This is a genomic window from Insolitispirillum peregrinum (assembly GCF_900156605.1).
Taxonomy (GTDB): domain Bacteria; phylum Pseudomonadota; class Alphaproteobacteria; order Rhodospirillales; family Rhodospirillaceae; genus Insolitispirillum; species Insolitispirillum peregrinum.
In genome coordinates, this window is record NZ_FTOA01000006.1 from 230,687 (window position 1) to 288,357 (window position 57,671).

General features: G+C 60.9%; 48 protein-coding genes and 4 tRNA genes (1 of these 52 cut by a window edge). 26 read left to right on the forward strand and 26 right to left on the reverse strand.

The features are described from left to right. The first annotated feature begins 284 nt into the window (after positions 1-284). From BW995_RS16510 to BW995_RS16520, 3 genes are all read left to right on the forward strand, one after another. Positions 285-360 (forward strand) — tRNA-Glu (locus tag BW995_RS16510). A gap of 55 nt (positions 361-415) precedes the next feature. After that, positions 416-491: transfer RNA gene (locus BW995_RS16515), tRNA-Glu, on the forward strand. 51 nt (positions 492-542) lie between these two features. Beyond that, a tRNA-Glu gene (locus BW995_RS16520) sits at positions 543-618 on the forward strand. A gap of 22 nt (positions 619-640) precedes the next feature. On the opposite strand, the gene BW995_RS20605 is transcribed toward BW995_RS16520, so the two are convergent. Next, positions 641-994, reverse strand: coding sequence for a hypothetical protein (locus BW995_RS20605; protein ID WP_139332969.1), 354 nt, complete (start codon positions 992-994; stop codon positions 641-643). On the opposite strand from BW995_RS20605, the gene BW995_RS16525 reads away from it, so the two are divergent. After that, a complete protein-coding gene (locus BW995_RS16525) occupies positions 993-1,892 on the forward strand; it encodes a hypothetical protein (RefSeq protein ID WP_139332970.1) in 900 nt (299 codons plus the stop codon). The genes BW995_RS20605 and BW995_RS16525 overlap by 2 nt on opposite strands. A 157-nt stretch (positions 1,893-2,049) precedes the next feature. Here BW995_RS16525 and BW995_RS16530 read toward each other — a convergent pair whose 3' ends face one another. The 3 genes from BW995_RS16530 to BW995_RS16540 form a co-directional block, all read right to left on the reverse strand. After that, entirely contained in the window at positions 2,050-2,781 is a 732-nt protein-coding gene (locus BW995_RS16530) for a class I SAM-dependent methyltransferase (protein WP_084194932.1), read from the reverse strand. A gap of 23 nt (positions 2,782-2,804) precedes the next feature. Further along, entirely contained in the window at positions 2,805-4,556 is a 1,752-nt protein-coding gene (locus BW995_RS16535) for a sensor histidine kinase (RefSeq protein WP_076401509.1), read from the reverse strand. 244 nt (positions 4,557-4,800) lie between these two features. Beyond that, positions 4,801-5,532 (reverse strand): cytochrome b/b6 domain-containing protein, encoded by a 732-nt coding sequence (locus tag BW995_RS16540; protein ID WP_076401510.1) that lies wholly within the window; start codon positions 5,530-5,532, stop codon positions 4,801-4,803. Positions 5,533-5,810: 278 nt separating this feature from the next. On the opposite strand from BW995_RS16540, the gene BW995_RS16545 reads away from it, so the two are divergent. From BW995_RS16545 to BW995_RS16555, 3 genes are all read left to right on the forward strand, one after another. Then, on the forward strand, positions 5,811-6,776 hold the full coding sequence (locus BW995_RS16545) for a LysM peptidoglycan-binding domain-containing protein (RefSeq protein ID WP_217696121.1): 966 nt from the start codon (positions 5,811-5,813) through the stop codon (positions 6,774-6,776). 129 nt (positions 6,777-6,905) lie between these two features. After that, the gene (locus BW995_RS16550; protein ID WP_076401512.1) at positions 6,906-7,751 is read left to right on the forward strand and encodes a TerB family tellurite resistance protein; all 846 of its coding nucleotides are present in this window, start codon (positions 6,906-6,908) and stop codon (positions 7,749-7,751) included. Between the two features lie 41 nt (positions 7,752-7,792). Then, positions 7,793-8,695 (forward strand): DMT family transporter, encoded by a 903-nt coding sequence (locus BW995_RS16555; protein ID WP_076401513.1) that lies wholly within the window; start codon positions 7,793-7,795, stop codon positions 8,693-8,695. A 105-nt stretch (positions 8,696-8,800) separates the two neighbouring features. On the opposite strand, the gene BW995_RS16560 is transcribed toward BW995_RS16555, so the two are convergent. From BW995_RS16560 to BW995_RS16580, 5 genes are all read right to left on the reverse strand, one after another. Next, positions 8,801-9,571, reverse strand: coding sequence for an energy transducer TonB (locus tag BW995_RS16560; protein WP_076401514.1), 771 nt, complete (start codon positions 9,569-9,571; stop codon positions 8,801-8,803). Between the two features lie 97 nt (positions 9,572-9,668). Next, positions 9,669-10,115: an ExbD/TolR family protein gene (locus BW995_RS16565; RefSeq protein WP_076401515.1), complete on the reverse strand. Its 447-nt coding sequence runs from the start codon at positions 10,113-10,115 to the stop codon at positions 9,669-9,671. Further along, the gene (locus tag BW995_RS16570; protein ID WP_076401516.1) at positions 10,105-10,767 is read right to left on the reverse strand and encodes a MotA/TolQ/ExbB proton channel family protein; all 663 of its coding nucleotides are present in this window, start codon (positions 10,765-10,767) and stop codon (positions 10,105-10,107) included. Before BW995_RS16570 ends, BW995_RS16565 begins: the two co-directional genes overlap by 11 nt. Before the next feature lie 55 nt (positions 10,768-10,822). Next, positions 10,823-13,015, reverse strand: coding sequence for a TonB-dependent siderophore receptor (locus tag BW995_RS16575; protein ID WP_076401517.1), 2,193 nt, complete (start codon positions 13,013-13,015; stop codon positions 10,823-10,825). Between the two features lie 76 nt (positions 13,016-13,091). Then, positions 13,092-13,511, reverse strand: a complete 420-nt coding sequence (locus tag BW995_RS16580) for a DUF2946 family protein (RefSeq protein WP_076401518.1) — start codon at positions 13,509-13,511, stop codon at positions 13,092-13,094. A gap of 301 nt (positions 13,512-13,812) precedes the next feature. Between BW995_RS16580 and BW995_RS16585 the strand changes: the two genes are divergently transcribed. Beyond that, the gene (locus BW995_RS16585) at positions 13,813-14,178 is read left to right on the forward strand and encodes a hypothetical protein (RefSeq protein WP_076401519.1); all 366 of its coding nucleotides are present in this window, start codon (positions 13,813-13,815) and stop codon (positions 14,176-14,178) included. 60 nt (positions 14,179-14,238) lie between these two features. Here BW995_RS16585 and BW995_RS16590 read toward each other — a convergent pair whose 3' ends face one another. Then, positions 14,239-14,778 carry a SixA phosphatase family protein gene (locus tag BW995_RS16590; protein WP_076401520.1) on the reverse strand — a complete coding sequence of 180 codons (540 nt, stop codon included), beginning with the start codon at positions 14,776-14,778 and terminating at the stop codon, positions 14,239-14,241. 216 nt (positions 14,779-14,994) lie between these two features. On the opposite strand from BW995_RS16590, the gene BW995_RS16595 reads away from it, so the two are divergent. Then, entirely contained in the window at positions 14,995-17,448 is a 2,454-nt protein-coding gene (locus tag BW995_RS16595; protein WP_084194934.1) for an RNA degradosome polyphosphate kinase, read from the forward strand. A gap of 116 nt (positions 17,449-17,564) precedes the next feature. Then, positions 17,565-19,070 carry a Ppx/GppA family phosphatase gene (locus BW995_RS16600; RefSeq protein ID WP_076401521.1) on the forward strand — a complete coding sequence of 502 codons (1,506 nt, stop codon included), beginning with the start codon at positions 17,565-17,567 and terminating at the stop codon, positions 19,068-19,070. A 57-nt stretch (positions 19,071-19,127) separates the two neighbouring features. Here BW995_RS16600 and BW995_RS16605 read toward each other — a convergent pair whose 3' ends face one another. Continuing rightward, complete coding sequence (locus BW995_RS16605) at positions 19,128-20,351, reverse strand: aminotransferase-like domain-containing protein (protein ID WP_076401522.1); 1,224 nt, start codon at positions 20,349-20,351, stop codon at positions 19,128-19,130. Between the two features lie 239 nt (positions 20,352-20,590). Continuing rightward, positions 20,591-22,216 carry a polyphosphate kinase gene (locus BW995_RS16610; protein ID WP_322099129.1) on the reverse strand — a complete coding sequence of 542 codons (1,626 nt, stop codon included), beginning with the start codon at positions 22,214-22,216 and terminating at the stop codon, positions 20,591-20,593. 414 nt (positions 22,217-22,630) lie between these two features. Between BW995_RS16610 and gap the strand changes: the two genes are divergently transcribed. The 4 genes from gap (at position 22,631) to BW995_RS16630 (ending at position 26,154) form a co-directional block, all read left to right on the forward strand. Next, on the forward strand, positions 22,631-23,638 hold the full coding sequence (gap, locus tag BW995_RS16615) for a type I glyceraldehyde-3-phosphate dehydrogenase (RefSeq protein WP_076401523.1): 1,008 nt from the start codon (positions 22,631-22,633) through the stop codon (positions 23,636-23,638). Positions 23,639-23,765: 127 nt separating this feature from the next. Further along, complete coding sequence (locus tag BW995_RS16620; RefSeq protein ID WP_076401524.1) at positions 23,766-24,959, forward strand: phosphoglycerate kinase; 1,194 nt, start codon at positions 23,766-23,768, stop codon at positions 24,957-24,959. 240 nt (positions 24,960-25,199) lie between these two features. Then, positions 25,200-25,718, forward strand: a complete 519-nt coding sequence (locus BW995_RS16625) for a hypothetical protein (RefSeq protein WP_245821508.1) — start codon at positions 25,200-25,202, stop codon at positions 25,716-25,718. A gap of 58 nt (positions 25,719-25,776) precedes the next feature. After that, complete coding sequence (locus tag BW995_RS16630) at positions 25,777-26,154, forward strand: winged helix-turn-helix domain-containing protein (RefSeq protein ID WP_245821509.1); 378 nt, start codon at positions 25,777-25,779, stop codon at positions 26,152-26,154. A gap of 279 nt (positions 26,155-26,433) precedes the next feature. Here BW995_RS16630 and BW995_RS16635 read toward each other — a convergent pair whose 3' ends face one another. The 7 genes from BW995_RS16635 to BW995_RS20610 all read right to left on the reverse strand — a co-directional run bounded on the left by BW995_RS16635 (position 26,434) and on the right by BW995_RS20610 (position 34,908). Beyond that, positions 26,434-26,607 carry a DUF1674 domain-containing protein gene (locus BW995_RS16635; protein WP_076401526.1) on the reverse strand — a complete coding sequence of 58 codons (174 nt, stop codon included), beginning with the start codon at positions 26,605-26,607 and terminating at the stop codon, positions 26,434-26,436. Between the two features lie 97 nt (positions 26,608-26,704). Further along, positions 26,705-27,592, reverse strand: a complete 888-nt coding sequence (locus BW995_RS16640; protein WP_076401527.1) for a hypothetical protein — start codon at positions 27,590-27,592, stop codon at positions 26,705-26,707. A 451-nt stretch (positions 27,593-28,043) separates the two neighbouring features. Further along, positions 28,044-29,519: a cytochrome c oxidase accessory protein CcoG gene (ccoG, locus tag BW995_RS16645; RefSeq protein WP_139332972.1), complete on the reverse strand. Its 1,476-nt coding sequence runs from the start codon at positions 29,517-29,519 to the stop codon at positions 28,044-28,046. A gap of 397 nt (positions 29,520-29,916) precedes the next feature. Continuing rightward, on the reverse strand, positions 29,917-30,819 hold the full coding sequence (locus BW995_RS16650; RefSeq protein WP_076401529.1) for a hypothetical protein: 903 nt from the start codon (positions 30,817-30,819) through the stop codon (positions 29,917-29,919). Continuing rightward, positions 30,816-32,768 carry an efflux transporter outer membrane subunit gene (locus BW995_RS16655; RefSeq protein ID WP_076401530.1) on the reverse strand — a complete coding sequence of 651 codons (1,953 nt, stop codon included), beginning with the start codon at positions 32,766-32,768 and terminating at the stop codon, positions 30,816-30,818. Before BW995_RS16655 ends, BW995_RS16650 begins: the two co-directional genes overlap by 4 nt. A 26-nt stretch (positions 32,769-32,794) precedes the next feature. Continuing rightward, entirely contained in the window at positions 32,795-34,639 is a 1,845-nt protein-coding gene (locus BW995_RS20995) for a helix-turn-helix domain-containing protein (protein ID WP_076401531.1), read from the reverse strand. A 17-nt stretch (positions 34,640-34,656) separates the two neighbouring features. After that, complete coding sequence (locus BW995_RS20610) at positions 34,657-34,908, reverse strand: hypothetical protein (protein WP_139332973.1); 252 nt, start codon at positions 34,906-34,908, stop codon at positions 34,657-34,659. Between the two features lie 292 nt (positions 34,909-35,200). On the opposite strand from BW995_RS20610, the gene BW995_RS20320 reads away from it, so the two are divergent. After that, on the forward strand, positions 35,201-39,103 hold the full coding sequence (locus BW995_RS20320) for an ATP-binding cassette domain-containing protein (RefSeq protein ID WP_175617107.1): 3,903 nt from the start codon (positions 35,201-35,203) through the stop codon (positions 39,101-39,103). Next, on the forward strand, positions 39,103-40,497 hold the full coding sequence (locus BW995_RS16680) for an HlyD family type I secretion periplasmic adaptor subunit (RefSeq protein WP_084194936.1): 1,395 nt from the start codon (positions 39,103-39,105) through the stop codon (positions 40,495-40,497). Before BW995_RS20320 ends, BW995_RS16680 begins: the two co-directional genes overlap by 1 nt. On the opposite strand, the gene BW995_RS20615 is transcribed toward BW995_RS16680, so the two are convergent. Continuing rightward, complete coding sequence (locus BW995_RS20615) at positions 40,443-43,826, reverse strand: UDP-3-O-(3-hydroxymyristoyl)glucosamine N-acyltransferase (protein WP_076401532.1); 3,384 nt, start codon at positions 43,824-43,826, stop codon at positions 40,443-40,445. The genes BW995_RS16680 and BW995_RS20615 overlap by 55 nt on opposite strands. 43 nt (positions 43,827-43,869) lie before the next feature. On the opposite strand from BW995_RS20615, the gene BW995_RS16690 reads away from it, so the two are divergent. Then, positions 43,870-47,382, forward strand: coding sequence for a beta strand repeat-containing protein (locus tag BW995_RS16690; protein WP_139332974.1), 3,513 nt, complete (start codon positions 43,870-43,872; stop codon positions 47,380-47,382). A 141-nt stretch (positions 47,383-47,523) separates the two neighbouring features. Here BW995_RS16690 and BW995_RS16695 read toward each other — a convergent pair whose 3' ends face one another. Then, positions 47,524-48,333, reverse strand: coding sequence for a hypothetical protein (locus BW995_RS16695; RefSeq protein WP_076401534.1), 810 nt, complete (start codon positions 48,331-48,333; stop codon positions 47,524-47,526). A 181-nt stretch (positions 48,334-48,514) separates the two neighbouring features. Here BW995_RS16695 and BW995_RS16700 point away from each other — a divergent pair, with 181 nt between their 5' ends. The 7 genes from BW995_RS16700 (at position 48,515) to BW995_RS16730 (ending at position 53,668) form a co-directional block, all read left to right on the forward strand. Then, the gene (locus BW995_RS16700) at positions 48,515-49,234 is read left to right on the forward strand and encodes an XRE family transcriptional regulator (protein ID WP_175617108.1); all 720 of its coding nucleotides are present in this window, start codon (positions 48,515-48,517) and stop codon (positions 49,232-49,234) included. Between the two features lie 117 nt (positions 49,235-49,351). Next, positions 49,352-50,194 (forward strand): hypothetical protein, encoded by an 843-nt coding sequence (locus BW995_RS16705; RefSeq protein WP_245821511.1) that lies wholly within the window; start codon positions 49,352-49,354, stop codon positions 50,192-50,194. 25 nt (positions 50,195-50,219) lie between these two features. Then, a complete protein-coding gene (locus BW995_RS16710) occupies positions 50,220-50,615 on the forward strand; it encodes a GIY-YIG nuclease family protein (RefSeq protein ID WP_245821512.1) in 396 nt (131 codons plus the stop codon). Positions 50,616-50,654: 39 nt separating this feature from the next. Next, positions 50,655-51,485, forward strand: a complete 831-nt coding sequence (gene phnX, locus BW995_RS16715; RefSeq protein ID WP_076401537.1) for a phosphonoacetaldehyde hydrolase — start codon at positions 50,655-50,657, stop codon at positions 51,483-51,485. Positions 51,486-51,618: 133 nt separating this feature from the next. Next, a tRNA-Gly gene (locus BW995_RS16720) sits at positions 51,619-51,692 on the forward strand. Between the two features lie 119 nt (positions 51,693-51,811). Beyond that, on the forward strand, positions 51,812-52,795 hold the full coding sequence (locus BW995_RS16725) for a site-specific integrase (protein WP_076401538.1): 984 nt from the start codon (positions 51,812-51,814) through the stop codon (positions 52,793-52,795). A 90-nt stretch (positions 52,796-52,885) separates the two neighbouring features. Beyond that, positions 52,886-53,668, forward strand: coding sequence for a hypothetical protein (locus tag BW995_RS16730; RefSeq protein ID WP_076401539.1), 783 nt, complete (start codon positions 52,886-52,888; stop codon positions 53,666-53,668). A gap of 285 nt (positions 53,669-53,953) precedes the next feature. Here the strand turns inward: BW995_RS16730 and BW995_RS16735 are convergent, their stop codons facing one another. Beyond that, positions 53,954-54,544 (reverse strand): recombinase family protein, encoded by a 591-nt coding sequence (locus BW995_RS16735; protein ID WP_076401540.1) that lies wholly within the window; start codon positions 54,542-54,544, stop codon positions 53,954-53,956. A 152-nt stretch (positions 54,545-54,696) separates the two neighbouring features. Here BW995_RS16735 and BW995_RS20840 point away from each other — a divergent pair, with 152 nt between their 5' ends. Next, a complete protein-coding gene (locus BW995_RS20840; protein ID WP_175617109.1) occupies positions 54,697-54,864 on the forward strand; it encodes a hypothetical protein in 168 nt (55 codons plus the stop codon). A 25-nt stretch (positions 54,865-54,889) separates the two neighbouring features. Here BW995_RS20840 and BW995_RS16740 read toward each other — a convergent pair whose 3' ends face one another. The 4 genes from BW995_RS16740 to BW995_RS16755 form a co-directional block, all read right to left on the reverse strand. Continuing rightward, positions 54,890-55,147, reverse strand: coding sequence for a hypothetical protein (locus tag BW995_RS16740; RefSeq protein ID WP_076401541.1), 258 nt, complete (start codon positions 55,145-55,147; stop codon positions 54,890-54,892). A 16-nt stretch (positions 55,148-55,163) separates the two neighbouring features. Further along, complete coding sequence (locus BW995_RS16745) at positions 55,164-55,676, reverse strand: hypothetical protein (protein ID WP_076401542.1); 513 nt, start codon at positions 55,674-55,676, stop codon at positions 55,164-55,166. Positions 55,677-56,049: 373 nt separating this feature from the next. Next, positions 56,050-56,781, reverse strand: a complete 732-nt coding sequence (locus tag BW995_RS16750) for a hypothetical protein (protein ID WP_076401543.1) — start codon at positions 56,779-56,781, stop codon at positions 56,050-56,052. 2 nt (positions 56,782-56,783) lie between these two features. Further along, positions 56,784-57,062: a hypothetical protein gene (locus BW995_RS16755; protein ID WP_076401544.1), complete on the reverse strand. Its 279-nt coding sequence runs from the start codon at positions 57,060-57,062 to the stop codon at positions 56,784-56,786. Positions 57,063-57,198: 136 nt separating this feature from the next. Between BW995_RS16755 and BW995_RS16760 the strand changes: the two genes are divergently transcribed. Beyond that, positions 57,199-57,671, forward strand: the 5' portion of a protein-coding gene (locus tag BW995_RS16760) for a hypothetical protein (RefSeq protein ID WP_076401545.1). Its footprint extends 247 nt past the window's final position; only the first 473 of its 720 coding nucleotides appear in the window; its start codon is at positions 57,199-57,201; its stop codon lies beyond the right edge, outside the window.

The window sequence follows — 57,671 nt, forward strand, 5'->3', positions numbered from 1 at the left end:
AAAATAAAAGTGGATATCATCCAAAGGTATTATCCCTGTGGGTAATACCAAAGGGATAGGGTGTCCTCCTCTCCGCGATTGCCTCCATAAGGGTTCCCTTATCCATTCTGCTCTTCCGAACCATCCCGCCAGGCACCATCTTGCGCCCTGAAGTCACTGAATAATCCCGCTACCAAACTCACGTTTCAGGCCGTGTTGAAGGGGGCGGGAAAAAATGCAAAAAAGTGAAACAAATCTGTTGACGGGTTTCGAAAGATATAGCATAAACCGCCCCACGCCTCGACGTCCCCATCGTCTAGAGGCCTAGGACACCGCCCTTTCACGGCGGCGACCGGGGTTCGAATCCCCGTGGGGACGCCATCTCTCAGGTAGGCAGTCAGGCTATCCGCCGATTGCTGAAATGAGCTTTTTAGACGTCCCCATCGTCTAGAGGCCTAGGACACCGCCCTTTCACGGCGGCGACCGGGGTTCGAATCCCCGTGGGGACGCCAAGCTCGTTTGCCTGTACCTCTTTGGTATAGGACGCCCTGAGGTTCTTAGACGTCCCCATCGTCTAGAGGCCTAGGACACCGCCCTTTCACGGCGGCGACCGGGGTTCGAATCCCCGTGGGGACGCCATATTTTTTCCTTATGTCCAGCTCTACGCAACACAGACTGCCCAACGGCGCTCTGTGCATTTTGCGTTTTTTTCATCGCCAGCATTCGGTTTTTTTTGCGCGAAAACAGCCTTCAGCTCCCGCAAAAATGATGCGACATTTGAGAAAATGACAGCTGCAAGCGTGGATTCGACTTTGCGCGCACTCATTGCAAAAACACTACAAAGAAAAATTCCAATCCAGATAGAAACAGTTGAAAGGGTAAAGTAAATGCGATCCATCAGGAAAGTGATTAACGTCATATCTATAGCATTATTTCTAACAACATTCTCATCATTATCCGATGCAGAAGTAATACAAAATAATGCCATGACCACTATGCAATCAAAAATATACATGACCGTCATGGCACCTGGGGGATATATCACAGAAGAGCTGTATAATTATTTCTGGATGGATATGCCAAAAGAAATGAGGAATAGCAGGGAAGCAAGAAAAGAATATAGCAATTCTCAAATAAGGATAAAAAAATATTATGACAGATTTAGGTTGGAAGGGCTAAAAAGCGCAAAATTGAGCCTTGGGAAGAATAAAATAGTGAAAACAGCCGATTACGAATTCAGAAAAAGTGAGTTCCTGAAGCTTTTTGGCCTCTATGCCGATGACTATAACAATATTCAGCATGTCCACGAGATGGATAAAATGATCGAAGCGGCAGCGAGAGGAATACCTTATCAAACTCCCCAAGGAGCACTCCAGTTAACCGAAAAAAACATTGATGCCATGATAGAAGACCAAAATGCATCATCCATTCGATACGGCATACTATTGTCACCAGACTGGACAGATAATGAAATGTTTATATCATATAGTGAATTAAAAATTTCAGTGAAAACAAAGTATCCTCTCTATGAGCGGGAGATTGATGCTGGAAATGGAGATAAAATAAAAGTTCTTACATTTAGATTTGATGAAAAGAATACTTTGGCCATCAGATTCATCAACCTCAAAGAGCCACTGCAGGACCCAGCCAAGGATGTTCCTGCAATACTTCAAAAGCGTCTCGAGGCCATGGGGAAAGTAACATCAAATATCACCAGCGATAGCTGGTACGGACTCGCCACATCCAAAGGAACAACACGATCTGATAAAGATGGAGTAATATCATTTACCACAATGAAAATAATAAATATGAAATCGAATAGTGGTTATTTGATAATAGGCACTGTTTCAGAGCAGAATGAGGAAGAATCAAAGAAATATATGGATTATATTGAAGAAAGAATAAAGCTTTAGCTCTGTGAGCGCAAAAGGGGTTCCGGTTTTGCGTAAAATCACTGCGACAAAACAAAAGGTTAGACCAGCGTGCCTGCGTCAGATTTAACGCACGCAGGTCTAATCTGTAAAATGAAACCCAGGGTGGGTAAGCGCAAAAGCGGACTCTCTTTTCTGCTTACCCGCCCTGCACTGGCACCTTCCGAAACACCACAGGCACCTGCGCCGGTGATGGCATCAGGAGGTTATCCGGTCCGTACACTGGTGACCCGCAGGCCGGTTGGTACAGGACCGGCTCAAAGCCCTGCGCCACGGCCGTCTGTGAGAACAGGAAGTTCGCATGGCGAATGCACAACAGGCCACCGGGACGCAGGCTATCCGCCAGCGACGTCACCACCTGCTCAAAATCCTGAAAGCGGATCAGCCGGTCACAGCGGGCGGCAGGCTTCACCCCTCCCAGATCACCGTGCCGGAACACCGCCAAAGCAAAGACCGCATCACACGATGCCGCAGGCAAAACGGATGCATCACCGGCAACGTGCAGCCGCACCGACGGGTCGCCGGCCAGCCGCTGTCGGGCCTGTGCAATATTGCGCCGATTGATGTCGATACCGTCGATGTGTGCCTGTCCAAACAGCCGCCGCAGCGAGACGATCTCTTCTCCACGGGCGCAGCCAAAGGACAGCAGGCGGCTGTCCGGCTGATCGGCGACCTGATGGCGGACAAAGGCAAACAGCTCGGGGTAGCGGTTGGCGGTACTGGTGTTATAGGGCTGAAACAGATGCCGGGGCCGTCGCAACAGCAGCAAGGCCAGACTACGGCTTTCTCCGCCCTTTCCCCACCACCACAGCATGCGCAAGGCATGATAGCCCGGCAGATAGCGACACCATGTCCTCACACGGCCTTTCATGGCGTAAGATCAGGCTCCCGTGCTCATGATATGTCTGGAAAATGCCCCCGCAGAATGAACCGGGTGCCTTCGGGCAGACGCTCGGCTTCCAGGTGTCCCCCGTGAATTTCCGCTACAGCCTGACAAAAGGCCAGCCCCATTCCACTGCGTTCACCGGGACCCTGTGAGACTGCCACCGGATTGAGGATCCATTGATCCATCACCGTTGGCAGCCCTTGACCATTGTCTTCGATTGCCAGCCACCACCCTGTGTCGTCTTGCCCGCCGCTGATGGTGATCCGGGCTGGCCGTTCCGTGTCACGATAGCGCCAGGCGTTATCAATCAAGCGCGCGATTGCAAGGGTCAGGAACGAGCGGTCAGCCGGAACGGACGGCAACGAGCCAATCCGAACCTCGCCACCCCCGGCCGCAATCGCCTCGCGGAGCGGTTCCAGCGCCAGCTCCACGCAGTCCCGCAGCGGTACTCCTTCAAAGACTGGCGTTCCTCCCAGCAGTTCGGTGTACTGCCGGAATCCCTCCAGCGTCATCTTCAGCCGTTTGCCGCCGTCCTCTATATAGCGCAGGTCGGCTTCGGCCTCTTCTGACAACTGATGCAATCGGCGGCGCAGCAGTTGCGAAAAGCTGACCATCCGGCGGACCGGCTCTTGCAGGTCATGGGCGGTCACCTGCGCCAGACGGCTTAGCTTCAGGTTGAGGGATGTGATATCTTCAGCCCGGCGCTCGGCCAGCGATTTGGCCCGTTCCAGATCCGCCGTTTGCTCGGCAACCGCCTGTTTCAAGGTTTCGCGGTGGCGCAGGATGGCACCATTGCGCAGGTCAGACATGGAAGCCCAATAGATCACCGCACCGGAAAACAGGATGAAGCCGGTCACTTCCACCACCATCATCCGGTTCCAGGTTGTCAGGGCCTTTTGCAGGGAAACTCCCGAGGTTACCACCAACGGGTATCGATCCAGTTGTTGATAAGACAGAAGCTTATCGTTGCCATCGGCTTTCGAAATCAGCCGGACAACCCCCTGCTTTTCGCGTGGCAGCCATTTGGTGAACAGGTCGCTGCTGCTGATATTGATGCCGAATTTTTCCGCGTGCGCCGGTGCACGCGCCATCATCAGCCCATCCGAGCGCAGAACGGCAGAGGCTCCGTCGCTATCCAGCAGGGTGATCCCCAGTTGCCCGGCATAGTAATCCGCCGAGACGGCGGCAACCATGATGCCGATGACTTTTGAATCCTTGAGAATGGCCCGGCTGAGGTGAATGGTGCGCTCGCCGGTTATCTGGCCGATGGCAGGCAGCCCGACATGCAGCCGCCCACCATTGCCGCCGGCAGGATCGCCACCGGCAAAAACCCGGAAGTAGTCACGATGAGACGCGCTGGCCCGCCAGGGGGCGCCGCTGAAGGCTGGTACGGGATAGCCGGAAACCATCCCGTCCATTCCCGTCACGCCAACCCACAACAGCTCGGGAAAGGCGCTCAGTCGCCCTTCAAAGCGCAAGCGGTTTGCCGGATCCTCCCAACTGCCTTCGGCAACCGATACCGCCATATCGACCAGCAAGGAATCGACACTGCGCACGCTGCCGCCGATATTCTGCGCAATGGCAACCGCCATCGACTGCACCATCTGTTCGGCATTTGCGAGGTCTGCCGCGCGGGCCAGCCACAACTGAGCGGCCAGGGCGCTCCCCAGAATCAGCAGAAACAGGCCTGCGACCAGCCGCGACCACCAAGGGGTCGGGCTTTGAACAGACTGCGGTTCAACCAGATCCTGCGCCGTCATGATACACCCGGCATGTTAGAGGGTGAAAAGACCCGACATCATTCGGATGCAGTATGCCGGTTCCTTTTTTCAGGGCAATACCTTTTTATGCGGTTATTTAGAGCATTGTGCGAAAAGTGGGAACCGGTTCTCGCAAAAACAATGCTACAGAACAACAGGTTAGACCAGCGTGCCTGCGTCAGGTTTAACGCACGCTGGTCTAAGGGTAAAAAAATCCGGTTCACCACCTTTTGGCTGTAATGGCTTACAACTGATGCACCAGAACCCAGACGGCGCCTGCCGCAATCAAGGCGACGGGAACCGCCAGCCAGAACGATTGCAGGCGCGGCAGTTCGGCCCCGGCAGGGATCAACTCGGCAGCCTTGCGACCGGTCAGCATCGACAGGATGAGATTCTTGCCACGCAAGCGATAATACACCGCTGCCCCGACATGCGCGAGAATCGCCAGCCCCAACAGATTGAACAGCGCCCCGTGCACGCCGGTCAGCAGATCACTGGTGCCTTTGCTGACCAGATGGGCCAGCGGTCCTTCGGAAAAAATGTCATCGTTGGCAAACAAACCCGTTCCGACCTGCACAAAAGCCAGCGCGAGCAGAGCCAGAATCATCAGGGCGCCAGCCGGATTATGCCCTACTGACAGCGGCAGCTCGCCACGCTTCAGGGCTTTCAGATAGTCAATAACCGCCGCCGGACCGCGCACAAAGGTGGCAAACCGGGCGGTGCTGGACCCGATCAGGCCCCACAGCACGCGAAAAATCACCAGCCCCAGAACGGTCTCACCCAACAGCATGTGCAGGTCCATGTTGCCCAGCATCAGGCGCTCTCCGCCCGGCAGCGGCAGCGACAGGTCAAGCCCGCCAATTTCCCCCGACAGGAACAGCAGCAGGATCGCGGCCACCAGAATCCAGTGGAACAGCCGTGTTGGCAGGTCCCATACGGCAACGGTCGGTGATGAAGAAGACACTTTCTGGTCCATGCTTGATGCTCCACGTTCTTTGGCTGCAACCCAAAGTGCAGTATATTGCACTGCACACCAGGGTGGGTACTATCTGAATGCAGGCTGCTGCATCAACCCTGAATACACGCTGAAAGGGGCGACTTCACGAAGCTGTGACTGTATAGTGGTCCCCGGCCCCGTCACCCGCACCCTTGCGGGCCATGGGAGGGCGCAGTACGGTTACCCCATCCGGCCAGCCATCCAGCAGACCGGCAGACATTTCCGGGCAGACGCTGACAATAGCAAAGAGGGTTCTTGTGAAACGGCCAATGATCATTGCCATTGCTGGCGCCGCTGTTGTCATTATTGCGTTGGGATTGACCTTCATGTCACTCGAAGGCCAGGCCCCGACCCAAAAGGACGCTGCACCGCCGACGACTCCGGCCCAACCTGCTACCCCGGCCAAACCGGCCGCCGAAGCGCCCAGTGCTCCCGAGCCTGTGCTGGGCTTTGACGTGGTGCGGATTGATCCCGAGGGGAACACCGTTATCGCTGGCAAGGCCGCTCCGAATGCGAAAGTTTCCATTCTGGACGGGGCCAGGGCGGTTGGGGCCGTCACTGCTGACCAGCATGGGGAATGGGTGTTCCTGCCTGATGTTCCACTGGAACCCGGCTCCCGCGAACTGTCACTCAGCGCGGTGACTCCTGACGGCAAGACCGTCACTGCCAAGGATGTGGTCGTGCTGGTCGTCCCCGAGCGCAAGGGGGAAAAGACCCTGGCGGTGAAGGCCGGGGAGGAAGGCTCGCAGGTTCTGCAGGGACTGACCCCGCTCAGCGAAAAGGATGGCGTTCTGATCGACTCGGTCGATTACACCGAAGACGGCAGCATCATCGTCGCCGGGCGTGGCAAGCCGCAGGCGACCTTGCAGCTGTACCTCGATAACGCCCTGATCGGCAAAGTCGAAAGCGGAGCCGATGGCCTGTGGCGGGCCAAGCCGGAAAGCAAGGCCAGCAAGGGTGCCCACATGCTGCGCGCCGACCTGCTGGCCAGCGATGGCAAGGTTCTGGCCCGCGCCGAAATGCCGTTTTCGCGCGTCGAAGTTGCCGGAATGCCCGAAGGCGTCCGCGTTGTTGTCCAGCCCGGAAACAGTCTGTGGCTGCTGGCCCGCCGTGCATATGGCGATGGCAAGGCCTATACGGTCATTTTTGATGCCAACAAGGGGCAGATCCGCAATCCTGACCTGATTTATCCCGGTCAGGTGTTCATCGTGCCAAAGGATTAAAGCTGTGACCTGATGCAGGCACGCTGCTCTAACCCTTTGTTCTGTCGCATTGTTTCTGCGAAAACCGGTTTCCGGGTTTCGCAGAATGTTCTGACCCCGCGCTAAAACAGACCAACGACAGGATCAACCATGTCCATCTGGGGTAAAATCATTGGTGGCACCGCCGGTTTTGTCATTGGCGGCGGGCCGCTGGGGGCCTTGATCGGGGCGGCGGCCGGGCATTTCATCGACCGGAAGGTCGAACAGGTTCGCCAGTCCGAAGCACAGGACCACACCTTTGACCCATCCGCCCCGCCGGGGTTCAAAGAGGCAATCCATCACGCCCGCCAGCAGGCCCGGGAGCAAATGCGGGCGGCGGCGTTTGCCACCACCGTCGTTGCCCTGTGCGCCAAGATGGCCAAGGCCGATGGTCAGGTGTCCCGGGCCGAAATTGATGCCTTCAAGCGCACCTTCAATGTTCCCCCCGACCAGATGGAGGCCGTTGGGCGGCTGTTCGACGAAGCCAGGAAAACCGCCGACGATTTCGAACTGTACGCCCGGCAGGCCGCCAGCCTGTTTTCCGACACCCCGCAGGTGCTGGAAGACCTGTTGATGGCCTTGCTGCTGATTGCGCAGGCCGACGGGGTGATTCACCCTGCTGAACAGGCATTGCTGCAACGGGTTGCCGAGATTTTTGCCGTCTCGCCCCAGGCATGGGAGCGTGTCCGCGCCGGGGCTGCCAGTGGTGGTTCAGGCGGCGGACGGGCCTCGGCCAGCAGCGGAATCAGCGATCCCTACGCAGTTTTGGGAGTAGCGCCAACCGCCACAGACAGCGACATTAAGGCAGCCTATCGCAAGCTGCTGCGCGAGAACCATCCGGATACGGTGATCGCTCAGGGGCTGCCCGAAGAGTTTGTCGAGATTGCCACCCGCAAAATGGCTGCCATCAACGCAGCATGGGATGACATCGCCCGCATGCGGGGCCTGAAAAAATAGCCTGACGCCCGGTTGGCAAAGGCAAATCGGAAGATGAAAAAATGCCTTTGCGCGACATGGCACTGGGTGTGCTGGTAGCGGTTCTGTGGGGTCTGAACTTTGTGGCGATCAAGATCGGCGTGCAGGAGGTTCCTCCGCTGGCCCTGACGGTGGTCCGCTTCGCCCTGACCGCCGCCCTGATCGTGCCGTTTACCCGCATGACCCGGCAAGCCTTGCCATGGGTGATCCTGCTGTCGTTCACCCTGGGGACCATGCATTTCGCCCTGCTGTTTTATGGCATGAACGGCGTTGGTGGCGGAACGGCTGCGATCCTGATTCAGCTTGGCGTGCCGTTCTCGACCATTCTGGCTGCCATTTTCCTGAAAGACCACCTCGGGGGCTGGCGCATTTTCGGGCTGGGGCTGGCCTTTGGCGGGGCCGCCGTGCTGGCCGGAGAACCGACACTGCCCGCGCTGGGGCCGTTTCTGGTGCTCGTGCTGTCGGCCTTTTCGTGGGCCGCCTCCAACCTGCTGATCAAACGGGTGTCCAGCGTCACCCCACTGGCCATTTCCGGCTGGATGGCCCTGTTTGCCACCCCGCAAATCGCCCTGTGGTCGCTGCTGCTGGAACACAACCAGGTTGACGCGGTGCTGAATGCCAGTTGGCACCTGTGGGCCAGCATGACCTATATCATTCTCGGGTCGTCGGTGATTGCCTATACCCTGTGGTACCGCCTGCTGTCGCTGTACCCGGTCAGTCAGGTGGTGCCGCTGAACCTGCTGTCGCCGCTGGTGGGGATTGCCGCCTCGATTGCCTTCCTTGGCGAGAGCCTGACGTGGGAACGGGTTCTCGGCGGCTTCCTGACCATCGGCGGGGTCGGCCTGATCATCTATCGCCAAAGCCTGCCGCGCGCCAACCACAAGACTCCCCCCGCCAGCGAGCTGGAGCGGGGGAGCTGGGAGTAGACCAGCGTGCGTTCAATCTGAGAGGCACGCTGGTCTACCCTTTTCATCTGTCGCAGTGATGATGCGCAAAACCGGTTCCCACTTTTGCGCTCACTGCTCTGGCCCCTACTTCATTCTGGTATTAAAGCGGATCGGAATGACCAGCGTCAGCCGGTCGCGCTGATAGTCGGCGGGAAGCGGCGGTAAGGGTGAGACCCGTGCAATCAGCGCCAGTCCTTCCTGATCCAGCACCGCCACCCCCGACGGGCTGACAATCTCGCCATTTCTCACCTCGCCCGAGGACAGGATGGTAAAGCGCACCGACACAACCCCTTCCGCCCTCATCGCCCGGGCGGCGGGCGGATAGCGTTTGGCGCGTTCCAGCACCCCCAGCACCAGCGACAGGTAATCCGGCGGTACTTGTGAGCCTGCGCGGGCGTCCTGCTGGACGCCGCTGACCGTCTGGCTGTCCTGCTGCTGGCCGCTGACCGCCCGCGTGCTGCTCTCGCTGGCCTCGGCGGGTGTCGGCGGCATCGGGGCCTGCACCTGTGGGCGGGGCTTTGCCACCGGTGGGCGCGGTGATCGTTTTACCGGCGGCTTGGGAGGGCTGGCCTGCGGGGTCGCTGCGGTGGTCTGGAGCACTGGCGGCTCGGGAGGAAGCGGCTCGCTGGGGATCGATGCGGCAGCCTGAGTGGGCGTTTCCCGCACGATCTCGGCAGGTGGAACCGGGGCGGCCTCCTGCTGCGCTGGCAGGGCCACCAGTGACACCTGTGGCACAGGCAGCGCAGGTGTCACCACCGGTGGGGCCGCCATCATCAGCATCGCCGCCAGTGCCCCGCCATGGGCCAGCAGCGATCCCGCCAGCAGCCAGAAAAACCTGGATTTGTTCTGTCGCATTGTTTTTGCGGAAACCGGTTTCCACTTTTCGCACAATGCTCGTTTATATTGTCGCATTGTTGTTGCGAAAACCGGTGCCCACTTTTCGCACAATGCTCTAATGCGCCGGACCATCGGGAACCGCCTGGTTTTCAGTCAGCAACGACACACGCACCGCGCCCGCCTGCCCCAGTTGGGCCAGAACCCTGACCATCACCGCATAGTCCACCGCCCCATCCCCACGCACGTAGACCGCCGTGTCGGGGGCATTCTGGATCATCGGGGCGACCAGCGCCGGGATTTGCTCCGGCTGGATCGGCTGCTCGGCAAGAAACACCTGTCCTTCGCCGGTCACACTGACCACCAGCGGTTTCTGTGCCGGAGGCACCGCCTGTGCCGAGGTCTGCGGCAGGCTGAGCGGCACTCCGGCCACCATCAACGGTGCCGCCACCATGAAAATGATCAGCAACACCAGCATCACATCAATGAACGGCGTCATGTTGATGTCGGCCTGCAAGCGCGGGCCAGCGAGGGGATCAGCCGATGGCGACGGATCAGGCAGCATCGGCACGTCCTCCTGTTGCTGGCAAAGCCGTTTGGCGCACCAGCTCGGCCACTGACAGGCACAACAGTCGCGACACCCGCCCCTGCACGCTGGCACAGGCGTTGTAGGCCACCGAAGCCGGAATGGCCACCGCCAGCCCGACCGCGGTGGTGATCAGGGCCTCGGCAATGCCGGGGGCAACGGTGGCCAGACTGGTGTTCTGTGACTGGGCGATGCCCAGAAAGGCATGCATGATGCCCCAGACGGTGCCGAACAGGCCGATAAACGGCGATGCCGACCCCAGTGTCGCCAACAGCGGCAGCCGCTTTTCCACCGCCAGACATTCCGCCGCCACCCCGTCGCGCAAGGCCCGTTCCAGCCGGTCACGCTGGGCATTGAGGGTATCACCGACGGCGGTCTTGCTCCCTTCCTGCCCGGCGGCGTCGATCAGACGGCGGGTCAGCGGCTGGGATGCCGGAATGGCTGTCGCGCCACTGCGCACCCAGTGGTCAAAGGCCCGCGCCTGCCGCTGGAACCGGCCCAGCACCAGCACCTTTTCAGCAATCACCCCCCAGCACAGCACCGAACATCCGGCCAGCACAAGCAACACGACCTGCACACCGGCAGTCGCCTGCAACAACAGCGAAGACAAAGACAGATCAACAGGAGGCATCACAGGACTCCGAACAAGGAAGCCCCCATCCCGGAGAACAGGGGCTTCGAGGAACTTACATCTCGGCTTTCAGCGTCAGCATCACGCTGCGCGGTTCGCCGTACATGTTGTTGGTGGTGCTGCGCATGGTGGCCCAGTATTCGGTATCAAAGACGTTGTTCATCGTCAGGTCCGCCGACAGATGATCGTTGATCTTGTAGCCAATCTGGGCATCGACCACCGCGTAGGCATCCTGTTCCAGCCTGGTGCCAGTGGCCCATGTGCGGCTTTTGGCCAGTACGCCACTGCCGAGGCTGAAGTCCTTCAGCACGCCATCATCAAAGCTGTACATCCCCCACAGTTTGACCGTGTGCTTTGGCTCCCAGGTGGTGAAGGTGGCACCGGTGTTGCGGGTGTCGCGCAGGTACTGGTTCAGCAGGTAGGTATAACTGCCGGTCAGCTTCAGGTTTTCCAGCGGACGACCCGAAATTTCCAGATCAACCCCCTTGCTTTCCACCTTGCCCGCCGCAATCGAGTAATTGGTATCGTTGGGGTCGGTGATTGCCCGGTTGACATCGCGCAGCAGGAACACCGCCGCCGAAGCATTGACCGTGTCGTCAAACAGGCTGTTCTTGACCCCGACTTCGGTCTGCCAGCCGGTGCGTGGCGGCAGGGTCGTTCCGGCAGAGGTGGTCGCCGTCTGCGGCACAAAGATTTCGGAATAGCTGCCGTACAGCGAGGTTTCCGGTGTCACTGCCAGCGTCACCCCGCCATAGGGGGTAAACTCGTTCTGCGCCTTGCCGCCCTGCGACCAATTCCCCCACACCGACGAGGACATCGAGCGGGAGTCGGAATCAAAGCTGGTGTTGCGCCCGCCAACGATCACCGTCAGCGGGTCGAGAATCTGCAACCGCGCCTGACCGTACTGGCCAAACTGGGTCATCCGGGTTTCCCCGCCGGTACTGCGCGACAAGTTGCCCTGACTGAGGGTACTGCCATTCGACACCACCACCCCGGCCTGCGTTGCCCGTCCACGCACCCAGTCCTGATTATAGATATCCAGATTGCTGCCCAGCAGCAGGGTATGCTCGCGGCCAAAGGCCTGGAACGGCCCGGTGACATAGGCATCCAGTCCCTTGCGATAATAGGTCGCCTCGGCATCGCGGGTGGTATAGGTGGTGGTATAGGTGGCCGGATTGACGCTGCCCGCATAGCCGTCATCCCACGAGAATTTCTGCTCGCGCCAACTGGCGGCAATCTTTGCGCTCCAGCCGTGGCCAAAGCGGTGCTCGGCGTCGATTTTTTCTTCGTGCGTCACCCAGTCGGCGCTGGTCCACGAAGTGTTGAAGTTGGTCGAACGGTCCAGCCCCATGCTGAGGCCGGTGCTGTAGGTCGGCACCCCGGAAAACAGCCCGGTGTCATCGTGCTGCCAGGTCGAAGAATAGCCAAAGGTCCAGTCGGGAGTCGGCTTGAACTCGAGAATGCCATAGCCCAGCAGCTTTTCCGAATGGACGCCGCTGTAAAAATAGTCGCGGTCGGTGTGGGCCACCACAAAGCGTCCGTTCAGGCGACCGTCAGTGGTCAGCGGGGTGCTGAGGTCAGCGGTTTCACGGCTATAGTCCCACGAGCCAATCGCCACCGTTGCCTGTCCCTTCAGCTCTTCGGTCGGGCGTTTGCGCACCAGATTGACCGACCCCGCCGGGTCACTGCTGCCCTGCAACAGCCCCGATGGACCGCGCAGGACTTCGATACGGTCATAGACCGCCGTATCAAACTGCTGATAGCCACTCAGGCCATCATAGGTCGGCATGCCATCATGCATCACCGACAGGGCATAGCCGCGCGACTGGTACCAGCTTTGGGCGTTGTCATTCGGGCGCACTGTTACCCCCGGTGCCCAGACCAGCGCGTGATCGACATCGGTCAGATGCTGGTCATCAAGCTGTTCGCGGGTGATCACCGACACCGAATTGGGAATGTCCTTCAGCTTTGCCGGGACCTTGCCCGCCACCGTCGCCGCCTTGGGGGCATAGGTCCCGCTGCCTTCGGACACCGCACTCAGGGGCGCGGTCTGAGTATCGGTGATCGCCAGTTCCGGCAGAACGACGGCGCTATCCTCCGGCGTTGCGGTTCCGGTTGCAGTCTCGGCCTGGGCCATACCCACCGGGGCCATCGCCGCCGATCCGACCAGCACCATCCCCAGCGCAGGGATCAAGGACAGGCGGGCGCGCCTCCCGCTGCGGGAGCGCACAATAAAAGCGTTTGTCATGAACAATCCATTCCCCCGGGCTGCCTCCCTCAACACATGGGCAGCCCGTCATCAAAAACTGTTGGTGTCGTGTTTTTCAAACAGGGACGGATGGAACCGGGGGTGCCCGCGGATGATGGGCGGCGAGAAACTGCGCCAGCGGTCGCACCGCAGCATCAGGCCACCAGCCGGTAGCCGCCTGCTGTTCCTGCACCCGTTCCAGCAGGACCGGAGCCGATGGCAATGGCCCGTTGCCGGCCACCAGCGGCAGACAGAACAGGCAGCTTTTCGTTTCCTTGGGCGGGGCAGGAGGTGATGGATCATCCTGCAGGGATACATAATGGATCCCGTCCGGTGTACAGATGGCCAGGACGCCATCCGGGACGGCCTGCATCAACGGCTGGATACCCGGAGTCGGGCCCAGAATTTGCAGGAACAGCACGCAGCACAGCACCCACGCGGTAAACCGGCGGGACCCCAAAGGCGCAATCAGGCGGGACCATGGCTGTTTTGTCATTTTCCCTTGATAGGGCAAATACATGCAAAAAAACAGGGTCTATTTTCACCATCACGGACTGCGCCGATCAGACAGGCACACGCATACTCCGTCGGTATCGACCCTCCCGGACCGGGGTACATTATAACTATCGCAAGACAAAATGTGTCTGAATGGAAATGTTTATAAATATTCAAGCGAACAACTCTTACCACAATGGTAATTTATCCACGCATATGACGCCGTTTAACCGGGATATGAAAGAAAAGCATCCCTTGCAGGTTATCCGGTGTAAGTATTAACCAAACAAAGGGTGGGTATCATGTTTCTGCGCAAGACTCTGCTGGCGACCGCTGTCGCCGCCGCGGCGCTGACCTCTTCGGTTGCTTTTGCTGCTGGCAAGCAGGACTTTACGCTGACCAACAAGACCGGCTACGTGATCAACGAAGTGTATGTCTCGCCGTCGAAGTCTGACGACTGGCAGGACGATGTTCTCGGCCAGGATACCCTGGACAACGGCCAGACTGTCCACATCAAGTTCTCGCGCGCCACTCAGGCTTGCGAATGGGATCTGAAGGTGACCTACACCGACGGCGAAAGCGCCGAGTGGGAAAACTTCAACCTGTGCGAAGTGTCGAAGATCCGCATCTTCTACAATAACGGCGAAACCTCGGCCGAATACGAATAAGCCTGCCTCAGGCCCTGATCAGCCCCCCTTACGGGTTTCCCCCGTAAGGGGGGTTTTTCATTATGCCAAATCCTTGGGCCGAACAAAGTCTTCCACCCAGCCGGTGCCTTCGGCCAGCTCGCTCCAGCCAACCGACAGCCCCAGCGTTGCCAGCGCGGCGGTGGGAAACTTGTGGCGCAGGCGGTGCACCGGGTGATCGCGGTTGGCTTCCTGCTGACCGCTGCTCAGATGCAGGGCCAGGTCCTCCAGCGCCGGATTGTGCCCGACCACCATCACCACCCGCGCCTCTGGCGGGCAGGTGCGCAGACGATCCAGCAGAGCGCTGACCTCAAAGGTATACAGCGCATCCTCATGCACAATCGGCACCGGCGGCAAGGCCGGCCGGACCAGATCGAGCGTCTGGCGCGCCCGGCGGGCGGTCGAGCACAGCACCAGATCGGGCCGGAGCGGTGTCCGGGTCAGATGGCGGGCCATGCGCGGCGCAGCCTGCCGCCCACGCGCGGCTAACGGACGTTCGTGATCTTCGAGGGTCGGGTCATCCCAGTCCGATTTTGCATGGCGCAGCAACAGCAGGTAATGGCGGGCGGCGGAGCGGGTCATGGCGAGCCTCCGAGGTGCCAAAATCACAGACGAAAGACCGCCGAAACGGCGGCAAACCCAGCCTTTGTTTATAGAACCCCTTGCCTTCCGGCGAGGGCCTTTGCACGCCTGTCACGAAAGTTTCATGCTATGCTGGGCAAAACACTGGCAAACACCCGTATGAATAACCGGTTCTTCGGGCTTGCCGCAGGCCCTTGCTGGAGATGTTCTTTTCAAATGACCGACGACAAGACTGACGACCGTACCGCCGCTCCGGCAGAGTCCCACCCGCAGACTGCATCCCCAGCCGCCAAGCCTCCAGCCACCAAACCCGCAGTGGCCAAACGCCCGGCGGCGCGCAGCCGGACCCGCAGTCCTGCCGCGGCGGTCAGCCCGGCGACCAGCACCACTTCTGGCCGGATCGCGGCAAAGATCAAGCCACAAGAACCGGTTCAGGCACCACCGGTGCACGCATCGCAGGATGCCGCCCCCTTGCCGCAGGAGACCGCCCCCGTGACCATTGATGCCCTCCCCGTTCTGCCGACTCCGCAGGCCATTCCGGCTGCCGCCATCCCGGCGATCACCTTTGAAAGCCCGGAACGCTTCATCAACCGCGAACTGTCGTGGCTGGCCTTCAACACCCGCGTGCTCGAAGAAGCCCTCAACAAGCGCCATCCGCTGCTGGAACGTCTGCGGTTCCTGTCGATTTCGGCCTCGAATCTGGACGAATTCTACATGGTGCGTGTTGCCGGGCTGAAGGGACAGGTCCATGCCGGTGTCACCTCGATCAGTCAGGACGGTCTGACCCCGGCCCAGCAGCTTGATGCCATCAACAAGGAAGCCCGCCGCCTGATCGAGCTGCAACAGGTGGTCTGGCGCGGCCTGCAGGAAAAGATGGCACTCGAAGGCATTTTCGTGGTCAGCAGGGCCGACCTGTCCGCCGACGACCGCCAGTGGCTGGAAGGCCACTTCCTCGACCATATTTTCCCGGTGCTGACGCCGCTGGCCATCGACCCGGCGCACCCGTTCCCGTTCATTCCCAATCTGGCCCACGCGCTGGTGCTGTTGCTGACCCGCATCGAAGATCAGGAGCAACTGCGCGCTCTGGTGCCCCTGCCGACCCAGTTGCAGCGCTTCATCCGCTTGCCGGGTAGCACCATGCGCTTCCTGCCGCTGGAAGACGTGGTCAAGCTGTTCCTTCACACGCTGTTCCCCGGCTTTGAAGTCAATCAGGCCGGTCATTTCCGGGTGATCCGCGATTCCGAAATGGAAATCGACGAAGAAGCCGAAGATCTGGTGCGGTCGTTTGAAACGGCGCTGAAGCGCCGCCGTCGCGGTCACTGCATCCGCCTGACGCTGAATGCCAGCATGCCGACCGACCTGTTCCACCTGATCTGTGATGAACTGGACGTTGCCGACGAAGACGTGTTCCGCATCGACGGCCTGATCGGGATGGCCGATACCTCGAAGCTGATCACCGACGAACGCCCGGACCTGTGCTTCGTGCCGTTCAATGCCCGCTTCCCCGAACGCATCCGCGATTTCGGCGGCGACTGCTTTGCCGCCATCCGCAAAAAGGACATTCTGGTTCACCACCCCTATGAATCCTTTGACGTGGTGGTGCAGTTCCTGCGGCAGGCGGCGCGGGATCCGAACGTGGTGTCGATCAAGCAGACCCTGTACCGCACCTCCAAAGGCAGCCCGATCGTTGCCGCGCTGGTCGAAGCCGCCGAAGCCGGCAAGACCGTCACCGCGATGGTCGAGCTGAAGGCCCGCTTTGACGAAGAAGCCAACATCCAGTGGGCGCGCGATCTGGAACGCGCCGGGGTGAACGTGGTCTATGGCTTCATCGACCTCAAGACCCACGCCAAGATCAGTCTGGTGAGCCGCCGCGAAGGCGGCGACCTGCGCTCCTACGTCCACTTTGGCACCGGCAACTATCACCCGATCACCGCCAAGATTTACACCGACCTCAGCTTTTTCACCTCCGACCCGGGGCTGACCCGCGATGCGGCCAAGGCGTTCAACTTCATGACCGGCTATGCCCGGCCGGAAAAGATGGAAAAGCTCAACATTGCCCCGCTTGGCCTGCGATCGACCATCATCGGGTTGATCGAGGACGAAATCGCCCACGCCAAGGCCGGTCGCCCGGCCAGCATCTGGGCCAAGATGAACTCGCTGGTCGATGGCAAGCTGATTGACAAGCTCTATGAAGCCTCCTGCGCCGGTGTCACCGTCCAGTTGCTGATCCGTGGTATCTGCTGCCTGCGGCCCGGTGTGCCGGGGCTGTCGGAAAACATCCACGTCCGCACCATCGTCGGGCGGTTCCTCGAACATTCGCGCATCCTGTGCTTTGGCAACGGCCATGCGATGCCGTCGGCCCATGCCAAGGTGTTCATCTCCTCCGCCGACTGGATGCCGCGCAACATGCTCAGCCGGGTGGAATCGTTCGTTCCGCTGGAAAACCCGACCGTGCATGAACAGGTTCTCGACCAGATCATGGTGGCGAACTTCAAGGATCAGGCGCAAAGCTGGGTGTTGCAGCCCGATGGCGTGTTCCAGCGGGTCGAGTGCGAGGACGGAGCGTTTTCGGCCCACACCTACTTCATGACCAACCCCAGCCTGTCGGGCCGTGGCTCGGCGGTCCAGCACCAGCAGCGCCGGGTGCCCCGGCTGGCGCTGAAGGACTAGAGCAGTATACCGCCGGTGAAATTCCCGCAGGGCAGGCCATAAAAAGGCCTGCCCTTTTGGGGGTATCGCGGTAAAGTCGTTAACCTTCATACAAAGACCAAAAGGCCATTCCGATCATGATGCCAAAGGATTATTGGGCTACCCCCCAAGCGCCGCGCCGCCGTCCCATCGGTATCATCGACATCGGTTCCAACACCGTCCGGCTGGTGGTCTATGATGGCCTGCACCGCACGCCGATGGCCCTGTTCAACGAAAAGGCCACCTGTGCGCTGGGGCTGACCCTCGAAAGCACCGGCCACCTGAACCCGGATGGTGTGCCGCTGGCCTACGCCGCCATCGAGCGGTTCGTGCGGCTGGCCAATGAAATGGACCTTGAACGGCTGGACGTGCTGGCCACCGCCGCCTGTCGTGATGCCAAAGACGGCCCGGCCTTCCTTGCCGAGATAGAGCGCCGCTGCAAGGTCCGCGTCCAGTTGCTGTCCGGCGAAGACGAAGCCCGCCGTGCCGCCTATGGGGTGATGTGCTCGCTGACCAACGCCGACGGACTGGTGTGCGATCTGGGCGGTGGCTCGCTGGAACTGGTGGTGGTGGACAGCATGACCTGCCACGCCTTCACCACCCTGCCGCTGGGGGTGCTGCGGCTGGCCTCCAACTCGGGTGGGGATAGCCAGAAAGCGGCCACGATGATCGACCAGCGGCTGGCCAGTGTTGATTTTCTCGATCAGGTCAAGGGACGGCACCTGTATGCCGTCGGCGGATCATGGCGGGCGCTGGCCCAGATCATGATCGACCAGATGAACTACCCCCTGCACGTCCTCGACAATTTTTCCCTGCCCGCCGACAAGGCGCTGGCGATGCTGAACCAGATCATCCAGCAGGGCCGCAAGTTGATCGAGCGGGTGAAAAACGTCTCGCGCAAGCGCATCCCCAACCTGCCGCTGGCGGCGCAACTGCTGGCCCGCCTGATCGAAATGGCCCAGCCCGATCAGGTGGTGTTCAGCGTGTACGGGATGCGTGAGGGGCAGTTCTTCCTGTCCCTGCCCAAGGACATGCAGGACGGTGACCCGCTGCTGTCCGCCGCCAGCGAATGGGCGCGCGCCGCCGGGCGGTTCCCGGAACACGGTTCGGAACTGATGGACTGGATGCAGCCACTGTTCCCCGGCGAAACGGCACATCTGGCCCGTCTGCGACAGGCGGCCTGCCTGCTGGGGGATATTTTCTGGAGCGAGCACCCCGATTACCGCGCCGAACAGGCCTTCCTGCGCATTTTGCGCCTGCCGTTCATGGGCATCGACCACACCGACCGCGCCGCTTTGGCGCTGGCGGTGTACTTCCGCTATACCAGTGATGACAGTCTGGAAGTGGTGCAGCAGGCGCTGGCCTTGCTGCCGGCAGAGCGCATTGCCCGCGTGCGCACCATCGGAGCCGCCCTGCGGTTGGGCCATACCCTGTCTGGCGGTGTGCCCGGCCTGCTGTCGCGCACCCGGCTGGAAAAGGGTGCGCAGGTGCTGATGCTGGCGGTGCCGGTGGATGATCCGGTATTCCTGCCGGAGTCCTTTGAAAAGCGCCTGATCCGTCTGGCTGAAGAGGTCAGGCTGCCGCCGCGTCTGGCGCGGATTTGATCCTCCATCCCCCGGAGCAATGACACCATCGCTCCGGGGGGAGGGGGAACGCCTGCCTTACTCGGCGGCTTGCCGGGCTTCGCTGATCATCGTTGACAGCAGGGCACCCAGACGCTTGATGCCCTCGTCGATCTTGGCGTCGGTCATCAGCGAGAAGCTGAGGCGCAGGGTGTTGCGGCCCGAGCGGTCGGCGAAGAAGGCCGAGCCGGGGACGAACGCCACCCGGGCATCCTGAATCGCCCGACCCAGGACTTCGGCGCCGTCCATGCCGTCAGGCAGGGTGACCCAGATGAACATCCCGCCCTGCGGTTTGGTCCAGCTGACCGAGGCCGGCATGTACTTTTCCAGCGCATTGAGGGTGGCGTGGCGGCGCTGGTTATAGGTGGCGCGGATGCGTTCGAGGTTCGACAGCATCGTCTTCGACGCCACCTCGTACATCACCATCTGGTTCAGCGTGCTGGTGTGCAGGTCGCTGGCCTGCTTGATCAGCACCAGCTTGCTGATCACCGCCTTCGGTGCCACCAGCCAGCCCAGACGCAGGGCCGGAACGACGGTCTTGGAGAAGGTACCGGAATAGATCACCCGGCCATTGTCGATGCCGCCCTTGCGTTCGGCTTCGATCGCCATCAGCGGCGGCAGGGCTTCGCCTTCGTAGCGCAGCTTTTCATAGGCGGCGTCTTCGATCAGCGGCATGTCCAGCCGTTCGGCCAGATCGAGCGCGGCCAGACGCTGTTCCATGGTCAGGCTGACGCCGGTCGGGTTCTGAAAGTCCGGCATGATGTAGCCAAAGCGCGGCGAGCCCTTGGCGGCAATGGCGGCTTCGTCTTCGGCGGTTTCCGGGAACGGCACATAGGTCGGCTGATAGCTGTTGAACGCCTGCAACGCCCCCAGATAGGTCGGGCGGGCGACCATCACCTGCGAGTCAGGGTTGATGAACAGGCGGCCAAGAAATTCCAGTGCCTGCTGCGAGCCGTTGGTGATGATGATGTTGTCGGCGTCGCACGGCACACCGAGGGTGCCCATGTAGTCGGCCAGCCACTGGCGCAGCGGGGCATAGCCTTCGCTGACCGAATACTGCAGGGCCAGAGCGGCGCGGGCCGGATCGCTGAGGATGCCGTCATAGCTGGCGCGAATGGCGTCGAGCGGGAACAGCTCGGGGTCGGGGATGCCTCCGGCGAAGGAAATGATGTCCGGCTGGTCAAGCAGCTTGAGCAGTTCGCGGATTTCCGACGCGGCCATGCGGCTGGCGCGCGCGGCGTAGTGAGCATCCCAATCGAGCATTGCGAAGGTATTCCTCATAGAGAAGCCGGTAGATGGATCAGCGCCTTGCAAGGCAAAGGGCACACCGGCGACAAAACAGTACAGCGGCTCATCCTAGCCCAAGCTGCTGGCGCTGCGAAGTGGGGCTTGACAAATTTTTTTCTTCGCAATTGCAAAAGAAAACAGGCGTTGCCGCCGCAACGCCTGTCCATGCTCCCCATGATCGGGGATGATCTTTGCCGGATCACTACCGGATGGCTTTACTTGTCTTTTTTCTTCTCGCTGACCAGCAGGCCGCGCCGCTCAAGGGCCTCTTCCAGCTTTTTGATCACCGTTTCGACCACCTTGACGCGGGCAAACTGCTTGTCGTTGGCTTCGATCAGCGTCCACGGCGCCTTGCGGGTCGAGGTGCGCTCGATCATGTCGTTGACCGCGCTTTCATAGTCGTCCCACTTGTCGCGGTTGCGCCAGTCTTCGTCGGTCAGCTTCCACTGTTTCCACGGAATGGACTGCCGGTCCTTGAAGCGGGTCAGCTGTTCTTCCTTGGTGATGTGTAGCCAGAACTTGCCCAGCACCATGCCGGAATCGACCAGTTGTTCTTCAAAGTCGTTGATCTCGCCATAGGCCCGCATCCACTCCTCGGTGGTGGCAAAGCCTTCGATCCGTTCGACCAGCACCCGGCCATACCACGAGCGGTCGTAAATGGTGGCGTGACCGGCCCGGCCCAGATGACGCCAGAACCGCCACAGGTAATGGTGGGCTTTTTCTTCATCGGTGGGGGCGGCAATCGGGATCACCTTGAAATCACCGCTGTCCATCGACGAGGTGATCCGGCGGATGGTGCCGCCCTTGCCCGCCGCATCCCAGCCTTCAAACATCAGGGTGGTGGAAATGCCGGCGGCCTTGGCCTGCCGGAACAGGTGGTGCAGACGGGCGCGGGCAATCGCCAGACGGCTGTTGTAGTCTTTCTTGGTGAGGGTCTGCTTCATGTCCAGCGCCTCGAGCACCGTCGGCTGGTGCGGCAGGCGCACCGAAACCATCCCGGTGCCCTGACGGCCGATGTCAGCCACCACATGCGGGCCGTCGGCGGTGTCGGTCAAGGTCGGCTGAATGGTGGTGACCTTTTTCTTTTCTTCCTCGCGCAGGGCAGCGGCCAGCCGCTTTTTCATCGCGATGGCTTCCATGTGGCGCAGGGCGGCATCACGGATGGTGGTCAGCACCGACAGCGAGCGATAGCGGGGATCGGTGCCTTCAACGATCGACCACGGCGCGTGACCGGCCGAGGTCACCCGGATGGTGCGTTCGGCGGCGGCGATGAACTGGTCATAGCGTTCCCAGTTGGCCCAATCCGTTTTGGAAATCCGCCAGGATTCGTTCGGGTCCTTTTCCAGCTTTTTCAGCCGCTTGCGCTGCTCGTCCTTGCTGAGATGCATCCAGAATTTCAGGATCAGCGCGCCATCGTCAGCCAGCATCTTTTCATGGGTGTTGATGCGGGCCAGCCGTTCGTCCAGCTCGGCGTCGCTGATCCGCCCCTGGGCATGGTCAAGCACCGGGGCCGAATACCACGACCGCAGCACGCAGCCGATCTTGCCGTTGGCGGGCAGATCACGCCAGTACCGCCAGTATTCCGGGCGCTGACGTTCTTCGTCGGTGCTGTCGCCGTAGGCATGGGTTTCGATCCAGCGCGGGTCCATCCACTCGTTGATCAGGTTGACGCTTTCGCCCTTGCCTGCACCATCGACACCGGCAAACACCAGCAGCACCGGAAAGCCTGCGGTTCGCAGTTTCTGTTGCAGGTCAACCAGTTCAATCCGCAAGGCGGGGGCGAGCTGGTCGAATTCTTCCTTTGAAACCTTGCGACCCAGTTCTGCGGTACGGAACATCATCAGTGCTTTCCCTTATCCCGATTGATCCGGCAGCGACGGAGCGCCCGACACAGGGGACGGATCATGTCCTGTGCACAGGGTGCGCCAACCCGGAAGCCTAGACTAGCCGATCAGGGCGCAGGCGCAACCCGTCCGAGCGGTCTTCCCCCCCTGCAATAAGTTATAGGTCTGTATGGAATGGGCTTTTGGCCCAACCACCGACAGCTTTTCCCACCCGGAATGGCAGGGCCGCGTTCGCAGGGGCTGGATTCCTTGCGCTATCCGTGACATAGAAAAGCGCCGTCGTGCGTCCGGATATCGATCGGCCAACGAACGCGGGGGACCCCGTACCCCGGCCCGTCGCCGGAGGAGAGCGCACGAAGGCCAGTTTCCTAAAGGTGGACCGTGGCCCGGCCACCATCAGCGGAGGTAATTATGGCTGTTCGCGTTGCGATTAATGGGTTTGGTCGTATCGGTCGTCTGGTTCTGCGCGCTTTGATCGAGTCCAAGCGGACCGATATCGAAGTGGTCGCGATCAACGACCTTGGCCCGGTGGAAACCAACGCCCACCTGCTGAAGTACGACTCGGTGCATGGCATTCTGCCGGCCGACGTGAAGGCGGAAGACGGCAAGCTGGTCATCGACGGCAAGGCCATCCAGTGCTTCGCCGAGCGTGACCCGAAGGCCCTGAAGTGGGGCGATCTGGGCGTCGATATCGTCGCCGAGTGCACCGGTATCTTCTCTGACCGTGACAAGGCCGCCGTGCACCTGGCCTGCGGTGCCAAGCGCGTGCTGGTTTCCGCCCCGTCCAACGGTGCCGACCTGACCGTTGTTTACGGCGTCAACCATCAGCTGCTGACCAGCGAACATCTGGTGGTGTCCAACGCGTCCTGCACCACCAACTGCCTTGCCCCGGTGGCCTCGGTCCTGCATGCCGAATTCGGCATCGAAAAGGGCTTCATGACCACCATCCACGCCTACACCGGCGACCAGAGCACCGTGGACACCCTGCACAAGGACCTGTACCGCGCCCGCGCTGCTGCCATGTCGATGATCCCGACCTCCACCGGTGCCGCCAAGGCCGTCGGTCTGGTGCTGCCGGAACTGAAGGGCAAGCTGGACGGCGTTGCCATCCGCGTTCCGACCGCCAACGTCTCGATGGTTGACCTGAAGGTGAACCTGGCCAAGTCCACCACTGCCGCCGACGTCAACGCCGCCATCAAGGCCGCGTCGGAAGGCAAGCTGAAGGGCGTGCTGGGCTACAACACCCTGCCGCTGGTGTCGATCGACTACAACCACTGCCCGAACAGCTCGACCTTCGACGCGCCGGGCACCAAGGTGATGGATGGCAACTTCCTGCGCATCATGACCTGGTACGACAACGAGTGGGGCTTCTCGAACCGCATGCTCGACACCGCCGTCGAGATGTCGAAGCACTTCTAATCGAAGTCTTTGAGCGCCGCCGGGCAGGATCGGGGAAAGGGGTGTTGCGGCATCCCTTTCCCGCCTGCTCTGGCGGCGTTTCTTTTCTGTTGCTCCAGCAATTCCCCATTTTCAAGAGGCTGACATCATGGCCAATTTCAAGACGCTTGATGATATCGACGTAAAGGGCAAGCGCGTGGTGGTCCGTTCGGACCTGAACGTGCCGATGAAGGATGGCAAGGTCACTGACGCCACCCGCATCGAACGCTCGGCAGAAACCATCCGCGAGCTGATGGAAAAGGGCGCAAAGGTGGTGGTGGTCAGCCACTTCGGCCGTCCGAAGGGCGAACGCGTGGCCGAAATGAGCCTGAAGCCGGTGGCCGATGCCCTGGCCGTGGTGCTGGGCAAGCCGGTGGCCTTTGCCGATGACTGCGTCGGCCCGGCGGCCAAAACCGTGGTCAACGCGCTGGTCGATGGCGAAGTGGCAATGCTGGAAAACCTGCGCTACCACAAGGCCGAAGAAAAGAACGATCCCGATTTCGCCCGTCAGCTGGCCGAGCTGGGCGACATCTATGTCAACGACGCCTTTTCGACCGCCCACCGTGCCCATGCCTCGACCGAAGCCATCGCCCAGCTGCTGCCGAACGCCGCTGGCCGTCTGATGCAGGCCGAACTGGTGGCGCTGGGCAAGGCGCTGGAACACCCGGCCAAGCCGGTGGCCGCCATCGTTGGCGGTGCCAAGGTTTCGACCAAGCTCGACCTGCTGGGCAACATGGTCTCCAAGGTCGATGTGCTGATCATCGGCGGCGGCATGGCCAACACCTTCCTGTATGCGCAGGGCAAGGATGTCGGCAAGTCGCTGTGTGAAAAGGACATGGCCGATACCGCCCGCGAAATTCTCGCCAAGGCCGAAACCGCTGGCTGCACCTTCATCCTGCCGACCGATGCGGTGATCGCAGGCGAATTCGCCGCCAACGCCGACAACAGCGTGGTGTCGGTCGATGCCGTTCCGGCCGACCAGATGATCCTCGACGTCGGCCCGGCCAGCGTCGAAGCCCTGAAGGCCAAGCTGGCCGAGTGCAAGACGCTGGTGTGGAACGGCCCGCTGGGCGCGTTTGAAATCACTCCGTTCGATGCCGCCACCAACGCCGTTGCCCAGGCCGCTGCCGCGCTGACCAACGCCGGGTCACTGCTGACCGTTGCCGGTGGTGGTGACACCGTTGGCGCGCTGGCCCATGCCGGTGTGGTTGACCAGTTCTCCTATGTTTCCACCGCTGGCGGGGCGTTCCTCGAGTGGCTGGAAGGCAAGGACCTGCCGGGTGTGGCGGCGCTGAAGCGTTAAGCCTTCCCTCTTCCTGTCCTGTCGCAAAACCCGTCCCCGATGCCTTGGGGGCGGGTTTTGTCGTTCAGTAAACATCTTGCAACTTTTCCCATGGTAGACTGCCAAATGCCGTCAGGACTGGCGGGGTCATTTACAGCAAGCCCAGAGTCATGAATAATCGCTTATGGGGAGAATAGGATGGGACATCTCATCGCTATAAGAGATAGGCAGAAAGCTCTGGGGATGTGTGACAAGGACGCGATGATGGGTTCTGAGCAGGCACACGGCATAGCCGCGGACAACGGGCAGGCGTTCCTGCTGTGGCAGGAAAAAGTCAGCAATGCCAACATCAACTCACAAACACTGTTGGCGACAGACTACCTGAACCACTTCAATGAAATCGTCATGCTGATTGACATGGTTCCGGACATGCCCGAATTGCTGGACGAATGCCGGGAATGGCAGCCGAAAAGCTACCCCGAGCACTTTCAGGACAGCATGTTTTCTGACCGTGATCTGGCAATCGAAGCCTATCAGCACGTCCCGGTCGAATTTCTGGTTCCGTTTGAAGACACTGTTACCCTGATGAACGACATGGTAACCCAATCGGTAACCCGCCTGACGGCAGCCCAGGAGCTGAACGATCCCGAATTGCTGAAGGTCCGCTGCCATGCCGCATCCCGTGGGTTGCAGCGGCTGATGGATGTCGCCAACGCCATTATTCACGGGTCCAGCCGAACGATGGCGCAAAATGAAATTGACCAGCTGATGGGCTTTTGATCTTCTGGGACTCTGGTAAAACCCATTTTCAATTTATGGGTATATGAAAGGGTCCACTGTGGCTGATTCTCATTCCTTACGCGTCCGCCTGCGCCTGAAGGCCGGGCCAAAGCTGGTTCTGGGGCCGGGCCGTCTGGAAATCCTGCAAGGCATTGCTGAAACCGGCTCCATCTCGGCTGCCGCGCGCGGTATGGAGATGTCCTATCGGCGGGCGTGGCTGCTGGTCGATGACATCAACCATTGCTTTGAATCCCCCCTGGTCGAGTCGGTGACCGGAGGCAAACGGGGCGGCGGCGCCCGGTTGACTGCGCTGGGTGAACAGGTGGTGGCCGCCTATGTCCGCTTGCTGGAAAAAACCGATCAGGCCATTGCCGCCGAACGGGCCGAGCTGGAAAGCCTGCTGGCCGAAATCCTGCCATCCCCGAACAACGAATAAAGACCCCGGCTGTGAGCGCATCAGCGGTCACACACAGGGAACAAGGATGTGGAGCGCTGCTCCACACCTCGCCGGGGCCAGTCGGTCTCAGACTCCATTCCTTTGCATTCAAAGAAAAAATGGGGGTTCGGGGCATTGACCCCCGAGCAGTTCAGGCGGCAGCCTGCACTTTACTTACCAACTGCCGTGTACTGTGACCGGACGCAGGTACGTTGCTCTAACCTTTTGTTTTGTCGCATTGTTCTTGCGAAAACCGGTTCTCACTTTTCGCACAATGCTCTAAAAGTCTGAGCAGCGCCCGCCACGTTCCCAGTCCCCGAAGCGGGTCGGTTCCGGGCCTTTCGGGCCTCCCAGTTCTTCGACGGCTTCTGGAGCGGTGTCCGGAGCAGGCGACGGCGGCGAAACCGCAGGAGAGTCAGGAGTCGGCACGGCTGTTTCGGGGGTGTCGGTCATTGGTTTCAGTCCTGCAATGATGCTGTTTGGCGTGATTCTACAGCATCGTGCACAAAAGTGGGCACCGGTTTTGTGCATGGACGATGTGACCGCGCTGTCAGGCACCCGTGACAAGGGAGCCTGAGCGGGTCTGGGCCGCCAATTGCTCCAACAGATCGAGAACACGCACTGGTGCGCCAACCCCGAACCAGGCCTCGAGGTCATCCCCTTCACGCGGGTTCTGCAACTGAAGAACAAACTCGCCAAACAGACCTTCGCACAAGGCGCGAAAATGCTCTTCGGTCACCGGATGCTCCTGCGGCTTTGCCTTGCCGTTGACCGGCGCCGATCGGCTACCGTGCGCTGGCCCGCCCACCCGCTGCATGAAAATTTCTTCCGCCAACGCGAGATCATGAAAGCCATTGAGCAGGCGAATCAATACCTTCATCAGCAATAGCCGGCTGGCCTTGTGCGCAAACATCGTCGAACGAAGCTCGCGGTCAGCAACATCAGGAAAGCGGCTGATCAAACGACTACAGTCAGCGTTAAGGTCGGCATACGGCAACGTCCCCAAGACTTCATTCAGGAAGCGGCCAACGCGACCGATACTCGTCCGCGGCAGAGCCAGCGGCGTGCCGGGGTGAAGACGGTCGGAAAAGCCATAAGGATAAAACGCCAGGACCATGCGCAGCAGAAAGTCCGTTCGCCGATTGGGCACCGGCAGCTCAATCACATGCTGCATCTCGGCATACAGTGAGGCACTGCGTTGCAAGCTCTGGGCACAAGACGAGCATGCTTGCGTCATGCGGCCTTTTTGCACGGTTATGAAGGCCCCGGTCTCGCTGGCCAGCTTTTCATTGCCGCGCTGCTTTGCCAGCATACTGAGCAGGGAACCAAACTCTGTGGCCAATCGCGCCACCTCGGCCCCGGCATACCCATCGACGGCACCGATACCGGACTGCGCCGCCACAGTTACCCCGGACATCAGCTCCTCATTGTGCGACATAATACCCAACCCCCGAAGTTTACTTTCGCTGAATGAGTTATTTTCGCCCCACCCTTTTATGATCCGCCCCCCGGCGACTCTATCCAAAAGGATTAATCTTTAGGTATCATGATCCCTGCTGAATTGGCAATTACGCACATGCAGCAAACCGGCCACTTTAGCCGTTTTCACAGCAGAAAACTGTAAACTCACGAATAAGTTTCAAGGGGGTCTATCCTCAGGCATAGAGTGGCGAGCCTTGACCGTGAACCATGCTCACAATGCTAAGGTTTTGTTTTGCCGCTTTGTTTTTGCGAAAACCGGCTCCCGCTTTCGCATACTGCTCTGGCACCCAACCGACCATGGTATATCGTTCCATCGGCACGGGTTCAGGTGTTGCGCAAAACAAAACCGCCACCTGATTGGGTCAGGTGGCGGTTTGTCTGCTGGTTCAGTCGGGAGCCAAAGAACCTTACTTGGCTGGTCCGGCAAACAGGGTGCCCTGCAGGCGGACTTCCTGCGTGGCCTTGTTGACCAGCTTGAACGACATGTCAGTGCTGTTGCTCTTCAGCGAGGCGGTCGGAGCGGTGACATAGATGCGGAAGGTTCCGACCGTGTCCTTTTTCACCGGCAGATCGACCGACGGCACGTCGGTTTCGGCATAGCCAATCACGCGCAGGGTGGCGCCCGGAATACCCTCGACCGACACGACATAGTTTTCTTCGCTGGCGGCCATGTTGAGGATCTTGAAGGTATAGCCGTTGCGGATCGAGCCATCGGACAGGGCAACAAACAGCGGGCTGCGTTCGTGCAGGATGTTGACTTCCAGCCGCGAGCGGGTGCCGAGGCCAACCGCCATCACCGCCACCACCACCGTCAGCAGCACGGCATAGATGATGGTGCGCGGACGGACGAAGCGGTATTTGGTCGGTTCGCCCTTGGTGCGGGCAATCATGTTGTTGTTGCTGTCATAGGCAATCAGATTGCGCGGCAGCCCAAAGCGGTCCATCACCGTGTTGCAGGCGTCGATGCACAGACCACAGCCGATGCAGGCCAACTGGCTGCCATCGCGGATGTCGATGCCGGTCGGGCAGGCCTGAACGCACAGGGTGCAGTCCACGCAATGGCCGCGATCGGTAAAGGCGGTGTCCTTTTTGGCATAGCCACGCGGCTCGCCACGCCAGGCTTCGTAGGTGACGACCAAGCTGTCTTCGTCATACATCGACGCCTGGAAGCGCGGCCACGGGCACATGTAAATGCACACCTGCTCGCGGGCCCAGCCCGCCAGCACCAGGGTAAAGCCTGCGACCAGCAGGGCAAAGCCCATCATGCCCCAGGTCGAGTCTCCCCGGAGCAGGTCCATGGTGGCTGTCGGGGCATCGCTGAAATAAATCACCCACGTCCAGCCGGTGATCAGGGAAATAACCGTCCAGATGGCGACCTTGATCGTCTTGCGAACGAACTTGCCAGCAGTCATCGGGCCACGGTCGAGCTTGATGCGCTGGTTGCGATCGCCTTCCAGCAGCCGTTCCACCATCACGAAAACGTCGGTGAACACGGTCTGGATACAGGTGAACCCGCACCACACGCGGCCCAGCAGGGCGGTGGCAAAGAACAGCCCGATAGCCCCGAGAATCAGGACACCGGTCAGGTAATAGATTTCCTGCGGCCAGATTTCGATGCCAAAGATGTAGCCACGGTTGGCTTCCATATCCAGCAGGATGGCCTGGTTCGGGGTGCCCGGCCCGCGATCCCAGCGCAGCCACGGGCCAATCACGTAAATGCCCAGCAGGATGATCGCTGCCCAGTTTTTCAGGGTGCGGAACAGGCCGCTGACTTTTTTCGGATGGACCTTGTGGTAGGCGGCATAAAGGCCGCTGCCGTTAGAGTCTGTCTCGCCCTTGGGCTTTTTGCCTTGGGGTGAAAGGGTGGCTGCGTTTTCTGTCATCTCTCCGCCTCCGGGTTTTCCCGGTCCCTTGTTGCCGCTGGTGGCGACCCGTTCCAATACCGCCATGCCAATATTCGCCGTGATCGTGCGGGTTCAAGCCGCTGATTTTTATGGGCGTGTCGCTTTGTCAAAGCCGGTGCGGGGTTGCCAAAGCGAGATGGCGCTCGTGGCCCTGAGCGTTGAGGGCTGCGGATGCCATACCCGAAAACGTGAAAACAGTCCAGTAATGGCGAACTCTGGAATGCCTCCACGATGTGAGGACGGTATAGGAGCCGTTGGGGTGTTGGCATTGATGAACGTCAATGCAGCATCGCAAGACAGCCATGCACGCGGGAAGAAATTGCTTTTATGCGGCTGGTTCCGGCCAGGGCCGGATCAGGGTCGGATCTGGGCCGGATCAGGGCAACAGGTCGAGGCGCACGGTCCTGTCTGCGGCAAGGGGGGTGCTGTTGACATAGCCGGGAACGCCGGTGGGCGTCGAGACCTTGCCGTCCGGCGGATAGGCCTTGCCATCGAGTTCCAGCGGGAACAGGGTCAGGGCGCGGCGGGGCAGGGTGCTGGCAAGGGATTCCAGACTGATGGTGCTGGAGGCCCGGCCATAGATTTCGGCAAATGTCACCGGATGCAGGTCAAGGTGTGGACGCGGGACGACAGTGGGGAAATACAGACTGCCGCCATCGGTCCACGAGTCAGGAGTCCACGAGTCTGGGGCCGACACCGGGCGGACACGCAGGCTCAGCCATACCCCCCGCAACGGCGGCTCTGCCGGGCTGCTGTGCAGTTCGAACCGGTATCGTCCGGCCTGCCAGTCAAAGGGACGGCGCAGGCTGAGGGTCTGGCCTTCATAGGGGGTGTTCGGGCCGGGGACCACCACCCAGCCATCGGCAGGGGGGCGGGCGTTGAACGGGTCGCTGTTGCCCCAGCGGCTGAAAATCAGCCCCGGTCCCTGAAAGCGGCCAGACTGCTTGCCACCGGTCGGGCGCTGGCCACCGTCGTGCAGGTCGGTTTGCAGGCCAAAGTAAAAACCGTTGCCGTCGATTTTGCCCCACAAGGCGGCCAGATAGAAAAAGTCGCCCTTGCGGGCCTGTCCTTGCAGCTCAACGGTCACCGCCAGCGTTTCAAAGGCCAGACCGGTGCGCGAGTCTCCCGGCAAGGCATGGCGGTAATCGACCAGATGCCAGGGCAACGGGCGCAGGGTGCCTGCCTCGGCACCGTCCCGTGCCAGAGCAGGCGCGCCAACCCCGGCCAGAATCCACAGCGCGAGAAACAGGCGCACCAGCAGGGCGCTGACGATCCTCATTGCACGTCGCTGACGCTGCACCGCAGACCATCGCGGCTAAGGGAGCTGCACATCGTCTGGGCGGTGGACTTGTCGGCAAAGGGGCCGAGGCTCAGGCGGAACCAGCGGCGGGCCAGATCGGCGCTGCCGTCGCCTTGTGGTGTGTCGGTATCCTGCAAGGCCAGCGCATACAGGCGCAGGCCATTCAGCCGGTCGCCAAACTGGGCTTGCAGGTCTCGCCATGCCACATCGAGCGCACTGCGGCTGTAGACCGCAGGCAGGACCACCCGCCAGCCTCCATCGACCGGTGCAGGCGTGGCCTGTCCGCTGGTGCCAAGGGCCGCCGGCTGGTGGTCGGCCAGATCGGCGGTCGGGCGGGGCTGCTCGGCGGGGGCCTCTGGCAAGGCGATGGTTCCGGCATCCTTGCCACTCAGCAGGTCGTCGGGGCGTTTGCCGTCTCCGGGCAGGCGGTCGCTCAGCTCGACGCCGCCGCCGAGCGAGGAGAACACATCGACCGCCCCGCGATAGCGGTCACGGATCACCTGATACAACTGGTCGCGGTTGTTGTGCAGGGTGCGTTCGGTGTCCAGCAGGGTCAGGTAGTCTGTCGCCCCATAGCGGTAGGAGTCCCGGCTTTGATCGACAGCATCCTGTGAGGCATCGACGGCCGCCTGTTGCAAGGTCTGGCGCCGGGTTCCGAACGACAGGCGGGACAGGGCGTCTTCGCTTTCCCGCACGGCGGTATAGATGACGCTGATGTAGCCTTCGGTCAGTTCTTCGTGGCGGGCGCGGGTCTGCTCGACCGCCTGTTCGCGCGCGCCGTGGTCAAAAATGGTGGCGCTGAGCGACGACACCAGATTCCACATGCGGTTTTCCGGTTGCAGCCACGAAATCATGTGGGTGCTGGCCTGACCGATTTCTGCCGACAGGTCCAGCGTTGGCAGGACACGGGCGCGGGCAACGTCAATGTCGGCATCGGCGGCCAGCAGGTTGGCTTCGGCGGCACGAACATCCGAACGGCGCAGCAGCAGGGCCGAGGGCACACCGGGCAGGACCATCGGCAGTTTCAGGCTGTCCAGCCCGGCCGAGCCAAGCTGAAGCTGCGACGGCGTGGTGCCGCACAGCTGGGCAATCCGGTGAGCGGCCTGCGCCGCCTGAAATTCCAGCGACGGAATGGTGGCTTCGACCGAGCGCACTGCGGCACGTTGCTGGCTGATGTCGAGGATGGTGGCATCGCCGCGCTCCATCCGCTCTTCGACCGCCTTCAGCATTTCGCTCAGGATGTCCTTGGTTTCGCGCGCTACCCGCAGCCGGTCCTGAAACGACAGGTAATCGACATAGCTGCCGACCAGATCGGAAACGGTGGTCTTTTGCGTATCATCACGAGCAAGGACTGCCTGCCAGACGCGGAAACGGGCGGCCTCGGCAGTGGCCTTGCGCTCGCCCCACAGATCGACCCGATAGCTGGCCTGCAACCCGGCCGAGAACGCACGTTCGGAGGTGATGTCTGCTCCCGGCGATACGCTGCCGGTCCCGTCTTTTGGGGCGTCGGCGCGGCCGGAGACGGTCGTGGACAGGGTGGGCAGGCGGGTGGCAAAGGCCTGTTCATAGCGGGCTTCGGCCTGCGATACGCGCAGCGAGGCCATCCGCAGGTCGGGGTTGCGGGTCAGGGCACGGTCAACCAGCCGGTTCAGTTCCTCGCTGCCCAGCAGGTGCCACCATGTCGGCAGGGCTGTTCCCAGCGGCACGCTATAGGCCGCCGGAGCTGCCGATGAGGCCGGGGTCGCCTGATCACCCTGATCGCTCAGATCACCCAGCGTGCCCTTCAGGGCCGGGCTTCCCTGAAACTGTTCGGGCAGGTCAACCGGCGGGACGTCATAGGAGTCCCGGATGACCATGCAGCCGCTGAGTGCCGAGCCCAGGGTCAGGGCCACCGACAATGACGGGAAAAATCGACGGAAACGGCTCACGGGGGGGGGGAATCCACGGCTGAGGGTCACGACAGGGGTTTGTCGAGGGCAAGATACTCAATAACGGCCCGCAACAGGGGGTGGTTGAAGGCCAGAGTACCATCAGGTCCAGCGGCCAGCACACCGGAAAGGATGGCCCGTTCTATCGCGCTTTCCGTTTCGGGCAAAGACAGATGCAGGATGGCGGTCAAATTTTTGGCGGTCAGCGCGCTCCGGTGATGGGCAACGGCCCACAGCAGCCGACGGTTCAGGCCGAGGTGGTCAAGGCGGGCACTGACCAGCGACAGCAGCGACAGGGGCAGGGAACGCACACTGCCCGATGCCGGGGGCAGGTGCCCGCTCTGGCGGGCCAGTTCGACGGCAAACAACGGCACGCCATGGGCCTGCCGGGCGATCTGCTGGCAGGCCGGGCTGCTGGCTGGCAGGCTGTGCAGGCGGTCGGCGGTCAGATGGGCGATGGTGTCCTGCGGCAGGCGATGCAGGGAGATGGTTGCCACCATCGGGCCGTCGGCGGGCAACTGCGCGCGCTGGGCCGGGCGCAGCCGTCGCTGGGCGAGGATGATCAGCAGGCCGGGGGCAGCGGGGGCGGCAAGACGGAGGGTAACAGCCTCGAACAGCCGGGTTTGCAGGGATGGCGGCAGCCAGTGCAGATCATCAATGATCACCACTGCCGGGATCACCACTGCCGGAGTATCCGGTGCTTTCAGGGCGGCCAGCAGGTCATCCAGCCGATGCGGTCGGGGGTCGTCGTCACACAGCAACAACGCTGACGGGGGGCTGTCATGGGACGTATCTGCCGGTTGGCAACGCCAGCGAATGACCTGTAAACCATCCTTGCGGCACCGCTCGCTGAACGCGCGGCACAGGTGGCTTTTGCCCATTCCGGCCTCGCCGGAGACCAGCGCCAGTGCCCCACCGAACCGTTGGGCGCGTTCGAGCAGGGTGTAAAGGGTGCTCAGCTCAAGCGACCGGCCCCGCAGGGGGCCGTCCGGCTGGCGATCATGGGCATGCAGGTGGTGCAGCTCGTCCAGAGGCAGGATGTTCTGTACCGGCAGCAGGCCACCGGACAGGCCGATGCCAACGCTCTGCATCAGGGTGCGGGCGCTCTCGTCAAACTGCAAATGTCCGGCCGGAGCCTGATCGCTGAGAGTGCGGGCGGTGGAAAAACCTGCGCTGGCGATGGCTTCGCCAGTCCAGCCACCCTGCGGGCGCATGCTGGCAACAGCCAGTCCGGCGGTCAGCCCGGCATGCAGAAAGGCTGCGGCAGCCGGAACAGTCTGAGCCAGGTCGCTGACCACCGCCTGCGCCGAGCGCAAGGCATGCAGCAGATCGTGTTCTCCGGTGCGCTGGACACCAAAAATGATCTCTGCGGCGCTGCCCCGACGGGCCAGCAGAATGGCGTCGTGATCATAGGCCTGAGCGGCGAGGGTGGCATGCAGGCGGCGGGCACCCTGTTGGCGGGCGTCGATGCTCAGGCCGTCGGGCAGGGGGGCCTGTTCATCCCGTGGCCCGATGGACAGGCTGAGAATCACGCACGGGCGCTTTTCCAGCAGGCTGCTGGCGGCGGGCATGGTGGCCTGAACCGCAGCTGTCGTGTGGGCGGACAGGTCCGCGGGCCCGGTGACGGGCAATGAGGCCGCCGGGTCGGCAAGGCTGCTGCTGAGGGCAACGGCCATCGTCCTGTTGCGCACGTTCAGCTTTTTGAACAGGGCAACGACGTGCTGTTTGACGGTACCAACGTGAATCCCCAGTTCCGAGGCAATTTCCTTGTTGCCTTTACCCTTTTGCAACAGCAGCAAAATCTGCTGCTGGCGCGCGGTCAGGGCATCAGCCGAAGGTGTGGTCTCGTGCGGAGGTGCTGGTACGGTCACAGAACAGACAACCCCTGTCAGTCACGGAAAGATGGGTCTTTGATGTGTCGTTCGACGTCGGAAACAGCCTGCAACAAATGTTGGCGCAGGTCTTCCGGCGCCACAGACGCCGCCATTGGCGGCGGAGTATGGGGAGGAGGCGTTGTCTTCAGACCGACTGCCTGCAGGCAGCGGGCAATGATGGACGGGGCGCGCTTTCCCGCCAGTGCGGCAGCACTTTGGGGGGCATGCCCCAGTGACGCGGGACGGGGATAGGTCAGTGTGGCCATTTTTCAGCCTTTACGCTAACAAGCCAACCGGCGGCCCCACTGTAACAGAATGCGGTGGGCTGTCAGGAAGGCTTTTTCCTGTTTTGCCGATAATATCAGACTTTAGGCTGACCTTTGCTAAAGTGTGGTTAAAACAGGCTAGGACAACAGTCTGATCCATAACAGTGATCTTGCATTTATGATGGGGGAGGCAAACTTGAACACTGTTCATCGCCCAGTAAGATTGCCTCGGTAAGGTAGGAAAAACCACAGCACCAGATCCTGCCGGATCATGTGAAAAATGAGGGACCCGGTGACCGCTCAGCCCCCGTCGCCCAAACCAGCGGCCCACGCCTCGCAAGGCAGTAAGGGCCTTGAAAAAGAAGCCTTTCTCTCTGTCCTTCGCTCGAATGACCTGCGAAGGGCGCTGCCTTATCTGGGCACCGCCAGCGTTCTGCTGAACATTCTGGGGCTGGCTTTGCCGCTGGCGCTTTTGCAGATTTATGATCGCATTATTGCCAATCAGTCGCTGACCACGCTCAGCCTGCTGATTGGCGGGGTGCTGGTGGCGATGCTGCTGGAAGAAACGCTGAAATATCTGCGTGGGGCAATCACAGGTTGGTTGGGGGCGCGCTTTGAACAACGGGCAAGTCTGGAGGCGATGGACCGACTGGCGCGGACTCCGTTGCGAGTCTACCTGAAAGACGAAGCCGGGAACCACGCGGAACGAGTCTCTGCCAGTAGCCATGTCAGCGATTTTTATTCTGGTCAGGCAATTCTGGTTATTTTCGACCTGCCGTTTGTTGTGGTGTATTTGTCCATAATTGCTCTTATAGGGGGTTGGCTGGCTTTGGTGCCGGCGTTGTTGTTGCTGCTGTTCATGGCGATCGTGGTAAAGGCCGGTGCCTGGATGCGGTCACAGGTGCAGGAACGCAATGTGCAGGACGAGCGCCGCTACAGCTTTTTGTCCGAAACGTTGCGCGGCATCCACAGCGTCAAGATGCTGTCGATGGAAGCGCTGATGCACCGCCGTTACGAGCGTTTGCAGGAAGCCAACGCCGAACGCGGGGCGGTGCTGGCCCACGGCGGCGCGATGGCGGCGGCGATGGGCACCGTCTTTACCCAGGTGATGATGGTCGGCGTGGTTGGTGCCGGTGCGGTGGTGGTCATTCATGGCGACATGACCCCCGGTGGCATGGCTGCCTGCGTGATGCTGTCGGTGCGCTCACTCCAGCCGTTGCGGCGCAGTCTGGCGGTGTGGCTGCGCTATCAGGCTTTCGTGTCGGCCTATGGCCGCCTGCGGGAAGTGATGCGTCTGCCCTATGTGAAGGATGATGATTTTCCGCCGGTTCCACCGGTGCGGCAGTCGCTGGAACTGCGCTCGGTCACTTTTGATCCGGTCGGCAAGGGCAACCCGCTGTTTCGCGACCTGTCGCTGTCGGTGCGGGCCGGTGAATGCATTGGCATCTGTGGCGATAGCGGCAGCGGGAAAAGCAGCCTGCTGTCGCTGATTTCCGGCGCGTTTCCCCCCGATGGCGGTGAAATTCTGGTCGATGGCCGTCCGCTGACCTCGTTCCGTGCCACCAGCCTGCATCAGGAAATTGCCTTGCTGCCGCAAAAGGGCAGTGTGGTGGCCGGGTCGATCCTCGACAACATGACCATGGGGGACGCCAGTTGTACCGAGCGGGCGCTGGGGCTGGCCCGGCATCTGGGGCTGGATCAGGTGGTTGCCGGGTTGCGGCTGGGCTATGACACCCCGGTGGGGGATGGGGTGGCCGAGACGCTGCCCGCTGGCGTTCGTCAGCGTCTGAGCATTATCCGGGCGCTGGCCCGTGATCCGAGTGTGGTGCTGTTCGACGAAGCCAACATCGCCCTCGACCTGATGAGCGACAAGCGGCTGAAGGAGTATCTGGAGGAGCAAAAGGGCAAACGTATCCTGATCCTCGTCACGCCGCGCCCGTCGTTGTTGTCGCTGGCCGATCGGGTTTTTACCCTGAAAGACGGTCAGCTGGTCGAAGGTCGCCAGAGCTTTGACAGCGGGCTACAAAGTGCCATCGAGCAGGTCGCAATCCCGGAGCGGCCGCAGGATGACGAGTGGAAGCCGGTCGACAGCATTCATCACTTTGACGAAGTGTCCGATCTGGCGCTGTGCCTGCCGCCGTTGTTGTCGGCCTTGCAATGGAAAGGTCGCGCGCGCGATCTGGCGGAATCCCTGCCACACCTGATGCGCCACCTCGACCTGTCCGGCCTGCGCGGTGTGCTGTCCAATCTGGGCTACACCAGTGAAAGTTTCCCGGCCACGCTGGGGCGGCTGGATGGCCGCCTGACGCCCTGCCTGTTCGTTCCTCACACGCAGGGGGCAAAGGTGGTGCTGTCGCACGATGACCTGTCCGGGCGTCTGACCGTTTTTGACAGCGATACCTTGTCGGTGCGGACCATCAGCAGCGATGATCCGGCCTGTGCCCTGAGCGGGATAGCCTATTTGTTCCGCGAAGAAGACGAGGAGCTGCTGGCCGATGGACGCCGCCACTGGACCCGCCAGCTGATTGCCCGGTTTCATCGCCATATCGGGATTGTCTTTGCGCTGACCATGCTCAGTACGTTGCTTGGTCTGGCGCCGTCCCTGTTCGTGATGTCGGTCTATGACCGGGTATTGCCAACCGGTGACGTGATGATGGGGGTGGTGCTGATGGTCGGCGTGTTGCTGGCTGTCGGGCTGGATTTCAGCGTGCGCAGCCTGAAAAGCCGCCTGCTGGCCTTCATCGCCGGGCGGGCCGAGTACATTCTGGGCAATTCGATCTTTCAGCGCATTCTCGATTTGCCGTCATCGGCCACCGACAACGCCTCGATCGGGGAACAGATCAGCCGCATCAAGGGCTTTGAGTCGCTGCGGGACTTTTTTCTCGGTCCGCTGGCGCTGCTGGTGTTCGATCTGCCCGCCACCGTGATCCTGTTCGTGGCGATGAGCATCATCAACCCGTGGGCGGTGCTGGTGATGCTGTTGGGCGGGCTGTCCTTTGTGCTGCTGGGCTTTTTGACCCGTCAGCGGCAGGAAGAGGCGGTCAACCGCTCCTCGACCCTGTCCGGGCGACGGTGGGAAATGCTGACCGAAACGCTGGTCAACATGCGCACCCTGCGCAGCGTCGGAGCGACCGGTGTGTGGCAACGGCGGTATCGTGATATTACCGGCAAGACGGTTCTGGCCGCCTTTCAGGCGCAACAGACCGGTGATCTGGTGGCCAGCGGGGCGCAGTTGCTGGCCAACCTGACCGGGATCGCCGCGCTGACCGTATCGGTGATCGGGGCCATCGAAGGCTGGATCACTACCGGTGCGGTGGTGGCAACGATGATGATTGTCTGGCGGCTGACCGGGCCGATGCAGAATATCTTCATGGCCAGCTCGACGGTGGTGCGGGTGGTGACCAGTTTCCGCCAGGTCGAACGTCTGATGCGCATGCCGGTTGAACGCGGCACCGGCACCCGTCAAAGCACCCGCCCGGAAACGCGCGGAGCGGTATCCTTTGCCCGTGTTTCCTTTCGCTACAGCAATGACGCCGACCCCGCTTTGTTGGGGGTGTCGTTTACCGTTCCGGCAGGCAAGGTGGTGGCGGTGGCCGGTCCGAACGGGTCAGGCAAGTCAACCCTGCTGAAGCTGATCGTGCGGGCCTTTTCTCCGCAAGCGGGGGTGATCAAGCTCGATGCGGTGGACATTCGCCAGCTCAGCACCGCCGATTTGCGGTCGCAGGTCAGCTATATGCCGCAAACCTGCGAGCTGTTCTATGGCACGGTGGCGCAAAACCTGCGCCTGAGCCAGCCAACCGCAACCATGGACGAACTGCGCTGGGCGTCGGAAATGGCCGGTCTGCTGGCCGATATCGAGGCGATGCAGGAAGGATTTGAAACCCGCATTTCGGAAAGCAAATCGGAACAGTTGCCGCATGGTTTCCGGCAACGCCTGTCGCTGGCCCGGACGCTGCTGAAAAAGGCTCCGGTGGTGTTGCTGGATGAACCGGGCAACGGTCTGGATGATGAGGGTGAAAAGGCTTTGGTTCGGTGTATCAACTGGTTGCGTGGGCGCTCGTCGGTGTTCATCGTTTCGCACCGGCCCAGCCACATGCGGCTGGCCGATGCGGTCATCTATCTGGAAGCCGGAAATATTCGGGCCATCGGGCCATTCGATGAAATCCGCGATAAAATCATGGCAGGGCTAGGGTGATGCACGATCCGAACTCCTCTTCCGGCAGGGACAGACAGGCCGGGCAGGGCAAAACAACCGATCCGGCGGCCCGCAAACTGGTGCTGGGGCGGCGCGAGCGTCGTTTGTTGTCCGAAGCGGTGCAGGTTGACGAGGAACTGGTGCCATCTTTTGTGCGCCCTGCCTTGCTGGTGGTGGCGGCGCTGGTGGTGGCCTTTCTGTTGTGGGCATCGTTGACCCACCTGACCGAAGTGGCCCATGCCCCGGGGGAAGTCATTCCCAGCGGGCAGATCAAGGTCGTGCAGCATCTGGACGGCGGGCAGTTGGCGGCGATTCAGGTCGATGAAGGACAGTTGGTGCAGCAAGGGCAGGTACTGGTCCAGATGGACGGGGCACAGGCGCGGGCCGATTTGCGGCAAATGGACAGCCGTCAGGCATCCTTGCAGTTGCGGATCGAGCGCCTGAGCGCCTTTGCCGAAGGGCGAGCCCCGAATTTCCAGAAAGTCTCGCTGGCATCGCCCGAGCTGATCGCCGATCAGCAACAGATTTACACCAACCAGATTGCCTCGATGCAATCGACCCTGACCGTTCTGGATCGGCAAATTGACCAGAAACAGCAGCGGATCGCCCAGTTGGAAAAGCAGTTGTCGGTGGCGCAGGAACAGCAAAAGCTGAGCACGGATTTTCTGGTTTTACGGGAAAGCCTTGCCGCCAAAAAGCTGATCACCCGGGTGGTGTTGCTCGATGCGCAAAAGGCCAAGATTGCCGCCGATGGCGAAGTGGCCCGACTGTCGCAGGAACTGGATGTGGTCGGGCAGGAGCGTGCCGAAGTTCTGTCGCGTCGGGAAGACAGTACCAACCAGTTGCGTCGGGATGCTCTGGCCGAAATGGGGACCGCCAGTGCCGAGCTGGCCGAAGTCCAGGAAGCACGCGGTCGTTTGCAGTCAAAAGTGGACCGGCTGGACATCCGGGCGCCGGTGGCTGGCTACGTGCAGGATCTGAAAGTGGCAACCGTCAACCAGGTGGTTCAGCCCGGGGCTATCCTGATGCAGGTGGTTCCGACGGATGCCGAACTGGAATGTGAAATCCGCATTTCGACCCGTGATATCGGTTACGTTCAGGTCGGGCAGCCGGTCGAAGTCCGGGTTTCGGCCTATGACTTTGCCCGCTATGGCACGGCAAAGGGTGAACTGCACCGGATTTCAGCCACCAGTGTGGTTGATGATAAGGGAGAGCCCTATTTCAAGGGCTGGGTTGGCCTGAAGACGCCCTATGTCGGCAACACGCCGGGGCGCTACCCCATTCGTGTTGGCATGGGGGTCGATGCCGAGATTCTGACCGGCGAAAAGTCCCTGATGGCCTATATGTTCAAGCCGATTGTCCGGGCCCTGGAAAGCGGGTTCCGCGAGCGGTAAACGTAATGGCGGCGTGGTTCTTTGGAACCATGCTGTATCCCCTGGATATGTGTGTCTTCCGCCACAAGGCGCGTAATCTGACCCTGTTGTATTCCGTCGAAGGACAAGCACGTCATGGCCGATGATCCGAACACCGCTTCCCCTGAAACCCCAGCCCAAAGCGGCTCGGCCACGGCTGCTGGCGTGCAGGGGAGCAATGCGGACGAGGCAACGCTCTTCGACGACATGACCGTGCTGGGGCGCCAGCAGGAAGATGATGACGAGGCCCAACAGGCCGGTTTGGGGGGCACCCCCGGAACCGCCGAGGAAAACGGGCTGGAAAACGTCCACATGGGGGGGGCCAGCCGCGACGAACGGGAACAGGCCGCGCTGGACAGTGGCACCTTGCAGCAGGGTGGCGTCAGCGTTGATGTACAGGATGTAACGGTCAGCCAGTCTGGGTCGGCGGTCAGTGATGCCAGCACCGGGGCTTCCGCCGCCGTCGGAGAGACGTCGGTTGTCGAGCCCGACGCTGCTGGTACGGCTGCGGCCGCAGAAACCCCCGCGCAATTGGCCAGTACGGAAGACCCGGTGACCGAGGCCCCGGTGGTTGAACTGGCCGCCAGCGATGCAACGACGGTAGAAACAGCCGCCGCGACGGTCCTTGCAGCGGACGCGGTGACGTCGACTGAGGCTCCGACGACGACGGAAGCTCCGACGTCGACCGAAGCTCCGACGACGACCGAGGCCCCAACCTCGACTGAGGCCCCGACGTCTACTGAGGCCCCGACTTCGACGGAAGCGCCGACGTCGACGGAAGCTCCGACGACGACCGAGGCTCCGACCTCGACCGAGGCCCCGACTTCGACTGAGGCCCCGACCACGACCGAAGTCCCGACTTCTACTGAAGCTCCGACGTCGACCGAGGCCCCGACTTCGACCGAGGCCCCAGCCTCGACTGAGGCCCCGACGTCGACCGAAGCTCCGACTTCGACTGAAGCCCCGACCTCGACCGAGGCCCCGACTTCGACCGAGGCTCCGACCTCGACTGAGGCTCCGACGTTGACCGAAGCCCCGACCTCGACTGAGGCTCCGACGACGACCGAAGCTCCGACTTCGACGGAGGCTCCGACGTCGACGGAGGCTCCGACGACGACCGAAGCTCCGACGTCGACTGAGGCTCCGACTTCGACTGAGGCTCCGACTTCGACGGAGGCTCCGACGACGACCGAAGCTCCGACGTCGACTGAGGCCCCAACCTCGACTGAGGCCCCAACCTCGACTGAGGCTCCGACCACGACCGAGGCTCCGACGTCGACCGAAGCTCCAACTTCGACTGAAGCCCCGACCACGACCGAGGCCCCTACGTCGACTGAGGCCCCGACCTCGACGGAAGCGCCGACTTCGACGGAAGCGCCGACCTCGACCGAGGCCCCGACGACGACCGAAGCTCCGACGTCGACTGAGGCCCCAACCTCGACTGAGGCTCCGACGTCGACTGAAGCTCCGACGACGACCGAAGCCCCGACGTCGACTGAAGCGCCGACGACGACCGAGGCCCCGACGTCGACTGAGGCTCCGACTTCGACTGAGGCTCCGACTTCGACGGAGGCTCCGACTTCGACGGAGGCTCCGACGTCGACTGAGGCCCCAACCTCGACTGAGGCTCCGACCACGACCGAGGCCCCGACGTCGACGGAAGCCCCGACCACGACTGAGGCTCCGACCTCGACTGAGGCTCCGACCTCGACTGAGGCTCCGACGTCGACTGAGGCCCCGACGTCTACCGAAGCTCCGACTTCGACTGAAGCCCCGACCACGACTGAGGCTCCGACCTCGACTGAGGCTCCGACGTCTACGGAAGCGCCGACGTCGACTGAAGCTCCGACGACGACCGAAGCCCCGACGTCTACTGAGGCCCCGACTTCGACGGAAGCGCCGACGTCGACTGAGGCCCCGACGTCTACCGAAGCTCCGACTTCGACTGAAGCCCCGACCACGACTGAGGCTCCGACCTCGACTGAGGCTCCGACCTCGACTGAGGCCCCGACGTCGACCGAAGCCCCGACGTCGACGGAAGCGCCGACGTCGACTGAGGCCCCGACTTCGACTGAGGCTCCGACGTCGACCGAGGCTCCGACGTCGACTGAGGCTCCGACCTCGACCGAGGCTCCGACTTCGACTGAAGCGCCGACCACGACCGAGGCCCCGACCTCGACTGAGGCTCCCACCACGACCGAGGCCCCGACTTCGACTGAAGCGCCGACGACGACTGAGGCTCCGACTTCGACGGAAGCTCCGACGTCGACCGAGGCCCCGACCTCGACCGAAGCCCCGACCTCGACTGAGGCTCCGACGTCTACCGAAGCCCCGACTTCGACCGAGGCCCCGACTTCGACTGAAGCTCCGACGACGACCGAAGCCCCGACGTCTACTGAGGCCCCGACGTCGACGGAAGCGCCGACCTCGACTGAGGCTCCGACGTCTACCGAAGCCCCGACCTCGACGGAAGCTCCGACGACGACCGAAGCTCCGACTTCGACTGAAGCGCCGACGTCGACCGAAGCTCCGACTTCGACTGAAGCGCCGACGTCGACCGAGGCCCCGACGTCGACTGAGGCTCCGACCACGACTGAAGCCCCGACGTCTACCGAGGCCCCGACCTCGACTGAGGCTCCGACTTCGACTGAGGCTCCGACGTCGACCGAAGCTCCGACCTCGACTGAGGCTCCGACCACGACCGAAGTCCCGACGACGACCGAGGCTCCGACGTCTACCGAGGCCCCGACATCGACCGAAGCTCCGACCTCGACTGAGGCTCCGACGTCGACCGAAGCTCCGACCACGACCGAAGCGCCGACGTCTACCGAGGCCCCGACATCGACTGAGGCTCCGACCACGACCGAAGTCCCGACTTCTACTGAAGCGCCGACGACGACCGAGGCTCCGACGTCGACTGAGGCTCCGACCACGACCGAAGCTCCGACCTCGACCGAGGCCCCGACCTCGACCGAAGCCCCGACCTCGACTGAAGCTCCGACGTCGACCGAAGCGCCGACGTCGACGGAAGCTCCGACCTCGACCGAAGCCCCGACCTCGACTGAAGCTCCGACGTCGACCGAAGCGCCGACGTCGACCGAAGCTCCGACCACGACCGAAGCTCCGACCTCGACTGAGGCCCCGACTTCGACTGAGGCTCCGACGTCGACCGAAGCTCCGACCTCGACCGAGGCTCCGACGTCGACGGAAGCTCCGACGACGACCGAGGCCCCGACGTCTACCGAAGCTCCGACCTCGACTGAGGCCCCGACCTCGACCGAAGCGCCGACTTCGACTGAAGCTCCGACCACCACCCCTGCTCCGGTGGTGGATGATCAGGCACAGGCTCCGGCTTTGAGTGTCAGCATTGGGGCGGCAGTGGTGACCACGGCGGTCTACGAAGAAACCGTGACCTCAACCACCACCACCACCATCATTTCAGCGGCTCATTCGACGTCGGATTGGGCCGGGATCACCGACATGACCAACCCGGTGACGTCGGCGACCAATACCTATACTACCGGGAATGATCAGGTTTATGTCAGTGGTAACACCGATACTCTGGTCAGCCTGAAGGATGGTGACGATGCCATCTATATCGGTGGATCAACCAACAACGGCCTGAATGCCGGAGCCGGTGATGACACGGTGATGATCGTTGGCAATGCCAACGGCACCATCAGTCTGGGCGATGGCAACGACCGTTTCTATGTCGGGAATTCCCTCAACAACGGGATTTCGGCAGGAGATGGCAACGATCAGGTCGAGATCAAGGGCAATGCCTCGGGGACCATTGATCTGGGGGCCGGGAATGATCAACTGGAGGTCGGCGGCAACGTCAACAACGGCCTGACTGCCGGGGCCGGTGATGACACCATCCTGATCCACGGGACGGCCAACGGTACTCTCGATCTCGGGACCGGCAACGACTGGCTGTCGGTGCAGGGAACGGTGAACAACAACATTCTCGCCGGCAGCGGCAATGATGTGGTGTTCGTCGGGGGAACTGCCAACGGCACGATCGACATGGGCGACGGGGATGACTACCTGGAAATCAAGGGGACGGTGAACGGCACCCTGATCGGCGGTAGTGGCACCGATACCCTGGTGCTGTCCGGCTATACGGTTGCTGACTGGAACAACAACGTTAACGGCATCCAGAGCAAGGTCAGCGGGTTCGAGAACATTATTCTCTCGAACGGAACGGTGCTGGGGGACAGCAGTGCTGCGACCACCACCACCACCGAAACGACGACCACCACCACCACGGAAACCATCACCACCAGCACCTACAGTTATGCAATGGAGGTGACAGCAGCGTTGACCGATACCGATGGTTCGGAAACGCTGTCGGACGTGACGATCGAGAACATCCCGGCTGGCGCGTCTGTCTATCTGGATGGCGAGCTGCTGGTGGCCAACGAAGACGGCACCTATACGATCCCTGTCACCTCGGGCGAAGCCGTGTCGTTGACGATCACCGGCGCGACGGCGCTGGATCTGTCAAATGTCACCACCTCGGTGACCTCGACCGAAAGCAATGGCGGTGACACGGCCACCACCACGGTGGTTGCGTCGGGCGAGAATGCCGGTGAAACCACCACCGAGGCTCCGACCGTCACCGAGGCGCCGGTGATTGACGATCAGGCACAGGCACCCGGGCTGGAGGTCGATTTTAGCGCCGCCGAAGTCACCACGCAGGTCCATCAGGAAACGGTCACCTCGATTACCACCACCACCACGGCGGCGCATTCGGCGTCGGAATGGAGCGGCATTGCCGATATGACCAATCCGGTGTCGTCGGCGACCAATACCTACACCAGCGGCAATGACCGGGTTTATCTCAGCGGGAATGCCGATACGCTGGTGAACCTGAGGGAAGGCGATGACACCATCTATATCGGTGGGTCGACCAACAATGGCCTGACCGCCGGAACCGGGGACGACACGGTGATGATCGTTGGCAATGCCAACGGCACCATCAGCCTGGGCGACGGCAACGACCGTTTCTATGTCGGGAATTCCCTCAACAACGGGATTTCAGCAGGGGATGGCAATGATCAGGTCGAGATCAAGGGCAATGCCTCGGGGACCATCGATCTGGGGGCCGGGAACGATCAGCTGGAAGTCGGCGGCAACGTCAACAACGGTCTGACCGCCGGGGCCGGTGATGACACCATCCTGATCCACGGGACGGCCAACGGTACTCTCGATCTCGGGACCGGCAACGACTGGCTGTCGGTGCAGGGAACGGTGAACAACAACATCCTCGCCGGCGGCGGCAATGATGTGGTGTTCGTCGGAGGAACCGCCAATGGCACCATCAACATGGGCGATGGCGATGACTATCTGCAGGTTGGCGGCACCGTCAACGGCACCCTGATCGGCGGCACCGGCACCGATAGTCTGGTCTTGTCGGGTTATACGGTTGCCGACTGGAACAACAACGTGAATGGCATTCAAAGCAAGGTCAGCGGCTTTGAAAACATCAAGTGCTCGGACGGGGTGGTAAAGGGCGACAGCAGCGCCTTTACCACAACGACGACGACCACCACCACCACGACCGAGACGGTTGTGACCTCGACCTACAGCTATACGATGTCGGTGACGGCAACCTTGACCGATACCGACGGCTCGGAATCGCTGTCGGCGGTGACGGTGGACAACATGCCGGTGGGGGCCTCGGTTTACCTGAATGGTGAACTGTTGGTCGCCAACGACGACGGCAGCTATACCATTACCGTGACCTCGGGCGAAGAAGTGGCGCTGACGGTGACCAGTGCGACCGAACTGGATCTGTCGTCGGTGACGACCTCGGTCACGTCGACCGAAAGCAATGGCGGCGATACGGCCACCACCACACTGATTGGTGCCGGGGTCGAGAGTGGCGACGTCACCACCGAAGCCCCGACCACCGATGACAGCAGCCATGGCAACAATGGCTTCGGCAACGGAGACCAGGACGCTCCGGGCAATTCCGGCGACCATAACAACGCTGAAAATGCCTCGGGCACTGCAACCCCGGTCGGACTGCATCTGGGCGACATGCCGCTGGATGGCCTGGGCGATAACGGCACTGGCACCCACTCGGCCGATGGCCTGTGGGGAACGTCAGCCAATGACACCTTCTCGGGGTTGGATGGCAATGACGTGATGACCGGCGAGGCCGGTAATGACCGGCTGGATGGCGGGGCTGGCAATGACGCCATTTACGCCGGTGCCGGAGACGATACTGTCTGGGGTGGCAGTGGTCATGATGTGATCACCGGCGATGCCGGGAACGACCTGCTTGATGGTGGTGACGGCAACGACACCATCTATGCCGGGACCGGCAACGATACCGTCTATGGCGGTGAGGGCAACGACCTGATCACCGGCGATGATGGCAACGACACCATCAGCGCAGGCAGCGGTAATGATACCGTCTATGCAGGTGCTGGCGATGACACCGTGGATGGTGGCGACGGCAACGACACCATTACCGGTGATGCCGGGAATGATGTGCTTGATGGCGGCGCCGGGAACGATGTGGTCTATGGCGGTGACGGCGACGACACCATCTATGGCTCGGTTGGCGATGACCATCTGTATGGGGATGCCGGGAACGATCTGTTCGTCTTTGGCGATGTGACCGGCTCGGTAACCGTTGATGGTGGGGGCGGTAGCTGGACCGACGTGATCGACATGGACCTCGACGGAGGCCCGGCCTCGTCGCTGGCTTCGGGCAGCTGGACGCTGGAAATCGACGGCCAGAGCGTGGTGATCGACAGCGCCCATGGCTCGATTGATACCGAAGGCAAGTCGGGAACCATCCACACCGATCACGGCACCATCGACTTCGACAACATCGACAAGATCGAATGGTAAACAGGTCGGTGACCTGAAGTGAAAAAGCGCACGGTGGGAAACTGCCGTGCGCTTTTTTCTTTAGAGTAGCGTGCGTTAAATGTGACGTCACAGTACACGACATCTAGCGAGGTAGGGGGGGACATGGTCCCGTGCCCTGCCTTATGCCGTATCCTGCAAGCGGACCTGCCGTTTCAGATAGCCATAAATCCAGGTCTTGGAGGGTGCCTGATCGCCGAACTGGTCGGTGAGGCGGGCTTGAATGTCGGCATAGGACAGTCCGTCCTTGCGGGCCTGCAGGATGGCCTGGGTGATGTCTTCGCCCGGTGGCGCAAAGCCTTTGGTGCGGGGGGCGCAAGGGCGCGGAGCGGTGCGGAAAATCGCACACAGGGCTTCAAGGCCCCGCCGCAGGGCCAGCAGGGCGACCGGACGATCCAGCAACAGCGGAGACGCGGTATTGTCCAGCACCACATCATCCAGACAGCGCAGCACCAGCGTCGGGGCCTGACAGGCGGACAGGGCGTTTTGGGCCTGTCGCCACAGGCGACCGATGTAAACTTGCCGCCCTTCCGAGGCTTCGGGGGTTGTCGAGCGGCCATGCGTCGTCTGGTCAAGGGCGTTCCAGCTGCTGGTGGTGTGGCGGCTGGGCATGGTGTTCAGGTGCTGCCAGGCTCTGTGGGTGGTGCGGTACAGTTCGGCGGCATTGATCATCTCGTCAGTGATCAGGGGCACGGTTTCCCCCGACGGCAGGGTGATCATCCGCCGGTGGCGCTGCCCGAGGGGGGTATGGATCCAGGCCAGCATCATCAGGGCGGAGTCAAAGCTCTGATCCAGGCGCAGGCGGGTCAGGTCGCTGGCCGTCGGGGCATGCAGGCCCAGACTTTCGGCGCGGCGGCGCAGGGCAGGAGGGATGTCGGGCGCGGTTGGTTTTCTTTTCCGCTTGCGGTGTGCTGGTTTGGGAACGGAGTGCATGGATAGCCTCTTGTGTGATCTTGTTTTGTTCTTTTGAGCCATCGCCAAATGGCTGTATTGGGATATGTTTAAGAACTCTGCCGAGAGAAGGACTCTTTTGCAAGAGAAAAATGTGCCAAAATAGAACGTGCGCTGTGCCGGAAACCGTGGCACAGTCAGTGTCATGAGTCTTCACCTGAAAATGCTCCGCCTTCAGCGCGGTCTCACTCAGTCCGAAGTGGCGATGCGCTTGGGATTGAGTAATCATTCAGCGGTTTCAAAACTTGAAACAGGGAAGCTGCGCCTTGACGAGCGCCGCTTGCGCGGTCTGGCAGCCCTGTATGGCGTCAGCGTGGAAGTTATTCTGGGGATCGAGCCTGTTCCGGTACCCGGTGGGGCTTCACCCTCCTCCGGCGAGCGGGCCAATGAACGGACAAGTGCGCCGGTCTCGTCCCAGCCCGCGCTGGATGCCGGGTCTGCGCTGGCCCTGTCGCTGCCAATCCGGCAGGAGATGGCGCGGGATTTGCCCGTGCGCGGCATTGCCGCCTGTTCCAGTGGTGATGGCGCGTTCCAGATTGAAACATCGACCGTTGATTATGTGCGGCGGCCTCCGGCATTGATGGGGATCGCCGAGGCCTATGGTCTCTATATGACCGGGGACTCGATGGAGCCGAAATTCTGCTCGGGTGATCTGGTGCTGGTCCATCCGGGGCGGCCTGTGCGGCCAGGGGACCATGTGATCCTGCTGTTGCGCGACCATCCGGGGGCCGAGCCTTATGCCTATTGCAAGCGCATGCTGCGGCGGCATGGCGGCAAGGTGACGGTCGGGCAGTACAATCCGGCGATGGAGCTGGAGTTTCCCGAAACATCGGTGGTCACCATCCACCGTGTGCTGGAAATGTCCGACCTGTTCGGCGTTTGACCCCCGTCTGCGCGAGCGGCTTTTCATGGCTGGCGGGGCAGGGTATATCTGGCTGCTGACATTCTTTTGACCGCCCCCTCCTCTTGTCTTGACCGCCCCAATGGAGCGTTTTTTCCCGTGAACAGTCCTTCTGACCACATCCCGTCTGCCCCTGCGCCGGATTCCCTGTCGGCTTCGGCATCGTCCCTGCGGGCGGTGATTTCCTACATTTCTGCCCGCGACGAGCGGGTCAACCCGCTGAGCGTGATCAACCGGGCGGAACCGGACGAGCCGGTGTTTGTGCTGCGTGCCCGTGACATGGTGGCGACGGCGGCCATTGAATGGTGGCTGTGGTGTGCCCGCAATCGTGGCGTTCCCGACGACAAGCTGGCGCGGGCCGAGCTGCAGCGGCGGGCGGCCGATCTGTGGATCGAAAAGCGCCTGCCGACGCAATCGGGGCAGGAAACGGGCAAGGCGGTGGTGCGGTCGGCCCGGCAGGAACGGGACGAGCCGGACAGCGTGCTGAACCATGCCCACCCCGACGAGCCGGTGTTCGTGATCGTGGCCTCGGACGCGGTGGCGGTGGAAGTGGTCGAGTTCTGGGCCTTCATGGCCCAACGCCACGGCGCCCCGGACAGCAAGGTGCAGGCGGCGATGGAAGTCGCCAAGGCGATGGCCCGCTGGAGCCACAAGCGGGTGGTCGGCACCGGCAGCCGTCCGCAGCGGGCGGCGCCCGGAGCGGCAGCGCCCGAGGTGCAGCGCCCGGTTCACCGCACCCATATGCGGCTGGTGTGCCTGGAATGCGGTCACAGCGAAAAGGTCGGCGAGCCGCCGTTTGATGCCGAGCTGTTGGCATCGGTGCGCGAAGCCACCGATGGCGCCTGTCCGGCCTGTGGAGCGGCTCCGTCGGTGGACCCGGTCAGCGGTCTGTCCCGGCGGGTGCTGACGACCGAAATGGTGGCCCCTGACAGCGCCCCGTAAGACTGACGAGACCCTGTGGACGGCGGTGGCGGATGACCTGCCGCCGCTGCCGGGGGCCTATGCGGTTCAGATAACCCTGACATCCTTGTGCCTGTTACCGCCCCGGTTTGGCGGGAAGGCTGTGGATGCCGGGGTTTATCTGTATCTGGGCAGTGCCTATGGCGGTGGTGGCATCCGCGCCCGCTGTCGCCGTCATCTCTCGCCGCACAAGACCTTGCGCTGGCATGTGGACTGGTTGACGTCGCAGGCTGACCATCTGGCGGTGCGGGCATTCCCCGGATTGCGGGAATGCGCGCTGGTGGCGGCGGTCGTCGCGGCGGGCGGGCAGGTGCCGGTTCCCGGCTTTGGCAGTTCGGACTGCCAGACCTGTGCAAGTCATCTGCTGTCCCGTCCGTCCGGCGTGATATATTGGCCATCGTGACGGGCGTCGTTGTGCATCGACTGTATCAGGGGCGTGATCATGCTGACCGAAGTGCGGGCTGTGGTGTTTGATTGGGCCGGAACCCTGATTGATCAGGGGGCCTGTGCCCCGGTTGCGGCGTTGATGGCAGTGTTCGCCCGCGAAGGCGTCGCCGTCGCTCCCGCCGAGGCGCGGTTGCCGATGGGGGTTGGCAAGCGTGAGCATGTCGAGGGGCTGCTGGGCTTGCCCGGCGTGGCCGCCCGCTGGTACGCCGCCAAGGGCAAGGCTCCGACCCGTGCCGATATTGATCGATTGTATGCGGCGCTGGAGCCTGCGCTGATGGCGGCCTTGCCGGACCATCTTGACCTGATCGACGGAGCCGCCGCCCTGCTGCGGGATTTGCGGCGCTGGGGCATTCAGGCCGGATCGACCACCGGCTATTCCCGCCGCGCGATGGAGTCGGTACTGGACGCCGCCGCCCGGCAAGGGCTGGAAGTGCAGGCGGTGGTCTGCGCCGGAGACACCCCGCAAGGCCGTCCCCATGGCGACCAGCTGGCCGAAGTCCTGCGGCGGCTGTCGATCGACGAACCGCACCGCTGCGTCAAGGTTGACGACACCGCCAGCGGCATCGCCGAGGGGGCCGCCTGTGGTCTGTGGACGGTGGCGGTGACCCTGTCGGGCAATGCGGCGGGGCTGGACCGGGCCGCTGTGCGGGCTGCGTCGTCTGACCTGCTGCTGTCCTGCCGCCGTCAGGCCGCTGTACAGTTCGAGGCCTGCAACCCCGACTACATCATTGATTCCGTCGCCGACCTGCTGCCGGTCCTCGAAGATATCGCCCACCGGCTGACCCACGGAGAACGCCCTGTTTCTGTTCGGGAAATGACTGGCTGAGGGGAAAATCCTTGATGAGCCAAGAAACTGCTTGCCAAGCTGCTGGCCCCTCAGTATAAGCATCCCACTTCGCGCAACATGCGCCACACCGGTTCCCCCGAGGTATCGCCTCCGCGCTGAACCGGCACCCTGAGCGGGTGTAGCTCAATGGTAGAGCAGAAGCTTCCCAAGCTTACGACGAGGGTTCGATTCCCTTCACCCGCTCCAACCTCTTCTCATAACGTTTTCAATACGTTAGAGAGACAACCCCTCTGGCGCTAAGCTCCCAAAACCTCCTGAATCAGCCGCTTTGTCACAGTTTTGGCACAGCGAGGCTCGATTCAACCTTGGCAAGCATCAGAAAACGCTCGGGAAATTGGCAGGCTCAAGTTCGCCGCGCCGATCAAAAAACGATCTCGCGCACATTCACCAAGAAGGCTGATGCGGTTGCTTGGGCGCGCTCTAAAGACGCTGAACTCGATGTTGCCGACGAGCCTGCGCATGTGGTCGAACTGGCGACCACGACGCTTGCCGACCTGATTGAACGGTATCGGGACACGGTGACGCCCACCAAGAAGAGCGCCTATCAGGAGAGGTATCGGCTGAACCGCTTGCTGCGGCACCCCGTCTGTAAGCTCACCCTCGACCGCCTCACCACGGGTGCCTTTGCCCGTTACCGTGATGAAAGGCTTCAAAGCGTTGGCTCTCAACAGGTTCGACACGACCTCAATGCCTTCGCCATTGTCTTACGAGCCGCTCGGCTCGACTGGGACGTACCGCTGCTCACCATTCCCCTTGATGCAGTAAGGAAGCCAAAGATACCTCCCGGTCGTGATCGCCGTTTACTCGACGGCGAATACGAGGCGCTGCATGAAGCTGCCCTGGTAGGAGAAACGCCCTACATCTGGGACGTGATCGATTTCGCGATTCAAACAGCCATGCGGCAAAGCGAGATTCTTGGGCTGCTGTGGCACCGTATTGATACGGAGCGTCGGATCGCGCATTTCCCTGATACCAAAAACGGGTTCGCGCGTGATGTGCCTCTCACCAGTAAAGCCGCTGGTATCCTGATTGAACATGGGGCTGATGGGTTAGCTCGTCCGTTTCCATATACTGTCCGCATGGTTCAGTGGGCGTGGCGGCGAACGCTCCAACGCGCAGGCATCGGTGACCTTCATTTTCACGACTTGCGCCACGAAGGTATCAGCCGCCTCTTCGAGAAGGGCTTATCAATACCTGAGGTCGCGGTAGTGAGCGGGCATCGTGATTTCCGCATGCTGGCTCGATATACCCACTTGCGAGCTATCGATGTCGGGAGAAAGTTGGAATGACGGCATCGCACTGCGGAATCGGCAGTCTATTGACTACGGTTCTGTGTGGATCGTAATGTCGCGACTGCACATCCAAAAGTGGTCGAGATAATGGCTGATATTGCGGTCGGTGGCGGCTTTTTGAAGCCTGTTTGGGACTGGCTTCAAAAGAAAGCCTTTCTTGAAACGTTTCTCTGGTCGCAGGAACGCTATCTAGAGTGGAAGCAGATAGGTCGCCGTTGGGGCTCCATTGGGAATCTACTTGAGTATTCCCTGCGCCTTGAGAACGATGTTGTTCCACAAGAAAGGGTGCCGTTAACTAAAATTATCTTTAAGAAACATCCTGATTGCGCCGCCGATGAGTTCTTGATCATGATCGAGGGGCGTCGCGGAAAAGCCAAATTTCAGGAACGAATTATCATTAAGGGGATGGATGATTCCCCCTATTATTTTGTTCTTCCAAACATCCCTCTAATGTGGGTGACGGTTGATGAGGAGGGACTCCTCTATCGGTCCCTTGATGATGTGAGGGTGATGGTTGAGGAGGCAAAAGAAAATGGTCGGGTAATCGCCACAAACAAAAAGGGCGAAATTCACAACCCAACGGCAGTAGACCTGCTGAATGATGATTGGGTCGAAAAATGGGGAAAGTGGTGGAACTTGCGGGAGATACAGCACTGCAAACGCCATATGAAGGCTGTGTTCCAGTACAAACTTGTCACGGTTTACCGTTATCCACGTTCAGACGAACCAGCGGGAAACAGGACGGGTAGGTTGTTCAAGCTGTTGTGTGGGTTGGCGGCATTTTCATGCCTGAAACATATGACTGCCCCCATATTTTGGGTTTCCGTTTGGATCGGAAAAAGGCGTCTATGGGAGGAGGAGCGAGATTAAGGTTTTGGGAGCTTAGCGCCCGAGAGGTTGTCTCTCTAACGTATTGAAAACGTTATGAGAAGCGGTTGGAGCGGGTGAAGGGAAGCGAACCCTTGTCGTAAACTTGGGAAGAGGGGCTTTTGCCCCAACAACCAACCAAACACTCGTGAAATCAGTCGCTTACGGACGCACGCAGAAGATGTTTTTGTCACTCGCGCTGACATCCGTGCGCCAAGGTTCTGGCCGAAACCCCTACGCTGTCAACCATCATAAGCCCTGAAAGCTTACGCCCTACCCGTGGGCGGTCTACGCCACCATCTGCGCCTTGATCTTGGAAACCATGCCCGTGCTGATGCCGACCGCTTTGGCGGTGGCGCGGACGCTGCTTCCCGATGCTAAGAGGCGCTTCACCTTCTCCACGGTGATGGGCGGTGTGGGTGGGCGATCGAGACGTTTGGTTCCACGAACGCGGTTCAAACCGCTGATCACTCTGGACCTGATCAGTGAACGCTCAAAATCGCTAAAAACCGACAACATACCGAACATGGCGCGCCCAGTCGGGGTGCTGGTGTCCAAACCCTGCTGATGCAGGTACAGGTCCACGCCGCGATCACGCATGTCGTCTAGCAGGATCACCAGATCGCGCAGTGACCGTCCCAGACGGTCCACCGACCATGCGGCGACCAGATCGAAATCCTTGCGGGCGATGCCCTTCAGGAGCTTGTCGAAGCCAGGACGTTGGTCACGCCCTTTGGCACCGCTGATACCTTCGTCGGCAATGACGGCGATCACGTTCCAGCCGAGCCGTGATGCGACCTCATGGAGTTCGCGAACTTGGTTCTCGACGGTCTGCGAATCCGTGGACACACGGGCATAGAAGGCGACGCGCTTGGACATGGGGGCTGGCTCCCAGGTGAGCCATCATTTTAGCGGCTGCGAACAGTCTGGCCAAGTCGGCGCGGAAAAATAGCTCGGTATTTTGACAGGATTACGCTTGCATTGTACAATACACTAACATTTTCACTTATTGATAAAGGGATATTGTTGCCGTGTATGATGTGAAGGTATCTATTTCAAGGGCGAACGACGCGTTTTTGTGGCTGAAAGCCAATGGCATTGACTACAACCATTCCCGCTTCAATGCGGGCGATGATTACGGAACTATCTATTTTGATGACCGTGGCGACGCCATTCACTTCAGGCTGGCGTGGGGCTAAACACCCCCACACCAGCTTGGGCTGATTACCAAACCCCCGCACCCGCCCCCAGCACGCAGCACAGCAGATCAGGCAGCGCCCTATTGGGGTCGGCCTGATATTTAGCCAACCCCAAGGCTTCGGAGAGAACCGCATCCGCATCGGCGCAGGTTTGGGCGATCACCACGGGCGCGTAGCAGAAGAACTTGGCTTCGACAAGGGCATCCTCATGGTTATCGGCGTCGAGTTCCCGCCACTCCCAACTGCCGTTCCGTTCGGAAAATGCGATGAATGGGCATGGCAAACCGCTTCGCCCCCCCCTATCGCTTTGACTGGCAAGCGGGCGGCAGCATGTTGATGTCGTGCTGAGCGTTCATATCAACGACACCAGAAATTTCCTTCGGCACGTTGATGTTGATGTGGGCGGATGTCGCCGCCCGCATGAGGTCTTGGTTGCTCTCCATGTACTTGCACATGAAGAGCTTCATGCCTTCATCGCACCCTTTCGCATCTCCGCGCGCACATGCCCCATAGGCTTTGTCGTAGGCGGCAAGGCTCTCTTTGGTGTGCTGGCGAGAATCATCGAGATATTGGGAAAAGCCGATGATGGTGAGGACGAACGCCACGGCACCGAGAGCCGCATCAAGGACCACCGCTTGACCATAGGCAACGATGGCGACGGCGGCACTGAATGCTCCGACGATGATAGACAAACCAGTTGTCCAACCATCGGAAATCCATCCCGAAATCCCGAAATAGGTTAGGACCAGAAACACGACCAACGCCAAGACGCCCCGAAACCCGAGCAAATCCCACCAGTCCCGCAAGCTCACAATGCACCTCCCTCGGTAGATGTCGCACGATACCACTGAAGACTGAAAATTACTCCAGCGGCATGCCATGCCGATAGCGCACCGCCCATCCACAAATCATCTGATTCGTGGACACGCGATTCCGTGTGGCGCAGATGACGGAAATCTGCGGGGTTTGGGCAACGGGAATCGCGGGGGTTTTATGGACGCGGCATGAGGTGCCGTTGTGCGTCCTGGCGCAGTAATGTCACCAAACCCTTATATAATAGTGATTTGGTGACACCCGCCCCTATCGGTCCGTGGGCGAGATGCTGCTCTGGTCAGGCTGGTCCGAGAAGTTCCGCTGCGGAAGTTCTCAGGCGATCCCGATCACGGTCGAGCTTGAGACTGCGGATCACGGACCAACATTGGGAGGCGAAGTGCCGTTTCCGTCCTGCCGAATCTCGGGGATACAAATTTGTTTGATGCGTTCAAAAGCCGCATCCACGGCGGGCAAGATAGGGTCAGGCTTGCCGCGCCCTTCCCACATGTCGGCTTGCAGTTCACGATAAAAATTTTTCTCCCCTTCATCTCGGCCTGACGAGACATTTTCATACGCAAGCATCGAAAGCGAGCCGTGAACCTTGATAATTGCCATTCTAAATTCAACAAAAGGCTTTGTGTCATCAAAAATGGCTTCAAATATATGCTCTAATTCATCAAGCCTCTGCCATTTTGGTGCTTCCTCCTTCATGATCTCAAGCTTGAGCCTTGCCGTTCCGCTAACTCCGCTATACTTATCTATATCTTCTATCTTGAAGGAACTCATCGGGGATCGAATGCGCCTTAGGCTGGCGTAAGCCTTGTTGAAGGCCACGAACGTATCTTGAGCCACGTCGAACCGAAGCTTGCGGTTTTGCTCTCGCCTAGCAAAATCAAGACGCTTCTCTTCAATTCTGGACGGCAGAAAGATCGACCCAACCAGAGTGACGAGAAAGATTCCAATCGTACCAATGCCATTAAGGAAGTTACCCCATCCACCCAACGAAGTCGCTTCCAGGTGCTCTACGAGGGCTATAATCAAGCCAGCGGAAAGAGTGCCTATACATGCAATACCGACCAACAAAAGAGTTTTCAAGAAGGTCATTACTATATTCCGATGATGGAAGAATGACTGTTCCAAATGGTCTTGTCGGATTTTCCGACAAACGAGATCGAGCCATTTGCATTGCGTTTCGGCACGATCCGATCTCGGATCAGCACGTCACCGATCTCACTGGGTGACGCTTTGAGCAGCACTTCCTTCCCGAGCAGGAGGACGCCCGCGTAGACATTTCTCACGGCGGACAGCACGCGCCGCTCATCATCGGAGCCGAAATCCTCAATGCCAATCTGGATTGACGCGATGGCGTTCTTGTAGATGCTCACTTGTTCCTCTTGAGCTTTGGAATGAACAGCGCCGCGCACCTGCGCATGGGGAGATATCAGTCTTCTGCCACACGCAAGGGTGTGGCAAGCTGCATCCTCTACGGCCCAGAGTTAAATGCCAAATGTGGGTAGCGATATGAGTTTGGAAGCGATCAACCGCGCCTTCGACCGACATTTCAAAGTGTACCAAGACGAAGATCGCGGGTTTTACGAAGCCCTTCATGCCATCTGCAACCACATGCCACATCATCGCGACCTGTCGTCGGCGCTCGCCAAGGTCGCGATCATCGGAGAGATGTACCGAACCCGTGCGCGGGCGGCTATCCAGCGTAACGAGATACAGGATGATGGTGACGGCAATCTCTGGCGCGTGATGGCGGCGCATTTCGTCGCCCAGCATGTTTGCGTCGATGGCATTCTCGATAATCTGCGCAGACTACAAGAGCCTCGTAGACCGGTGGATTATGTTGCTATTGCGCGTGGGGTGCTGGCGTTGGAAGACTGCGCCCAGCAGGTGGCCAAGATTTCGAAAAAGGGTGTGCCGCACTCGCTGCTCGTATTTGCATCGAAATACGCTCAAGCCCATGCTCCATCCGTGATCGTCATTGA

Coding starts and splice junctions, on each gene's coding strand:
- BW995_RS20610 (WP_139332973.1), bottom strand. CDS start 34,908: ATGGCCACACTGACCTATCCCCGTCCCGCGTCACTGGGGCATGCCCCC.
- gap (WP_076401523.1), top strand. CDS start 22,631: ATGGCTGTTCGCGTTGCGATTAATGGGTTTGGTCGTATCGGTCGTCTG.
- BW995_RS16575 (WP_076401517.1), bottom strand. CDS start 13,015: ATGACAAACGCTTTTATTGTGCGCTCCCGCAGCGGGAGGCGCGCCCGC.
- BW995_RS16680 (WP_084194936.1), top strand. CDS start 39,103: ATGCACGATCCGAACTCCTCTTCCGGCAGGGACAGACAGGCCGGGCAG.
- phnX (WP_076401537.1), top strand. CDS start 50,655: ATGCTGACCGAAGTGCGGGCTGTGGTGTTTGATTGGGCCGGAACCCTG.
- BW995_RS16570 (WP_076401516.1), bottom strand. CDS start 10,767: ATGCCTCCTGTTGATCTGTCTTTGTCTTCGCTGTTGTTGCAGGCGACT.
- BW995_RS16700 (WP_175617108.1), top strand. CDS start 48,515: ATGCTCCGCCTTCAGCGCGGTCTCACTCAGTCCGAAGTGGCGATGCGC.
- BW995_RS16540 (WP_076401510.1), bottom strand. CDS start 5,532: ATGGACCAGAAAGTGTCTTCTTCATCACCGACCGTTGCCGTATGGGAC.
- BW995_RS16695 (WP_076401534.1), bottom strand. CDS start 48,333: ATGCACTCCGTTCCCAAACCAGCACACCGCAAGCGGAAAAGAAAACCA.
- BW995_RS16640 (WP_076401527.1), bottom strand. CDS start 27,592: ATGTCGCACAATGAGGAGCTGATGTCCGGGGTAACTGTGGCGGCGCAG.
- BW995_RS16525 (WP_139332970.1), top strand. CDS start 993: ATGACCGTCATGGCACCTGGGGGATATATCACAGAAGAGCTGTATAAT.
- BW995_RS16590 (WP_076401520.1), bottom strand. CDS start 14,778: ATGACCCGCTCCGCCGCCCGCCATTACCTGCTGTTGCTGCGCCATGCA.
- BW995_RS16730 (WP_076401539.1), top strand. CDS start 52,886: ATGGCTGATATTGCGGTCGGTGGCGGCTTTTTGAAGCCTGTTTGGGAC.
- BW995_RS16750 (WP_076401543.1), bottom strand. CDS start 56,781: ATGACCTTCTTGAAAACTCTTTTGTTGGTCGGTATTGCATGTATAGGC.
- BW995_RS16610 (WP_322099129.1), bottom strand. CDS start 22,216: ATGATGTTCCGTACCGCAGAACTGGGTCGCAAGGTTTCAAAGGAAGAA.
- BW995_RS16635 (WP_076401526.1), bottom strand. CDS start 26,607: ATGACCGACACCCCCGAAACAGCCGTGCCGACTCCTGACTCTCCTGCG.
- BW995_RS16560 (WP_076401514.1), bottom strand. CDS start 9,571: ATGCGACAGAACAAATCCAGGTTTTTCTGGCTGCTGGCGGGATCGCTG.
- BW995_RS16580 (WP_076401518.1), bottom strand. CDS start 13,511: ATGACAAAACAGCCATGGTCCCGCCTGATTGCGCCTTTGGGGTCCCGC.
- BW995_RS16735 (WP_076401540.1), bottom strand. CDS start 54,544: ATGTCCAAGCGCGTCGCCTTCTATGCCCGTGTGTCCACGGATTCGCAG.
- BW995_RS16605 (WP_076401522.1), bottom strand. CDS start 20,351: ATGCTCGATTGGGATGCTCACTACGCCGCGCGCGCCAGCCGCATGGCC.
- BW995_RS16620 (WP_076401524.1), top strand. CDS start 23,766: ATGGCCAATTTCAAGACGCTTGATGATATCGACGTAAAGGGCAAGCGC.
- BW995_RS16650 (WP_076401529.1), bottom strand. CDS start 30,819: ATGAGGATCGTCAGCGCCCTGCTGGTGCGCCTGTTTCTCGCGCTGTGG.
- BW995_RS20605 (WP_139332969.1), bottom strand. CDS start 994: ATGTATATTTTTGATTGCATAGTGGTCATGGCATTATTTTGTATTACT.
- BW995_RS16530 (WP_084194932.1), bottom strand. CDS start 2,781: ATGAAAGGCCGTGTGAGGACATGGTGTCGCTATCTGCCGGGCTATCAT.
- BW995_RS16600 (WP_076401521.1), top strand. CDS start 17,565: ATGATGCCAAAGGATTATTGGGCTACCCCCCAAGCGCCGCGCCGCCGT.
- ccoG (WP_139332972.1), bottom strand. CDS start 29,519: ATGACAGAAAACGCAGCCACCCTTTCACCCCAAGGCAAAAAGCCCAAG.
- BW995_RS16535 (WP_076401509.1), bottom strand. CDS start 4,556: ATGACGGCGCAGGATCTGGTTGAACCGCAGTCTGTTCAAAGCCCGACC.
- BW995_RS16550 (WP_076401512.1), top strand. CDS start 6,906: ATGTCCATCTGGGGTAAAATCATTGGTGGCACCGCCGGTTTTGTCATT.
- BW995_RS16595 (WP_084194934.1), top strand. CDS start 14,995: ATGACCGACGACAAGACTGACGACCGTACCGCCGCTCCGGCAGAGTCC.
- BW995_RS16625 (WP_245821508.1), top strand. CDS start 25,200: ATGATGGGTTCTGAGCAGGCACACGGCATAGCCGCGGACAACGGGCAG.
- BW995_RS16555 (WP_076401513.1), top strand. CDS start 7,793: ATGCCTTTGCGCGACATGGCACTGGGTGTGCTGGTAGCGGTTCTGTGG.
- BW995_RS16565 (WP_076401515.1), bottom strand. CDS start 10,115: ATGCTGCCTGATCCGTCGCCATCGGCTGATCCCCTCGCTGGCCCGCGC.
- BW995_RS16585 (WP_076401519.1), top strand. CDS start 13,813: ATGTTTCTGCGCAAGACTCTGCTGGCGACCGCTGTCGCCGCCGCGGCG.